Below are 55,871 nucleotides of genomic sequence, written 5' to 3'. Positions count from 1 at the left end.
CACAGGTGTGGCCGCCGCGGGCGCGCTCGCGCTCATGCTGACCGGCTGCGCCGGTTCCAGCGCCGACACGGACTCCTCGTCCCTGACGATCGGGACCATGACCGTCCCGCAGAGCCTGGACCCGGCCGAGGCGATGGGCAGCGCCATGCCCTACTTCCAGGCGGTCTACGACACGCTCGTCAAGCGGGAGCCCGACGGCGGCTACGCGCCCATGCTGGCCACCGGGTGGACCTACGACGAGTCCCTCACCGAACTCACGCTCACCCTGCGCGAGGACGTCACCTTCGACGACGGGACCCCGTTCGACGCCGAGGCGGTCAAGGCCAACCTGGAGCGCTTCCGCGACGGTGGCGGCGGCCAGGCCCAGACCATGGCCCTGCTGGAGGAGGTCGAGGTCGTCGACGCCACCACCGCCGTCCTGCACCTGGAACAGCCCAACCCGGCGATGGTCTTCTACCTCAGCGACGCCGCGGGCCTCATGGCCAACCCGGCCGCCTTCGACGGCGACTCCCTCACCACCGACCCGGACGGCACCGGACCCTACGAACTGGACTCCGGCCGCACCGCCGTCGGCACCACCTGGGTGTACACCCGCGCCGACGGCTACTGGGGCGAGGAGCTGCCCTACGACGAGGTCGCCATCAACCTCTTCGACAACGAGAACGCGATCGTCAACGGCGTGCGCACCGGGCAGATCAACGCCGCCCTGCTCCAGGACGTCGACCAGCAGGCGGTCGCCGAATCCGACCCGGAGGTGCAGACCCAGCCCCAGGCCATCGATTACCAGGGCATCATCCTGTTCGACCGGGACGGGCACATCACCCCCGAACTCGCCGAACCCGGGGTCCGCCAGGCCATCAACCACGCCGTGGACCGCGAGACCATGCTCGAACAGCTCCGCAACGGCCAGGGCGAGACCACCAACCAGATCTTCGGCCCCCAGACCGACGCCTACGACCCCGAGCTGGACTCCTACTACGACCACGATCCCGAACGCGCCCGCGAACTCCTCGCCGACGCCGGGTACCCCGACGGCTTCGCCCTCACCCTGCCCCGGATGAGCGAGATCGTCTCCGACCCGCTGGCCACCAGCCTCCAGAGCGACCTCGCCGACGTCGGCATCGACCTGACCTGGGACAACCTCGACTCGGGCAGCGCCCTGAACAGCATCTTCACCGAGCAGGCCTACCCGGGCATGGTCATGAACAACGCCCAGCCCGCCGAGGACTGGGTGACCACGGTCGAACTGGTCCTGCCCGGCACCTTCAACTTCTTCGGCACCACCGACGAGACCGTCCAGGAACTCACCCGCGCCATCCAGACCTCCCCCGAGGGGGAGGCCGCCGACCAGGCGCGCGAACTCAACCGGCACCTGGTCGAACAGGGCTGGTTCGTGCCCTTCTACCGGATGACGTTCCTGCACGTCAGCGACGGCACCGTCGACGTCGAACCCCAGTCCGGCATGGCCGTCCCCGCCCTGTACAACTACGCCCCCGCCGAGTAGGGACCATGCTCTCGTTCATCCTGCGGAGGCTGGGGTCGGGGCTGCTGCTCCTGGTCGTCATCTCCGCCCTCGCCTACCTCCTGCTGTCCCTGCCCGGCACCGACGTGGGCCGCCACGTCCTGGGCCCCGCAGCCCCGCAGCAGGCCGTCGACGCGCACAACGCGGAGCTCGGACTCGACCGGCCGGTCGCCGTGCGCTACCTCGACTGGCTCACCTCCGCCCTCCAGGGCGACCTGGGCCGGTCCTGGTTCACCAGCGAGGACGTCTCCCGTGCCCTGGCCAACCGGCTCCCGGTCACCGTCAGCCTGATGGTCGGGGTCACCCTCGTCACCGCCGTGGTCTCCTTCGTCCTCGGCGTGTGGGCGGGGGTGCGCCGGGGCGCCGTGGACCGGGTCGTGCAGACGGTCGGCGTGCTCGGCTACGCCCTGCCCGGCTTCCTCGTCACCCTGGTCCTCGTGCTGGTGTTCGCCGTCCGGCTCGGCTGGTTCCCCGCCATCGGCTACACGCCACTGAGCCAGTCCCCGGGCGGCTGGCTCGCCACCGTCACCCTGCCGGTCCTGTCGCTGTCCGTCGCCGGGATCGCCGGTGTCTCCCAGCAGGTGCGCAGCTCCGTCATCGAGGTGATGGGCCGCGACTACGTGCGCACCCTGCGCTCCCGGGGGCTGCCCGCCTCACGGGTGGTCTTCCGGCACGTGCTGCGCAGCGCGGCCACCCCGGGCCTGACCGTGCTCGGCATGCAGTTCGTCGGCCTGCTCGGCGGCGCGGTGATCGTGGAGCAGATCTTCGGCCTCCCCGGCATCGGCGCGATGACCGTCCAGTACACGACCCGGGGGGACATCCCCGTGATCATGGGCGTGGTCATGGTGACCGTCGTCGGGGTCATCCTCACCAACCTGCTCGTGGACGTCCTCGTCGGCTGGCTCAACCCGAAAGCGAGGGTCTCGTGAGCTCCCCCGTCACACCAGACGCGCCCGGCAGGGCCGCCACGCAGCCGGAGCACCGGCCGGAGGCGGCCGGGCCTCCGGGGCCGGGACGCCGGTCGGCGACGGTCCGGCGCTTCCTCACCAGCCCCCAGGCACTGGGCTCCTCCCTGGTCCTGGCCGCCGTCGTCACCCTGGTCGTGTTCGCCCCGCTGTTCACGGCGCACGCCCCGACCACCGCCGACCTCGAGGACGCCTTCGGACCGCCCGGCGGCGGCCACCTGCTCGGCTTCGACTCCTCCGGGCGCGACGTGTGGTCCAGGCTGCTGTACGGCGGCCGCAACACCCTGGGCGGCGCCCTCCTCGCGGTGGCCGTGGCCCTGGCCGTGGGCGTGCCGAGCGGACTGGCCGCCGGGTACTACGGCGGCTGGTTCGACTCCCTGTCCAACTGGTGGGTCAACCTGGTCATGGCACTGCCCGCCATGGTCGTCCTGCTGGCCACCCGCGCAGTCCTGGGCACCGACGTGTGGGTGCTCATGATCGTGCTCGGCGTCCTGGTAGCCCCCGCCTTCTACCGGCTGGTGCGCGGTGCCGTCGCCGCGATGCGCGGCGAACTGTACGTGGACGCCGCGCGGGTGTTCGGCCTGCGCGACTCGCGGATCATCGCCCGCCACGTCCTCGTCGTCGTGCGCGCCCCCGTCATCATCCAGGGCGCCCTGGTCGCCGGGATGGCCATCGGCCTCCAGGCCGGGCTGGAGTTCCTCGGCATCGGCAGCGGCGACCTGCCCACCTGGGGCGCCATGCTCAACGAGGCCTTCACCAACATCCAGCGCGCACCCCTGTTCATGCTGTGGCCCGGGCTCGCGCTGGGCCTGACCAGCGCCACACTGGTCCTGCTCGCCGCCTCCCTGCGCGACGTCCTGGAGGACCGGGGCACCGCACCCGCCACCGGGCGCGGTGCCCGCAGGGGCGGCGCCGACGCCCCCACCACCCTGGACAGCGCGGGCGAACGCGCCGACCTGCTGTCCGTCCGCGACCTCGCGGTCACCTACACCCTCGCCGACGGCAGCTCCCGGGAGGTCGTCCACGGCGTCGACCTGGACGTGCGCCGGGGCGAGGTGCTGGGCCTGGTCGGGGAGTCCGGTTCGGGCAAGACGCAGACCGCCTTCTCCGTGCTCGGCCTCCTGCCCGAGGGCGGACGCGTGTCCAGGGGCAGCGTCCTGCTCGACGGCACCGAGGTGGTGGGTTCGACGGACAGGGCCCTGCGGAACCTGCGCGGGGACACCGTCGCCTACGTCCCCCAGGAACCCATGAGCAACCTGGACCCCGCCTTCACCATCGGCGACCACCTCACCGAACCGCTGCGGGTCAAGCTCGGACTCTCCCGCGCCCAGGCCCGCGAACGCGCCCTGGACCTGCTCCGGCAGGTGGAGATCCCCGACCCCGAACGCACCTTCCGCAGCCACCCGCACCAGATCTCCGGCGGCATGGCGCAGCGGGTGCTCATCGCCGGGGCGGTCTCCTGCGACCCCGACCTGCTCGTCGCCGACGAACCCACCACCGCCCTGGACGTCACCGTGCAGGCCGAGGTGCTGGCCCTGCTGCGGCGCCTCCAGGCCGAACGCGGCATGGGCGTGCTGCTGGTGACGCACAACCTCGGTGTGGTCGCCGACCTGTGCGACCGGGTCGCGGTGATGCGCGACGGCCGGATCGTGGAGACCGGCACCACCGAACGGATCCTGAGCGACCCCCGGGAGGACTACACCCGGGGGCTGCTCGACGCGGTACTCGACGACACCCCGGCCCGAGCGCCGTGGCAGCCCCGGGAGGCGGCCCAGTGACCGATCCGAACAGCCCGCGCGACCCGAACCCCGCCCACGGTTCCGAACCCGCTCACGACCCGGAGACCGCGGCCGGAGGGCACGGCGACACCGGCGGCACCGACCCGAAACCGCTCCTGGACGTGCGCGACCTGCGGGTCTCCTTCCCCGGCAAGGGGTGGCGGGCGCCCCGCACGGAGGTTCTCAGGGGCGTGTCCCTGGACATCCGCCCCGGTGAGACCCTCGGCCTGGTGGGGGAGTCCGGTTCGGGCAAGTCCACCATCGGCCGCGCCGTCCTCGGCCTGGTGCCCGCCTCCGGCGGCAGCATCAGCTTCGACGGCGAACGCGTCGACGGGGCGTCCCGGCGCCGAAGGCGCGAGCTCAGCCGACACATCCAGGTGGTCTTCCAGGACCCCTACACCTCCCTCAACCCGTCCCTGCTCGTCGGCGACACCCTCGCCGAACCCCTCCTCGCCCACGGGGTGCCCGCCGCCGAGGCCCGCACCCGGGTGGCCGACCTGCTCGACCGGGTGGCCCTGCCGAGGGACGCCGTGCACCGGCTGCCCCGCGAGTTCTCCGGCGGTCAGCGCCAGCGGGTGGCCATCGCCCGGGCGCTGGCGATCGCGCCCCGGCTGATCGTGTGCGACGAACCCGTCTCCGCCCTTGACCTGACCACCCAGCGCACCGTCATGGACCTGCTGCTGGACATCCAGGAGCGGACCGGGACGGCCTACCTGTTCGTCTCGCACGACCTGTCGGTGGTGCGGGCGCTCAGCCACCGGGTCGCGGTCATCCACCAGGGGCAGATCGTCGAGTACGGCGGCGCCGACCGGGTCACCACCGACCCCGAACACCCCTACACCCAGCGGCTGCTGCTGTCCGCCCCGGTCGCCGACCCGGGTCGCCAGAGCGAGCGCCGCGCCGAGTACGAGAGGCGTTTCCATGCCCGAGCACACTGAACGGGGCCTGGTGCCCGCGGCCGCCCTGGCCCAGACCGGTGCGGCGGTCCGGATCGGGACCGGCGGACGGCTGACCCTGTCCGGTGCCGTCCCCGACACCGCCGACTGGTTCGCCTGGGCGGCCGGGCGCCTGCACGGCCTGCGGGTGGAGCCCGTCCACGGGGAGGCGGACGTGGCGGTCCGCACCGGGGCCGATCTCTCGGAGTTCGCCTCGGTCGCTCCGGCCACCGGGGTGGACCCGCGTCCCGAGCCCGGCGCGGACGAACGCCACCGGTTGGAGGTCGCCCAGGGTCGGGTGCTGGTCTCCTCGGCCGGCGCCGAGGGGGCCTTCCGCGGGCTGACCAGCCTCGTGCAGACGCTCAGCGTGGACGCCGACGGGAACGTGTGGGCTCCGCGGGGCGTGGTCGTCGACGGGCCCCGGTACGCCTGGCGGAGCCTGTCCCTGGACGTGGTCCGCCACTACTTCACCCCGGACGAGGTGCGCCGGGTCATCGACCTGATGGCGCTGTACAAGTTCAACGCCCTGCACCTGCACCTGACCGACAGCGAGGGCTGGCGGCTGGAGTCACGGGCCTGGCCGGAACTGACCAGGCCCGGCCCGGACGGCGTCCGCGAGTACTACACCCGGGAGGAGTTCGCCGGCCTCGTCGCCCACGCCGCCCGCTGCCACGTCACGGTGGTGCCGGAGGTGGACCTGCCGGGACACACACGGTGGGCCTTCGACGCCTACCCCGAACTGGCGGGCGGCGTCGAGTACCCGCACCCCCGGCTGCGCTACCTGCACCCGGGCTCCGAGCCCGCACGCCGGTTCGCCGGGGACGTCATCGCCGAGTTCGCCGAGGCGGCGCCGGGGCCGTTCCTGCACCTGGGCGGCGACGAGCCGTTCGGGATGGGCCACGAGGACTACGTGGAGTTCGTCCGCCTCACCCACCGGTTGGTGCGGGAGGAGGGCAAACGCGCGGTGGGATGGCAGGAGACCGCCCGTGCCGGGGCCCTGGGCGCGGACGACGTCCTCCAGTACTGGATCGGTGCTCCCGACGAGTTCGACCCCGAGGCGGTCAAGCGGACGGTCCCCGAGGAGTTCCACCCGCTGGTGGAGCAGGCCGCCGAGACCTTCAGGATCTCACCCGGTGACGTTCCGGCCGCCACCGAGAGGGGCGTGCCGGTGCTGTTGTCGCCCAACTCCCGCCTCTACCTGGACCGGCCCTACGCCGACGGGTGCGCCGACCCCGCCCAGGAGGGCGACCGGGACCGGTTGGGGCTGCCCGCCTACCCGCCGATCACCGTCCAGGACAGCTTTGCCTGGGACCCGGCCGAGGCCGCGCGGGAGGCGGCCCCCGGCACGGTGGTCGCGGGAGTGGAGGCCGCGATCTGGGGCGAGTCCCTCACCGGCTTCGGTGACCTGGCGTTCCTGCTGTTGCCCAGACTGCCCGGCGTCGCGGAGAAGGCCTGGAGCCAGTACCGGACCGGGTGGGAGGACCACCGGGGGCGGTTGGCCGGACACGAGCCGCTGTGGGAGGCACTCGGGTTCGACAACCACTTCCGCCCCGCCACCTGAACCGGAGCTGACCACCTGCGGTGTCCGAAATCTGCTTGGTAGAGGTGTCCGCTGCTTCCGAAAGGCTCCCAACCGCGGTGATCTTGCTACCAGGGGCAACTTCGGCGCCGAAGTTGCCCCTGGTAGCAAGATCACCGCGAAAAAAGGGGGCCCAAACTCGCCCGGGGCGGTCACCACTGGCCAGGAGCGGTCACGCGCTGCGCCGGTTCGGAGCTGTGCACGGCACTTCTCAATCCGCACACACCGGGGTACAGTGCTCGTGGGAATGAGTAGGAGGGAGCCCTCGCTGGTGCGGGGGCTCCTTTCCTGTGTGCCTACGATCGCGCGGTGCGCAGCAGCGCGACCCATTCCGGCCCGGGGAACGGCAGGTGACCGCGTTCGGGGTGTTTGGAGTCGCGGACCACAGCACCCCCGGGAGTGTCGGCTACGGCTACACAGTTGCTTCGGTCGCTGTAGCTGGACGTGCGGAAGTCGAGGGCTTCGAAGCTGGGAATGAGGTTCACGGTTGCTCTTTCAGGGCGCTTTGGCTGTCTCGCGCAGGTAGGCGACGCTCGCATCGACGTCGAGGGACCTGCTCACGAGGTGGTTGAAAAGGTTCCGGTAGCGGATTACTTCGTCTGACTCCTCCAGGAAAAGCCCGTCCTGGTCCATTTCGAGGTACACCACGGGGTCGGCCGCGGCGAAGTCCATCAGCACGAAGCTGCCCTTCGCGCCAGCGTGAATGCCCGCGCTGAACGGGACCACCTGGATCGTGACGCCGTCACCGTTGTCCGCCATGTCGGCCAGGTGTGAGGCCTGTTCACGACACACATCGGGGTTGGCTCTCAGCCGCTCGATGGCACCGGCGTCGATCACCGCCCAGAGCTCAGGGCTGTTCTGGCCGGTGAGGATCTCCTGGCGGCGTAGTCGGGCGTCGACCACCCGCTGGATGTCGATGGGGTCGCGGACAAGGTTCGCCGACCTGGTCAACAGCTCCACGTACCCCGGGGTCTGCAGAAGACCCGGGATGATCATCGGCTCATATGTGCTGATCGCCGTGGCCTCAGACTCCAGGACGGGGAACTCGTCCGGGAAGACATCGCTGTACTTCGTCCACCAGCCCTTCTTGCCCGCTTGGCGGGTGATCGCGAACAGGGCTTCACGGCGCTGGTTGTCGGTCAGGCCGTAGACGTCGAGCAGCGCCCGTACCTCGACCACGCTGGGCCGGAGCCTGACGCCGGTCTCGATGTTCGAGACCTTGCCGACGCTCCATTCAGTAGCGGCGGCGGCATCGTCCAAGGTCATACGAGCAGCCAGCCGGAGACGGCGCAGCTCTTCCGAGAGCCGACGTCTGCGGACGCTGAGGCGTGGTGTGTCAGGCATGAGCTCTCTCTCGGATGGTGTCTCTCAGGATGTTACGGCTGGTCGGCGATTCGGGCATCCGGATACAGACAGCATGAAATCCTCATGCTCTGATCCAAGTGAAAACTTGTATATATTGAAACCCTGAGGATTTCATGGTTTTCTGAGCTTACTCATTCCCAAGCCGGACCTCCCATCCGGCATCTGAGCACCAGGAGTCCGCTATGGCGCGATACCTGCACCCGTCCGCTCTGGTGGCTGTCCACCACCTCGCCGCCGAGGCGGTGCGCTTCCGGCGCCCTCGCCGCGCGCGGCGGGTCCGCTCCTACGCACCCGTCTTGATCCCCCCGATCCCCCGCCCCCGGCGGCCCTTGGACCACCACCCCCGGGTGGCCCCCAGCACCATGGCGGTCCTGGGGCGGGTCCTCGAAGGCCTCTACCGGCTGGAGGCGTTCTGATGATCGACATCCGGACCGAGGACTTCCTCGACACCCTCGATGACGCCCTCGCCTTCCCCGCCCCTCCCGGCTCCGTAGGCCCCACCGCCCCTGCCGACTCCACCGATCCGGACCGGCGTTCGGAGCTCATGAAGCTCATCGAACTGCGCACCACCGGGGTCAGGGAGGTGATCCGGCGGCTCCGCGCAGGCGATCTGGACATGGACGACGCGGTCAGCTCCCTGGAACGACTCAGCGAGAGGCGACTGGCGAGGAGCCGCCCCGAGCCCCGGATGACCCGCTTCTGCGACATCAGGGAGCTCCCCACCCCCGAAGCGCTCCGCGACTGGGCCCACGCCCACGGGACCCCGGTCCGCCTCCTGGGCAGGGACGTCCACGGCAGGGAGGTCTACGGCGCCACCCGGGGCCCGACCACCCGCGTCGCCCGTGGCCCGGCCACAGAACCCCCGGGCAGGACTCCCGGTTGGCGCTCCCCGCTGGAACGGGCTCCAGAAGACCCCCGGGACACGGCCGACCGCGTCCTCGACGAGCTCGTCGTCGGCCGCTGGGTCCTCAGCATCGAGGGCGAACCCACCGCACAGGAGTACGTGGCCTACCGCCCGGTCGGCTGGGTGGGTGAGGGCAACCCGCACGAACGCCTCCGCGCCCCCACCCGGGAAGCCCTGATCGACGCCCTGGCCGCCCGGGCCCACCAGAGCCGACGACCGGCCTCCGACTGAAACCGGCCCCGCTCCTGTCAACGTCAGGAGCGGGGCCGTCTGCCGGACACGCTTTGCCGAAGGCCGTCCCGGCCCCCGGTCAGCGGGTGCGGAGCTTCTGCGCGGCGCCGCACCGGTCTCCGGGTGTCAGTCGAAGAGGTCTTCCGGACGGTCGGCCGTGACGGCCAGCGGAACCCACTTCTCCAGCGTTTCCAGGTCTGTGCAGGACTCGATGCGCTCACGAGTCGCCTCAGGGAGCGAGAACCCGCGCGCTTGGAGGATCGAGACCACGTTCCGGGTCGCCTCGACGACCCGGCCTTCCTCGCGGCCTTCCTCGCGGCCGATCCCCACGTACTTGCGGGCGAAGTCGCTCTGCCACTGGTAGGTTTCCACGCTCATCAAGCCCTCCAGCTCCTTCCGGGCGGCCTCGTTCAGACCGGCCAGTACGTAGTCATAGTAGAACGCGCGGTTCCTGCTTGCCGTGTTGTTCAGCGCCTCCACCACGGCGTTCAACGTGCGTGGATCGTCGTCACCGTGCGCCCGCGCCGACAGCACCGCCAGCTCGGGGAGCTCCCGCGCCCGCTCGCCGTCCACGATCAGCGGCATCGCGGAGGGGCCGATCGTCAGCGGTGCCAGGTCGAACCCCGGATGCCCGGTGCGGATGGGCGCGGCGCACCAGCGCGCCAGCGCGTCGGTGGGGCACAGGACCACCAGCATCGTCGGGCACTCCAACCTGGTGTGCAGGGTGGTCAGGTAGGCGGGCCAGGTGAGCCGCTTCTCGGCGTCGCGGCCGTTCTGACGCTCCACCACGATCGCCAGGACGTTCCGGTCGCCGTCGCGGAGCAGGACGGCGCCGTCGCTGTTGAGCTCCCTGGGATCACAGTTGGTCAGCACCGAGCTGGTGTTGACCGCTTCGGTGTGGTGCGGGATGTCGAAACCCAGGGATTCCAACAGGGCGGGGGCCATGGCGGGCTGGTTCTGCACCAGCCTGAGCGGGATCTCGTGTTCTCGACCGGGCACAGGGGTTTCCTCGTGATGTGTTCGGTTCCCGGCGGTGACCCGGTTCGTCCAGGTCACGCGGGGGAGGGGCACAGGGGGATCATGTCGTGTCCTCCACCGCCATGTGGGGGTTTTCCGGAGATCCGTAGGCGCCCCGGCCCGGCCGGACCGGGGCGCCCACACAGGGTGTCGGTCAACCGTGCGCCCACACCCCCGTCCCGGCGGCCCGTGCCGCGTACTCCTCGAACGCGGTCGCCGGGCGGCCCAGGGCCCGCAGGACCCCGTCGGCGGGCTTGACGTTGCGCCCGTCGAGGATCTCCTCGCACAGCGCCACCAGCCCCCGGGCCAGCTCCTCGGGTGCGCCCTCGGCCACGGCCCCGGCGACGAACTCCTCCGGTTCCACCCGCACGAACCCCACGGTGCGGCCGGCCGCCTCGCCCAGCACCCTCCCGGCCTCGGCGAAGGTCAGCGCCCGCGGCCCGGTCAGCTCGTACAGCTCACCGGCGTGCCCCTCCTCGGTGAGCGCCCGGACGGCGGCCTCGGCCACGTCGTCCAGGTCCACGAACGGCTCGGGCACGTCCTCCACGGGCAGGGCCAGGGCGCCCGCGCGGACCGCACCCAGGAAGAAACCCTCGGAGTAGTTCTGCGCGAAGAAGGAGCAGCGCAGCACGGTCAGGTCCGGGAAGACCGACCGGACCTGAGCCTCCGCGCGCTGGGCCTCCGGCTCCCCGCGCCCGGACAGCAGCGCCATCCGGCGCACCCCGCTCGCGGCGGCCCGGGCGGCGAACGCCGCGACGGTGTCCGCGGCCCCGGGGAAGGCCAGGTCGGGGTGGTAGCAGAGGTAGACGGAGTCGGCCCCCGCCAGGACGCCGTCCCAGGTGTCGGGCGAGTGCCAGTCGAAGCGCGGGGTGCCCGTCTCCGGGTGGCCCGACCGGGAGCCGACCCGGTGGTCGACCCCCCGCTCCGCCAGCAGTCGGGTGATGCGGCCGCCGGTCAGGCCGGTGCCGCCGGTGACGAGGACTCGTTGTGTGGTGCTGTTCGTATCCATGCCTCAAGTACAGCGGGGAACGGCTGGACGGGACATGGTTCATCTGCTGGATTCCATAAGAGAACGTCTGAACGTAGGCTGGGGACATGGATCCTCTGGTTCGTCTCCTCGACGGCCCCCGGGCCCGGGGCGCCTTCACCCTGCGCACGGTGATGAGTCCGCCCTGGTCGATCGACGTCCGCGAGGGGGCGGCCCTGGACATGCTGGTGGCGGCCTCCGGTTCCCTGTGGCTGACCACCGGGGCCGAGACGGTCGAGGCCGGGCCCGGCGACGTGGTCCTGGTCCGCGGCCCGGAACCCTACGTGCTCTCCGACCGCCCCGGCAGAACCCCCGCCATCACCATCGAACCCGGGCAGCGCTGCGTGTCCGAGGACGGCAGGGAACTCCACGTCAGCATGTGCCACGGGGTCGGGACCTGGGGAAACGACCCCGACGGCACCGACAGCGCCATCATCGGCTCCTACGGGGACACCGGTGAGGTCGGCCGTCTGGCCCTGGCCGCGCTGCCCCCGCTGGCGGTGCTGCGCACCGGAGCCGTCGACCCGGCACTCGTCTCCCTGCTGACCAGGGAGGTGACCAGCGAACGGGTGGCGCAGAGCTCCCTCAACGACCGCCTCCTCGACTGCCTCCTGGTCATGGCGGTCCGAGCCTGGCTGGAGTCGCACCCCGACACCGCACCGAACTGGCTGAGCGCGCGCAACGACCCGGTCGTCGCACGCGCCCTGGACCTGGTGCACGAACACCCCGACCGCCCCTGGACCCTGGAGTCCCTGGCCCGGGAGTGCGCGGTCTCCCGGGCCACCCTGGCCGCCCGCTTCCAACCGGCGGTGGGCAGCCCGCCCATGACCTACCTGCGGACCTGGCGGCTGACGCTCGCCTGCGACCTGCTCGTCGACGAACCGTCCCTGGGCCTGGAACGGCTGGCCGCGCGGGTGGGGTACGGGAGCGCGTTCGCGTTCAGCACCGCCTTCAAGAAACACGCGGGCACGAGCCCCTCCGAGTACCGCAGGACCAGGGGAGGGGGCGGCCCGTCCCTCGGCCCGCCGGTCCCCGCGACCCGGGCCTCCGCGCCGCCGGTCCCGACGCCCCCGTCCCCCGTGCCCGCGGCCCGCGGTCGAGAGGTGCGTATCCTGTCCACCCCACCGCGGAGAGGACCCCGTTGAGCGACCGCACCCAGGCCTTCACCGGCCTCACCGACGACTACCGTGCCTTCCGCCCCGGATACCCCGGGCAGACCCTGGAGACCCTGCGCGGCCACGTCCGGGAAGGCGCCACCGACGCCTGGCCCGAGCCCTGGCTCCTGCTCGACGTCGGCGCCGGAACCGGCATCTCCACCCGCGCCCTGCGCGCGGCCTTCGGCCCCGGCCCCCGCGTGGTCGGCGTCGAACCCGGGCACGACATGCGCGACACCGCCGAGGCCGGTGCGGACGGCGCCGACGGGGTCGAGTACGTGGACGCCCGGGCCGAGGGCGTCCCCTTCCCGGACTCCGGCGCCGCCCTCGTCCTCACCGCCCAGGCCCTCCACTGGTTCGACCGGCCCGCCTTCTACGCCGAGTCCGTCCGCCTCCTCGCCCCGGGCGGCACCCTCGCCGTGCTCAACAACAACCGCGACCTCGCCGGGAGCGCGTTCATCGACGAGCACGAGAGCTTCCTGGAGTGGTACAGCCCCGGTTACGACCGCCACTACCGCACCTACGACCTGGTCGGTGAGCTGTCCGCCGTCCGGGGCCTGACCGGTGCCGAGGAGCACTCCCTGCCCTGGGCCCGGGCGCTCACCCCCGACGAGTACCTGGGCATGGCGATGTCCTCCAGCAGGACGGCGGCCGCCGCCCGGAAGATCGGGGAGGACCGCACCCGCGCGGAACTCCGGGCCATCGCCGACCGCCACTTCCCCGACGGGCGGGTCGAGGTCCCCTACACCACCCAGCTGGTGCTGGCCCGGCGCGTGTGAGGCACACCTCCGGGTAGGAACCGGAGGGAAGCCGAGACCCGTGCACTCGTGCACCCGTGATCCGCGAACCCGGGAGGCCCGCGTGGAACTCGGACCGATCGCCCACCTGGTGGTCGCGTCGGCCGTCCTGGCCTGGGGGTACGTCCTGTACCGGCTGGTCCGCCGCCAGAGGCGCCGCGAACAGGACCCCGACGGGCCCGACTCCGCCCCGAGGCCCGGCGGCCCGCTCCGCGACTGGTGAGGCAGCCCCGCTGAGACCGCCCCCGGGGATTTTGCGTGATCAGTGCCCCGCAGTGGCCTTCGCCGTAACCGCCCCCGGGAAGGCTTCCGCGGAGCGGCCCCGCGCTCGGCGGGCCGGGCAGGAAACGACGACGGGGGAACACACACCCATGGCGCAGCTGATCGTACTCGGGGTGGCCGACCGCGACACCGCCGAGAAGGCTCTCGACATCGCCGCCGACCTGAGCAAACAGGAACTCCTCCAACTGGAGGACGCCGCCTACGCCTACAAGGACGACAAGGGGCGTCCCCGCATCCACCAGACCGTCAACCTCGCCGGTTACGGCGCCGCGGGCGGCGCCCTGTGGGGCACGCTCATCGGCCTGCTGTTCCTGAACCCGCTCCTGGGCCTGGCCGTCGGTGCGGGTGCGGGCGCGATCGCGGGCAGGCTCAGCGACGTCGGTATCGACGACGACATGATCAAGAAGATCGGCGCCGAACTCCAGCAGGACCGGGCCGCGGTCTTCCTGCTCGCGGACGACGCCACCATCGACCGTGTCGTCGACGCCTTCAGGCCGCTGGAGCCCACGGTCATCCAGACCAATCTCTCCAAGGACAACGAGCAGGAACTCGTCGAGGCCCTGCGGGCCTGAGACCCGGGTTCCGAGCCCTCCCACGCCGCCGGTGCGGCCACCCGCACCGGCGGCTCCGCGTTTCCCGGGGCGGGTGGCACCGTCCGCCTTGGCGAACAACTGGTCCGGGCGTTGCACCCCGCTGAACCCCCCGCCGTGATCATGGGACGTGCGCTCGGCCCCGGCCCGCCGGCCAGCGTCGAATCGACGAGGAGAAGTGATGACCGGTAACGGAGCAGAACACTCCGGCAGCTCCGAAAGCACCGACAGCACCGACTTCGCCAACGCGGACCGCGGTCTGATCGCCCGGCTCGAACCCGGCCAGATCAGGGACGAGAACGGCCGGGTGGTGTGGGACGCGGACGCCTACGGGTTCCTCGACGAGGAGTGCCCCGACACCGCCAACCCGAGCCTGTGGCGGCAGTCCCGGCTGTGCGCCAGGCAGGGACTGTTCGAGGTCACCGAGGGGATCTACCAGATCAGGGGTCTGGACCTGTCGAACATGACCCTGGTGGAGGGCGACCAGGGGGTCCTGGTCATCGACCCGCTGGTCTCGGCCGAACCCGCGCGCGCCGGGCTGGAGCTGTACCGGGAGCACCGGGGCGACCGCCCGGTCACCGGGGTGGTCTACTCGCACTCGCACGTCGACCACTTCGGCGGGGTCGGCGGTGTCACCGACGGCATGGTGCCGATCCTCGCCCCGGCCGGGTTCATGGAGCACGCGGTCGCGGAGAACGTGCACGCCGGTCCCGCGATGGCCCGCCGCAGCCTGTTCCACACCGGTTCCCATCTGGAGCCCGGGCCGCGGGGGCAGATCGGTGTGGGGCTGGGCCAGACCAGCTCCACCGGGGCGGTCACCCTGATCGCCCCCAACCGCGATATCACCCGCACCGGCCAGGAGGAGGTGGTGGACGGGGTGCGGATCGTCTTCCAGATGACCCCGGGGACCGAGGCGCCCACCGAGACGAACTTCTACTTCCCCGAGCACCGCGCCCTGTGCATGGCGGAGAACGCCACCCACAACCTGCACAACCTGCTCACCCTGCGCGGGGCCCCGGTACGGGACGCCCGGATGTGGTCGCGCTACCTCGACGAGGCCGTGGAGCTCTTCGCGCACGAGTCCGACGTGCTGTTCGCCTCCCACCACTGGCCGACCTGGGGGACGGAGAACCTCGTCGCCTACCTGCGCCAGCAGCGGGACCTCTACGCCTACCTGCACGACCAGACCCTGCGCCTGATCAACCAGGGGCTGGTGGCGGCGGAGATCGCCGAACACCTCCAGATACCGCCCGGGCTGGCGGGGGAGTGGCACACCCGCGGCTACTACGGTTCGGTCAGCCACAACGTCAAGGCGATCTACCAGCGTTACATGGGCTGGTTCGACGGCAACCCGGCCCACCTGTGGGAACACCCCCCGCAGGAGGCGGCCCGCAGGTACGTCGACTGCATGGGCGGCGTCGACGAGGTGGTGCGCAGGGCGGACGAGTACCGCGGCCACGGCGATCTGCGGTTCGCGGCCACGCTGCTCAACCACGCGGTGTTCGCGGAGCCGGAGCACGGCCGGGCCAGGGCGGCCCTGGCCGGGGTGTACGAGCGGTTGGGGTTCGGTGCGGAGAACGGCACCTGGCGCAACTCCTACCTCCAGGGCGCCGCGGAGCTGCGGCGCGGTAAACCGGACCTGCCGTCCGACCTGGGTTCGGGGATGGCGGCGGCGCTCTCGGTGGGGCAGCTCTTCGAGTCCGTGGCGATCCGGATCAACGGCCCCAAGGCGTGGGAGGAGTCCTTCGTCATCGACTGGGTGTTCGCCGACCTGGACACCACCTACCGGACGACGCTGTCCAACGGGGCGCTCACCACCAGGGAGAAGCCGCGCCGGGGCGAACCCCAGTTGACCATCACCCTGAACAAGTTCCGGCTGCTGCGGCTGCTGGCGGGCAAGGGCACCGAGGGGATGGCGTTCGCGGGCGACCGGGCGCTGCTGGACCGGCTGCTCGACCTGGTGGACCGGCCCGACCCGACCTTCGACGTCGTGACCCCCTGACCGGTGCCCCGCTGGGCGCGGCGGATTCCGGGCCGCCGGCGGTGCGCGGGCGTCAGCTCCGGGTGCGCAGGCGGCGGAGCATACGGGCGTCCTGGAAACCCGCGGCCCGGGCCGCGGACTCCACCGTCCACCCCGCACCGATCAGCTGTTCGGCGCGCTCCGCCCGCAACCGCTGCTGGTACCGCAGCGGGGTCAGCCCGGTGGCCGAGGTGAACGCCCGGGTGAGGGTGCGCTCGCTGACCCCCGCCGAGGCGGCGAGTTCGGACAGGCGCAGCGTTTCGGTGAACCGGGCGTCGACGGTGTCCTGCACCCGGTGCACCACGTCCACGGGGTGGCTCCGGTACCGCAGCATGGCGCTGGCCTGGGACTCGTCGCCGTTGCGGCGGGCGTAGACCACCATCTCCCGCGCCACCGACGCCGCCACGGACGGGCCGTGCCACCGGGTGACCAGGTACAGGGCCAGGTCGATACCGCTGGCGATACCCGCGGAGGTCACCACCCGGTCGTCGGACACGTGCAGCACGTCCGGTACGACCCGGGCCCGCGGGTACCGGCGGGCCAGCTCGTCCTGGAGGGAGTGGTGGGTGGTGCACCGGCGTCCGTCCAACAGTCCGGCCAGCGCCAGGGCGAAGGCCCCCGAGCACACGCTCGCCACCGTGCCTCCGGCCGCGTGGTGGGCGGCCAGCGCCCCGGCCTGCTCCGGAGTGATGCGCGGGGCGGGGCCGTCGGTCCGCCACCCGGGGACCAGGACCAGGTCGTCCGGGCCCGGCCGGGGCCAGTCCGTGGCGGCCCGCAGGCCGATCCCCTGGGCGGTGGGCACCTCGGGCAGGTCCGCGACGTGGTGGAGCTCCACCGGGCGGTCCAGTCCGGACAGGGTGGAGAACACCTGCGCCGGACCGGCCAGGTCCAGCAGGTGCAGCCCGGGCAGCAGCAGGAAGACGATCTTGCGCACGATCCGGTCAGCCTAGCCCGACCGACCCGGACGTCCGGACCGGTCGGGGGAGCGCGACGGCCGGCCCACCCCGCTCAGCCGGTCCCCGCGACGATCGCCTCCACCGTGCGCACGGTCGCGAAGCGGCCGGACAGGGCGTAGACGGTGCGGGTGACGACGTCCCGGGGCAGGAGGGTGCCGGGGTCGTCGAGGACCTCCCGGAGCGGTCGGCCGGGCGGCGACCCCGGCGCCTCAATGGGTTCGGTCGCGGTCGCGTCCACCGCGAAGACCATGGCGAACCCCAGCTCCGATCCCATGCGGGTGGTGGTCTCGCAGCACTGTTCGGTGCGTACCCCGCAGACGGTGACCTCCCCGACCCCCCACCCCGTGAGCAGGCGTTGCAGGTCGGTGCCGGTGAAGGCGCTGTGCGCGGTCTTGGTCAGCACCGGCTCGCCACCCGCCGGGGACAGCCCGGGCATCGGCTCCACGAACCCGCGCTCGGGGTCGAACACCGTGCCGGTTCCCGGCTCGGTGTGCAGGACCCACACGAGGCGGTCGCCCCGGTCGCGGAAGTGGTCGACCAGGCGGCCGATCGGCCCGGCGACCCCGGGGTCGGAGGCCGCCCGCCAGCTCTCGCGCTGGAGGAAGGACCGCTGTGCGTCGACGACCAGGAGTGCCCTGCCGGTGCCGGGATCAGTTCTCATACTCCGAACCCTCCCAGCGGGCCGTGCCCCGCACCAGGCACGATCCCGGCCCCGACCGGACGGATCCGGTCACGGCGCCGGGCGGGCGCCGGCCTTGGGACCGGCGCCCGCGGCGGCTCAGCCCAGTCTCTTCTTGAAGCCGACGTGGCTGGCCTCGTAGCCCAGACGTTCGTAGAAGCGGTGCGCGTCCTTCCGCTTGGCGTCCGAGGTCAGCTGGATCATCACGCAGCCGCTCTTCTCGGCCTCACGTTCGGCCCACTCCAACAGTTCGCTGCCCAGCCCGCCGCCGCGCTCGTCGGCGTGCACCCTGACCCCCTCCACCTGTGCGCGGGCGGCGCCCCGGCGGGACAGGCCCGGGACGAGGGTGAGCTGGAGGGTGCCGACCACCCTGCCGTCGCGGCGGGCCACGGCCAGGTACTGGTGGGGGTCGGCGTCGATGGCCTCGAAGGCCTCCAGGTAACGGGACAGGTCGTCGGGGGTCTCCCGCTGGGCGCCGAGGGGGTCGTCGGCCAGCAGGGCGACGATCGCCGTCACGTCCGTCCTCAGCGCGCGTTCGATGATGAGCATGCGTTCAACCTAGCGAGACGGGCGCCCGGGCGCGGCCCGGTTCGGCCTCCCGGTCACCAGTGGCGGGCGGTCCGGGTCAGGAAGGAACGGACCTGCTCCAGGTGCGGGTTCTCGTCCACGCCGGGCCGCCGGGCCAGGTACACCGTGTTGAACGGCGGGTCCTCCGGTTCCAGCAGGGCGACCAGGCTCCCGTCGAGCAGGGCCTCCTGGCACAGGTAGCGCGGCAGCACGGTCGCACCCGCCCCGCCCGCCACGGCGGCCATCACCGAGCGCAGGTCGGGCACGGTGAGCGCCGGGGCGACGGTCAGCCGCACCCCGAACACGTGCCGCCAGTAGCGGCGGGCGATGGGCAGGTCGTCGGCGTAGGCCACCAGGGGGACCCCGCACAGGGCGGCGCAGCCCTGGCGCCGGACCCGGTCGAGCCCGACCCGCTCCGCCCAGGAGGGCCCCGCGACCAGGACGAACTCCTCGTCCATCAGCGGTTCGGCGAGCACCGTCCGGCCCCGGGGGCGGACCGTGGACAGCACCAGGTCGTGCCGCCCCGCCCGCAGCCCCTCCAACAGTTCGTCGGCCAGCCCCGTGTGTACGCGCAGCCGCAGGTCCTGGTCGGCGACCATCGGGGACAGGGCGGGCAGGACACGCTCGCCGAGCAGTTCGGCCGGGCCCGCCAACCGCAGCGGTGCGGGCGGCAGGGCGGAGGAGCCGGGGGCGTTGTGGATCGCCACCCGCTCCAGGTCGTCGAGTGGCCCCGAAACCCGGGCGGCGAGGTCGTTCGCGTCGGCGGTCGGCGCCACACCGCGGGGGAGGCGCTCGAAGAGCTCGTGCCCCAGACGGCGCTCCAACGTGCGGATCTGGGTGGTCACAGTGGGCTGTGAGAGGCGCAACAACTGGGCCGCGGCGGTGAAGGAACCGGAACGGTGCACGGCCAGGAAGGTGCGGAGCAGCTGGAGGTCCAGGGGGCCGTCCGCCGCGGGCACAGCCTCAGAGGAGACCGAACTATTGGAAATCTTATAGGTCACCTCGCCGATTCTATTGGTCGTCGTATGTCATCCGGGTCTAGTGTCGTGAACGCGTGGTCGTACCGGACCCGGTCCCACGAAATCGCTTTCAGGGGGAGTGCTCCAACCATGCCCGTTTCCAAGGAAGTCCACCTCGTCGCCCGGCCCGTCGGAGAGCCCAGGCCCGAGGACTTCTCCGTGGTCGAGACCACCGTCGCCGACCCCGCCCCGGGCCAGATCCTGGTCCGCAACGACTGGATGTCGGTCGACCCCTACATGCGCGGCCGCATGAACGACGTGAAGTCCTACGTGCCGCCCTTCAAACTCGGCGAGGTCATGGAGGGCGGCGCGGTCGGCACCGTCGTCGCCTCCGAGAGCCCCGAGGTTCCCGTCGGCGCCAGCGTCCTGCACTTCCAGGGCTGGCGCCAGTACGCGCTCATGGACGCCGAGCGGGCCAAGGTCGTCGACACCGACGCCGCACCCGCCCAGGCCTACCTCGGCGCGCTCGGCATGGTCGGCCTCACCGCCTACGCGGGCCTGACCGCCGTCGCCGGGCTCAAGGAGGGCGACGTGGTGTTCGTCTCCGGCGCCGCGGGCGCGGTCGGCAGCCTCGCGGGCCAGATCGCCAAGCAGCTCGGCGCCTCGAAGGTGGTCGGCTCCGCCGGCGGCCCCGAGAAGAAGCGCCGCCTGGTGGAGGAGTTCGGCTACGACGCCGCCATCGACTACCGCGAGGGCGACCTCGAGGGCCAGCTCGCCGAGGCCGCCCCCGAGGGCATCGACGTCTACTTCGACAACGTCGGCGGGGACCACCTGCGCGCCGCCATCCAGGGCATGCGCGTCCACGGCCGCGCCGCGCTGTGCGGGGCCATCTCGTCCTACAACGACACCGAGCCCGCGCCCGGCCCGGACAACCTCGGGCTGCTGGTCGGCAAGCGCGTCAAGCTCCAGGGCTTCCTCGTGGGAGACCACGGCGACCTGGCCCCCGAGTACCAGAAGAACGCCGCCCGGTGGCTGGCCGAGGGCAGCCTGCGCACCGAGGAGACCGTGGTCGAGGGGATCGACAACGCGGTCGACGCGTTCCTCGGCATGATGCGCGGCGCCAACACCGGCAAGATGCTGGTGCGCCTGCCCGCCTGAGGGCCCGGTCCCGCGGGGGCTCCGTGACCACCCGGAGCCCCCGCGGCCCGCCAAGGCGCCCGGAGCCCGTCACGGCACCCGGCCCGGGCGCCCTCCGCGCTTCTCCCGGTTTGCCTGGAGTGCACTCCAGGTCGGCATCATGGGGTCCGGAACGGCCCCGGCACACCCGCCGCGGCACGGCCACCGCCGAGGCACAGCCACGGCCGCGGCGATCCGCAACCTTCGAAAGGCACCCCTTTTGCAGCACGTCACGCTGAACAACGGCCTCACCATGCCGCAGCTCGGTTTCGGTGTCTGGCAGGTCCCCGACGACGAGGCCCACAGCGCCGTCACGACCGCCCTCGAGGTCGGCTACCGCAGCATCGACACCGCCCGGATCTACGACAACGAGAAGGGCACCGGCCGTGCCATCGCCGAGTCCGGCGTGGCCCGTGAGGACATCTTCCTCACCACCAAGCTGTGGAACGACGACCAGGGCTACGACAGGGCGCTGAAGGCGTTCGACGCCAGCCTGGAGCGCCTGGGCACCGACTACGTGGACCTGTACCTGATCCACTGGCCGACCCCCGAGCGCGACACCTACGTCGACACCTGGAAGGCGCTGGAGCGCATCCACGCGGAGGGCCGGGCCAAGGCCATCGGCGTGTCCAACTTCACCGCCGGCACCCTGAAGCGCCTGGTCGCCGAGGCCGAGGTCGTGCCCGCGATCAACCAGATCGAGCTGCACCCCTACTTCGCGCAGAGCGGGATGCGCGCGGCCAACAGCGCCGAGGGCGTGCTGACCGAGGCCTGGAGCCCGCTGGGCCAGGGCAAGGGCCTGCTGGAGGACCCCGTGCTGGCCGAACTCGGCACCAAGCACGGCAAGTCCGCCGCCCAGGTCGTGCTGCGCTGGCACCTGCAGCTCGGCAACGTCGTCATCCCCAAGTCCGTGACCCCGTCGCGGATCCGGGAGAACTTCGACGTGTTCGACTTCGAGCTCACCGCCGAGGACATGGAGCGGATCGGTTCGCTGGACCGCGGCGGCCGCATCGGCCCGGACCCCGACACGCTCAACTAGGTCTTCGCGGGGCGGCCGGGCGGCGCAGCGGCGGCCCGCCCCGGCGGTCCTCCGTCCCCGGGCCCGTCGAGCAGTGCTCGGCGGGCCCTTCGGCTGCGCGAACACGCCTGACGCCGGACCCGGTCGGGGATAAACCCCACGGGGGCGAATGGCCGCTTTCGGTCGGGATCGTCAACTCCCGTCCCAGGGAGAACACATGCAACAGGGAGCCCTGTGCGGGGGGTAGGAACCCGTCGTACGCGGCTGGTCGGCGACACCACGACGGGGACCCCGGTCCCGGGGTGGCGAGAGGTCGGACAGAGGCGTACAGTCCTCTCTGGTGCGCCGGGGAAGTTCACGCGGCGGACACCACATCTCTCTCTAGGCGAAATCAGATCCATGACCGTCGTCCCCCTCCGCGCCGCGCGTGTCTACCGCTCCGAAACAGCCGAGCGGTCCGTGCACGCCTGGTGTCACAGAGCCCTCAGCCAGTGGCCCGAACTCGCGCCCCTTCCTCCCGTGCAGACCCGGCTGGGCCCCACGCAGGCCTTCCGCGCCTCGGGCGGGACCGGCACCCCGGTCCTGGTCCTGTCGGGCACCAACTTCAACGCCGCCACCACGGTTCCCGCGGCCCGCGCGCTCGCCGCGGAGCGTCCGGTGCTGCTGGTCGACCCGCCCGGGCAGCCGGGGCTGAGCTGTAGCCAGCGGACCTCCGGTTCCCGGATCGGTGCCTACGGTGAGTGGCTCGACGAACTGCTGCCCCGGATCACCGACGAGCCGGTCATCGTCCTGGGCCACTCCCGGGGCGCGGCGATCGCGCTGTCCTCGACCCCGAACCCGCTCGTCGCCGGGATGCTGCTGCTCAACCCCGCCGGGTTGACCGCGGCCGGCGTCAGCTCGGAGTCGATGCGCGTCACCCTGCCGTGGATGCTCCACCCCAACGAGCAGACCAGCAACCGGCTCATAGAGTTCCTCAGCGGACCGTCCACGGACACCGGCTGCGCGGAGCACCGGTCCGAGGCGGAGTGGCTGACCCTGGTCTCGCGCCACTGCCGTACCCACTCGACGCCGACCCCGCTGCAGGCGGAGTCCTTCCTGGCCTGGGCCGGAACCCCGGTCCGGGTGGCCACCGGTTCACACGACCCGTTCTTCTCGCCCGCCCGTCTGCACGGTCCGGCCCGCCGGTTCCTCGACACGGGTGTGCACACCATCGAAGGGGCGGGGCACCTGTCCCTGTACGAGCAGCCCGAGAAGGTCGCCGAACTCCTCCGCGAGCTCGACGCCTGAGTCGTGTCCGGGTACCGGTGGGGTGGGGTCCTCAGGGGCGGCCCAGCGCCCGGCGCAGCTCCGGCACCGAGGTGAACACGTGCCCCCGGAGCCCGAGCGCCCGGGCGGCCTCGACGTTGGACCGGTTGTCGTCCACGAACAGCACTTCCCCGGCGGCGCCCATGCGCTCCAGGCACCACCGGTAGGCGTCCGCCTCCGGTTTGGCGTGCCCGATCCGGCAGGAGAGCCCCAGCACCGGAAACAGCTCCAGCAGGCGCGCGTGGCGCTCCTCGAAGCGGGCGGCCAGTTCCGGGGGGATGTTCGAGAGCAGCCCGAGCGGGACCCTCGCGTCGGCGAGCTCCGAGACCAGCTCCACCGATTCCTCGTTCAGCCGCGACCAGCTCTCCAGGTCCAGGGAGAGGAGCCGCTCGACCCGGTCCGGGGAGAAGGCGGTGCCGAGCAGCCCGCCCACCGCCTGCCAGTAGGCGGGTCCGTCCAGGTCGCCTCGGTCGTAGTCCTTGCGCGGCGCCCAGTAGGCGGCCCAGAAGGCGTCGTGGCCGTGTCCGGAGTACTCCACCATCGCCTCGCGGACCGTCGGCGACTGGTCCATGGCGACCACACCGAACATGTCGAACAGCACAGCGTCCAAGAAGGGCTCCCGGGGTCGAACGGCGGTCTTCGGTCGGGGTGCGAAGGGGCTCCTTCCCCGCACGTCCCCGGCGAACCCCCGCGCCCGGATGGATACCCCGAACGTGCGGGATTTTTGTCATACTTTTTGGTTTTTGAGTAGTTTCAGGATGCTTTTTCTTTTTTCTGTGTAATGTCCGAAGAAAATGGTTCTGGTGTCCGTGCAACGGCAAGGAGGAAGGGGAAAAGCCCTTCCCGGTGCGTATCCTTGCCCGAGGCAGACAGCGGGGTGGAAGGGTCGGACCGCGTTGTCGGACAAAACCGGTAAACCAGAAAGCAGTCGGCATGTTCGAAAAGCTGGCACACAAGCTGGGATTGGAAACCAATCCGGCGATCTTCTTCATATCGGCCGCACTGACCGTCCTGTTCGTCGTGTGCGCCATCGCCTTCACCGACACGGTGGACCTGGTCTTCGGCGCCACCTCGGGCTGGATCCTGTCCCGAATGGGCTGGCTCTACATCCTCGGTGTGACGAGCTTCCTCATCTTCCTGATCTGGATCTCGCTCAGCCGGTTCGGACACGTCCGTCTCGGCTCACCGGACAGCAAACCCGAGTACAGCAACCTCACCTGGTTCTGCATGCTGTTCGCGGCCGGTATCGGCAGCATCCTCATGTTCTGGGGTGTGGCCGAACCGATCAGCCATTTCGCCAACCCGCCGCAGGGCAACGTCGAACCCGGATCGGTCCAGGCCGCGGAACAGGCCATGGGGTTCACGCTCTACCACTTCGGGCTGCACACCTGGACGATCTTCTGCCTGCCGGCCCTGGCCTTCGCCTACTTCGTCTACCGCAAGGGCCTGCCCTTCCGGGTCAGCTCGATCTTCTACCCCTTCCTCGGGGAGCGGATCAACGGCCCCTTCGGCCGGCTCATCGACATCTTCGCGGTGCTGGGCACCCTGTTCGGTGTTGCGGTGACCATCGGCCTGGGCACCATGCAGATCAACAGCGGGCTCAACACGCTGTTCGGTATCGAGGAGAGCCGCCTCACCCAGATCATCCTCATCTCCGTCATCACCCTGATCGCGGTGATCTCCGTGATGACCGGTCTGGACACCGGGATCAAGTGGCTCTCCTCCATCAACATCGTGATGGCGGTCGGGCTGCTCCTCTTCGTGTTCTTCGCCGGGTCCTCCCTGTTCCTGGCCAAGGGCGTCATCGAGACCACCGGTATCTACCTGGAGTGGCTGATCCCGCTCTCGTTCTGGAACGACGCGTTCGGTAACACGGGGTGGCAGGGCACCTGGACGGTCTTCTACTGGGCGTGGACCATCACCTGGTCGCCGTTCGTGGGGATCTTCATCGCCCGCATCTCCAAGGGGCGCACCATCCGGGAGTTCGTCCTGGGGGTGCTGGGGCTGCCCACCGCGTTCAGCATCGTCTGGTTCAGCGTGTTCGGGCTCTCCTCCTTCGACATCGAGATGAACCAGGGCGGCGGCCTGGTGGAGGAGGTCGTGGAGCAGGGGGACATCCCCGGCGCGCTCTTCGCCTTCCTGACCCACTACCCGCTGACGACCCTGCTCTCGGTGATAGCCATCGTCATCGTGGTCATCTTCTTCACCACCTCCTCGGACTCGGCGTCCCTGGTGGTGGACATGCTCTGCTCCGGAACGTCGGACTCCCCGACCCGCCAGCGGGTGTTCTGGGGCATCACCGAGGGGGTGGTCGCCGCCACGGTCCTCACGGCGTCCGGCGAGGGGGGCCTTGACGCGCTGCAACAGACGATCATCGTGTTCGGGCTGCCGTTCTTCGTGATCGGCTTCTTCATGATGGCCGCGCTGGTGAAGTCCCTCCAGGCGGAGTTCGCCGAGGGTTCCGGTACCCAACGGCAGCGCAAGGCTCCCCTGACGGCACGGTCCCGTCGGATGCGGCGCGATCAGCAGCGTGATGCCGGAGGCGGTCCGAACGGTCCCGAGAGCGGGACCAACGGGGTCGGCGGCCGGGAGACCGGCGGACCCGCCTGACCGCGGCCCGGGAACCGGGACGGGGAGGAGGGGCGGAGGGGGTGCCGGGCAGGGGCACCATGGAGGCATGACCCACACCGACGGCCGTGCCGGCTCCGACGAACGCTTCCTCTCCGCCACCGCCGACCGGCTCGCCGCCCTCCCCGGGGCCGAGGCGGTCTCCCTCGGCGGTTCGCGGGCCCAGGGCACCCACCGGCCGGACAGCGACTGGGACCTCGCCCTCTACTACCGGGGCACCGCGGGCGGGTTCGACCCCCGGGCGCTTCGGGAGACCGGATGGGAGGGCGAGGTCTCGGAGATCGGCGGCTGGGGCGGGGGCGTGTTCAACGGCGGCGCCCGGCTGCGGATCGACGGCCGTGGCGTGGACGTCCACTACCGCGACCTCGACGTGGTCGAACACGAACTGGCCGAGGCCGAACAGGGCCGGTTCCGGATCGAACCGCTCATGTTCCACCTGGTGGGCGCCCCCACCTACCTGGTCGTCGCCGAACTCGCCGTCGGCCGGGTACTGGTCGGTGACCTGCCCCGGCCCGGCTACCCGGACGCGCTCCGCCGGAGCGCACCGCCCCTCTGGCGCGGGTTCGCCTCGGCCAACCTCGCCCACGCCGAACACGACCACGCGCCGTACGGCCGGGTGGCCCGGTGCGCGGGGCTGATCGCCCAGGCCGCCTCGCAGACCGCGCACGCCGTACTGGCCGCCCGCGGCGAGTGGGCGACCAACGACAGGACCCTGCTCGCCAGCGCCGGGCTGGAGGAGGTGGACTTCGTGGTCGCCGGGATGACCGCCGACCCCCAGGACCTCCTCGCCGCGGTCGCCGAGACCGGGCGGATCATCGCCGGGGCCCGGTAGCGCCGAACGGCGCCTCTCCGGAGCCGACGGCACCGCCGACCCCACGCGCGGGCGGGGGCGTTCCCACGTCCCCGCCCGCGCCTGCGCCGCTACTTCGTCCAGGTCATGTTCACCACGGCGCTGATGGTGTCGTAGCCCGCCCGGGTGAACGCCTCGGCCATCGGCGCGTTGCCGACGTCCGTGGCGGCCCGGACGCTGGAAACACCCTCCTCGGCCAGCACCCGGGTGCCCTCGGCGAGCAGGTCGTCGATGTAGCCGTTGCCGCGGTGCTCGGGCAGCACCGCGATGTAGGCGATGATCGGGTGGTAGGCGTTGCGGGCGGGGATGACGAAGCCCACCGGCTCGCCGTCGGGGAGCGTCGCCACCCGCCACCAGTCCCGGGGCGTCGTGTAGTTGGCGAACTCGTCGGCGAAGTTGGCCGCGGCGACCTCCTCGGCGGACTTCTCGTCGAGGTCGACGCGGTCGTGGGCGTCCAGGGTCCCCTCCAGGGCGCGGGCCATGAGGCCGAGGATGTCCTCGGTGCCCTCGATCCCGCGGAACCGCAGGCGCCCGCTCGGCCGGGGGACCGGATACCCGGCGAACCACTCGTAGCGCAGGCGCTCGACGAGCGGGACGGCGCCCACCCGCTCGACCGCGTGCACACGGTCCTCCACCGTGCGCCGGGCCGCCCCGTCCTCGCGCCAGTCGGCGGGGACGAAACGCAGGTACTCGGGCGGGGGAGTGCCCTGGGGGACCGGGACGCCCTCCGGGAAGAGGGCCTCGTTCGCGGTGCGCAGCAGGTGTTCGGCCACGCCGACACGGTCCACGTCGCGGGCGCTGTCGTCCACGTCGAGGACGTCCAGCAGGAAGGGGGCGTCGTCATGGTTGCGGCACCACCAGGACAGGCGGGCCAGGAGCCGGTCGCCGTCGAGGGCCACCCACATCCAGGAGGGGCGGCGGCGACCCTTGGCGAGGTCGTCGGCGAACTCGGGGTTCTGCACGTAGGGCAGCCGGTTGAAGAGCTCCAGCTCTTCGGGACCGGTGATGGGACGGACGGTCAGGGCGTTCGGAAGAACGGTCAAGGCAGCACCTTCGGTGTGTGCGCCCGCCGTCGCCGGGGTCAGCGGTGGTCGCTGACCCGGGAGGACACGGACGCGGTGATCACGGGGAACATCGGATGTGCCTCCTCTCTGGTCTCCGCCGCGCCGGGGGTCGGACGCGGCCACAGCATTTATAGCGGCGGAGCTTCCGTTCCCGCAAGCCCTTTACCGCAGGGGATCCCGGGGCGGCACCTCCAGCGGGGGCTCGTCCGCGGTCTGCTCCGCCACCCCGGCCGGAGCCCGGCGCGGGCGGGTCACCAGCAGGGTGAGGACCCCGGCGAGCAGGCCCCAGAAGGCCGACCCCACCCCGAACAGGGTGAACCCGGAGGCCGTCGCCAGGAACGTCACCACCGCGGCCTCCCGGGACCCCTCGTCGGAGACCGCCGAAGCCAGCGAACCGCCGATCGTGCCCAGCAGCCCCAGCCCGGCGATCGCCAGCACCAGGGTTGACGGCAGTGTGGCCAGCAGCGACGCCACGGTCGCGCCGAACAACCCCACGCACAGGTAGAAGACACCCGCCCAGACCCCGGCGAGGTAGCGGCGCTCCCGGTCCGGGTGGGCCTGCGGGCCCGTGCAGATCGCCGCGGTGATCGCGGCCAGGTTCATCCCGTAGCAGCCGAACGGGGCCAGGACCAGGTTGGTCGCCCCGGTCCACCCGATCACCGGGGAGATCGGCACCCGGTAGCCGTCGCCGCGCAGCACCGCCACCCCCGGCAGGTTCTGCGAGGCCATCGTCACCACGAACAGCGGCAGGCCGACACTGACCAGCACCGGCAGGGAGAACTCGGGGGCGACGAACACGGGCGCGGCCAGGGCGAGTTCCACCGACCCCAACCGCAGGGAGCCCTGTGCTGCGGCCACCAGGCCACCGGCGAGCAGGGAGAGCAGGACCGCGTACCGGGGAAGCCACCGGCGACACAGCAGGTACACCGTGAACATCGCGAACACCACCGCGAAGTCGCCCTCCATGCTGGTGAACAGCCCGATCCCGAACTGCAGCAGCACCCCCGCCAGCAACCCCGCGGCCAGCGGTACCGGGATGCGGTCCATCACCCGCTCGAACCACCCCGTCACCCCGCTCAGCGTGATGAGCGCGGCAGAGAACAGGAAGGCGCCCACGGCCTGGGCCATGGTCACCCCGTCCAACCCGACCGCCAGCAGGGCGGCCCCCGGCGTGGACCAGGCGGTCACCACGGGGGCCCGGTAACGCAGGGACAGGCCGACACAGGTCACGGCCATGCCCACGCCCAGCGCGAGCATCCACGAGGCGATCTCCCCGGGGGAGGCTCCGGCGGCCTCGGCGGCGGTGAACACGATCGCGGCCGAGCTCGTCACCCCGACCAGGACGGCGATGAGCCCGGCGGTCACGGCGGACAGGGGAAAGGCGTGCCGCGCACGCCGGGCGAGCGTTCTCATAACGAACCATCCTGTCGTCCCACCACCGAGCTCCGGCAACCGGGTGGGGGCCACCGGACGCGGCGGGGTGAAAACCGGTGGATCCGGGCCCTGACCTGGGAGGAGGATGTGCGGATGAGCAGAACCTTCGACGAGCTCCTCGCCGGGGCCGCAGCCGAGCCGACCGAGGGCTGGGACTTCTCCTGGTTCGAGGGCCGTGCCACCGAGCAGCGCCCCTCCTGGGGCTACCAGCGACTCATGGGTGAGCGGATGGCCCGCGCCTCCGCCGCCCTCGACATCCAGACCGGGGGCGGCGAGGTCCTCGCCGGGATCCCCGGACACCCGCCACTGACCGTCGCCACCGAGGGGTGGCCGCCCAACGTCGCCAGGGCCACCCGCCTCCTGCACCCCAGAGGGGTGGCCGTGGTCGCCGACCCGGACGAACCCCCGCTGCCCTTCGCCGACGCCGCCTTCGACCTGGTCGTATGCCGCCACCCGGTGACCGTCTGGTGGGAGGAGATCGCCCGCGTCCTCACCCCCGGCGGCACCTACCTGGCACAGCACGTCGGGCCGTCGAGCGTCTTCGAGCTGGTCGAGTACTTCCTCGGCCCCCAGCCGGAGGAGGTCCGCGACGCACGCCACCCGGACCGGGAGGCGGCCGGGGCCGAAGCGGCCGGGCTGGAGGTCGTCGACCTCAGGGCGGAGCGGCTCAGGACGGAGTTCCACGACGTCGGAGCAATCGTGTACTTCCTGCGCAAGGTCGTGTGGATGGTGCCCGGATTCACCGTGGACGGGTACCGCGACCGGCTGCGGGAGCTGCACGAGCGGATCACGGCGCAGGGGCCGTTCGTGGCCCACTCCGCCCGCCACCTGATCGAGGCCCGCAAGCCGGAGTGAGGCCCGTGTCCGGGCCTGTCGCCCGCCCTCCCGGCCGGTCACACGTACCGGCCGGAAGGGGAGGGCGACCGGGCTCAGCTACGGGCTGTGACGTGCTGGACGACCTCGAAGCCCCAGATCTCGCTGTTGCTCGCCGCCGGACCGCCGTGCCCGCCGGACGCGTGGCCGTCCTTCTTCGCGTCGGCCGCGGCCTGGGCGTGGCCCTTCCGGAAGGCCTGGCCGCTCACCCAGTTCTGGAAGTCCTCCTCGGACCGCCAGCGGGTGTACACCAGGTACTTGTCGGTGCCCTCGACGGGGCGCAGGAGCTGGAACTCCTCGAACCCCTCCTGGTCCTCCACCAGACCCGCGCGCTTGGCGAAACGCTCCTCCAGCGTGGAGCCCTCGCCCTCGGGGACGGTCAGGACGTTGAACTTGACGACACTGGTCACGCGTGTACCTCCGGTCGGTCGGATGCCTTGCTGAGGCCAACCTAAGGGACCAGCTCAGGCGCCGGTCACCCGATCCACCCACTCCACCAGCTCACCGACGACCTCCGCCCGGTTGGTCTCGTTGAGCACCTCGTGCCGCGCGCCCGGGTAGGTGCGGTACACGAGGTCGGTGACGCCCGCTTCGCGATAGCGCTCGACCAGCGCGTCGCTGAACTCCAACCGGTGGTTGAGCGGGTCGTGGTCCCCGACCAGGACGTACACGGGCAGGTCGCCTCGCAGCCCCGAGGGGTCCGTGAGCGGGCCGAAGGCCGCGGTGGCCAACCCCGTCAGCCCGTCCTCGTCCAGCGCGAACCCGCACAGGGGATCGGCGACGTACAGGTCGACCTGCTCCTCGTCGCGGCTGATCCAGTCCGCTCCGGTCCGGACCGGCTGGAAGGGGGCGTTGAACACCTCGTCGAGGTCGGTGGTGCCCGGCGGGACCGAGCCCAGGAACAGGTCCGCGGCGGTGGTGCCGCTGAGCGCCGCCCCGGTGAGCAGGTCGGCGTGTTCGAGCAGGTACTGCTGGGTGGCGAAGGAACCCAGGCTGTGCCCGATCAGTACCAGCGGCAGGCCGGGGTGGCGGTCGCGCAGGATCCGGGAGAGCGCGGCCATGTCGGCGACCAGCAGGTTCCAGCCGTCCGCGCCCAGGTGGCCGGGCGCGGCGTGCATGGTGGCTCCGTGGCCCCGGTGGTCGTTGGCGTACACCGTGTACCCGCGCTCGTTGAGTGCCCGGGCCAGGGGAGCGTAACGCAGGGCGTGCTCGCCCATGCCGTGTGCCAGCTGTACGATTCCGCGCGGCGGGCCGTCGGGCTGCCACTCGTGGACGTGCACGGTGAGGCCGTCGCTGCTGTGGAAGGTGAACATCGCTCTCCCGGGAATGGATGACGGGACTGCGGGCTCAGGGGTGCGGGAAGCCCGCCGTGTCACTGATTGTGCCCCGGGGTCCTTCCCGCGTCATCCCAGGCCGTGCTTGCGGGCCACGATCCGCAGCATCGCGGCGCGGGGCAGCAGACGGCGCAGCGCGAACACGAGCGGGGCGTTGCTGCCCACGGCGTACAGCGGCCGCGGCCGCCTCGCCTCGATCGCCCCGACCACGGTCGCGGCCACCCGCTCCGCCGAGATCCCCCTGGCCTCGTTGGCGTTGAGCGCGTTCACCATGGTCCGGTACTCCTCCCGGAACGGGGAGTCCTCACCCACGTACTGGGTGCGGCGCTCACTGATCCCGGTGTTGATCGAACCCGGCTCCACCGTCGTCACGCCCACCCCGAACGGCGACACCTCGCGCCGCGCGGCGTCCGCGAAACCCTTCATCGCCGCCTTGGCGGCCACGTACGAGGAGCGGTACGCCAGCGGGAAACTCGCCAGCATCGAGCCCACCATGACCACGCGCCCGTACCCGCGCGAGCGCATCCCCGGCAGGACCAGCTGGGTGAGGCGGACCGCGCCGAACACGTTGAGCCGGAACACCCGTTCCACCGCCGCCATGGGCAGTTCCTCGATCGGGCCGTTCTGGCTCTCGCCCGCGTTGTTGACCAGGACGTCCACCTCGCCCGCGGCCCTGGCGCACGCCTCCACGGACTCGTAGTCGGTCAGGTCCAGGGGCAGGTACTCGACCCCCGGGACCGGATCGGCGACCGTCGCGGGGTCGCGGCTGGTTCCGAACACGCGGTAGCCGCGCCCGACCAGTGCCGCGGCCACCGCCGCCCCGATGCCGGAGGAGGCTCCGGTGACGAGCGCCGTACGACGGGAGGGGGACGAGGGGGTGGCAGGGGGCACGGGGAACCCTTCGGGTCGGGGGAGAGGCGCGCACCACCCTAGTTGACCAACGTTCAACAGGCTCGGCCCGGGGCCGGACGCCGGGGCGACCGCCCCCGGGTCCGGCCCGGGCGCGAGGAGCGTGCGTCAGTCCCGCTCGCAGCCCTCCAGGACCAGGGAGAGCCCGGCGCCCAGCAGCCACAGGTCCTTGGACAGGGGCAGGCCGTCCGGGGTGGGGGCCAGGCTCCGGGGCTTGTGCATCCCGGGCGTGCGCAGGTAGAGGCCGAGCAGGCCGGCCGCGAAGGCACTCAGCCCCGCACCGGCGAGCCTGCTCGGCACGAGCGGCACCAGCAGGGCGGTGCCCAGGGCGATCTCCCCGGCGGACAGGATCCTGGTGAAGGTGGCCGGATCGACCTTGTCCAGGAACGGGTACGTGCCGACCGCCATCCCGTGCAGGCCCATCGCGGTGTCCTCGTCGGCGCCCCGCTTGTCCAGCCCCGAGTTGAGGATGGAGGCGCCGGTGGCGATGCGCAGGGCCAGCTGGTGCGGTCTGAAGGGCGGCTTCATACGGACTCCAAGGCGGCTCGACAACGAATTGTGGCTATGGGTGTTCAGAATGCTACTCACTGTTCGCATGGTGGGTCCGTCACGACCTGCCGGTGTCCGCCCCTTCCTACCCTCCGCCGGCACGGGCCACCGAGCCGGAAAAGCGGTTGCCCCTGCCCCGGAGCCGTGGTTTCCTGCGCGCGACCACCCCAGCGGGAAGGAAGAGCATGCGCAGAGTCATCGTGACCGGCGGCGGAACGGGCATGGGCCGGGCCATCGCCGAACGCCTCGCCTCCGAGGGGGACGAGGTCCACATCCTCGGACGCCGCAAGGAGACCCTGGACCGGGTCGTGGCGCACAACCCCGAAGCGCGGATCCTCCCCCTGCCGGTCGACCTCACCGACGAGGACGCGGTGCTGGCCGCGGCCCGAGAACTCGCGGCCGAACCCGTCGACGTCCTGGTCAACAACGCGGGCGGCATCCTCAAGGAGGCCCCGGTCGACCTCAAGGGCGCCTTCGACATCTACCGGAGGACCATCGACGCCAACCTGCTTTCGGCGATGATGCTGACCCGGGCGCTCTGGCCCGCCTTCCGACGCCCGGGCGGCCGGGTCGTCAACATCAGCTCCATCGCCGCGCACCGGGGCGGCGGCGACGCCTACGCGGCGGCCAAGGCCGGACTGTGCGGTTGGGGGATCGACCTCGCCGGACGGGGCGGCCCGGACGGGATCACCGTCAACACCGTCACCCCCGGATACGTTCAGGACACCGAGTTCTTCACCGGGGAGGGCCGGTCGGCCCGCCACGACGCCCTGGCGGCCGAGACCATGGTCGGCCGCGCGGGCGTCCCGGACGACGTGGCCGCGGCGGTGGCGTTCCTGGCCTCCCCCGAGGCCTCGTGGACGACCGGGCAGGTGCTGGGGGTCAACGGCGGCGCCCTCCCCGGGCGCTGAGGCCGACCCGTCATCGACACTGGGAAGCCGGCCCCGACGCCACACCAGTCCCCCAGCCGTCGGCCGACTCACACCACCCGGAGGAAACACGTGGCCGCATCCGCTGACGCCGAGACCGACGTCGTCGTGATCGGAGGCGGCCCGGCAGGGCTGGCCACCGGGTACCACCTGACACGCGAGCAGGCCGACTACGTCATCCTCGACGGGCAGGGGGCGCCGGGCGGTTTCTGGGACCGGGCCTGGAGCAACTACTGGGACTCCCTGCGGTTGATCTCCCCTGCCGAGCACAGCTCCCTGCCGGGCTGGCGGATGCCGGGAGAGCCGGGACAGGAGCTCCCCTCGGCGCGGCACGTCGCCGACTACCTGGCCGCGTACGAGCGCCGCTACGGGCTGCCCGTACGCCGACCGGTGACCGTCACCGGGGTGCGCCGCGCCGACGGGGCGCTGGAGGTGGTCGGCTCCACGGGCACGTGGCGCGCCCGGCACGTGGTCAGCGCGACCGGGACCTGGCGCCGCCCGTACACGCCCGACCACCCCGGCCGGCACCTCTTCGAGGGCCGGCAGCTGCACACGGCCGACTACCGCGGTCCGGAGGAGTTCGCCGGGCGGCGGGTGACGGTCGTGGGCGGCGGCAACTCCGCGGCCCAGCTCCTCGCGGACCTCTCGGAGGTCGCCCACACCACGTGGGTCGCCCGGCGCCCGGTCAGGTTCATGCCCGACGACGTGGACGGCCGCGTGCTGTTCGACGCGGACACACAACGCGCCCTGGGCGGGCGAACGGGCAGGGGCGCCGCGTCCCCGGGTGACATCGTCATGGTGCCCAGTGTGCGCCGGGCGCGGGACAGGGGCGTCCTCACGGCGCTACCGATGTTCGAGCGGCTCACCCGGACCGGCGTGGCCTGGGCCGACGGCAGCGAACGGGAGACCGACGCGGTCCTGTGGTGTACCGGGTTCCGCCCGGTCCTGGACCACCTGGCCCCGTTGGAGCCGTTCGACGCGGACGGTCGGATCCCGCTCGACGGGAACCGCAGTGTCCGTGAGCCGAGGCTGCACCTGATCGGCTACGGGGACTGGACCGGGGCCGCGTCCGACACGCTGGTCGGCGCGGGCCGCACCGCCGGGGCCGCGGTCGCCCGCATCGTCGAGGACCTGCGGACGGGTTAGTCGGCCCACGGGTTCTTCGGGTACGCGGGAGGGCTGCTGACCGCGGTGCGGGACCGGCGGTGGTCGTAGCGGCCCCCGCCTGACGGCCCGTCCGGGCGGGGCCGCTGGTTTCCCCACCGGCCGCTCCCGGACCGTTCCGGCCCCGGTCCGGGCACGCCGTCAGCACACGCCGGCGCCCACCGGTCTCAGCCCTGTCCGCCGAAGCGGTCCCGGACCTCGTCCGTGGCGGCACCCATCGGGTCCTCCGCGATGCCGCCGAACTCCTGCGCCTGCTCCTGGAACCCCTGCGCCGCTTCGGTCGCGCCGCCCAGGCCCTCCTCGGCGAAGGCCTGGCCCTGTGCTCCGAGGTCCTGGCCCGCCCCCTCAAGGCCGTTGAAAGCCGTCTCCGCCCCGCCGCCCACCTGGTCCAGGGTGCCGCTCACCCCGTCCGTCACCTGCTCCGAGGCATCGCCGAACAGGCCCTTGAACCAATCGATCATTTCGCTGATCATCGCGTTTCGTTCCTTCCGTGGGCGCACTGCGCCTGGCTTGACGGGAACTCCCTACCCAGGCGGAATAAGCGCCGTGTAAGGGATTCCAGGAATACACGAGGATTCCGCACGCGGGCGGAAGGGACGGGGCGCAGGTGCCCGCCGGCACGTGTGGGAGAGGAACAGACGGGAGGGACCGCAGGAGCCGACCCGACCAGCGCCCTCCCGCCCTCCCGCACCTGACCGTCCCACCGGGAACTCCTTACAGACCTCCGTCCCGGGCTCAACCGAAACAGGACGGGGCCCAGGACTCGTGCACCCCGCCGTGCTCCAGGGAAGCGGGGGGACACGGGCCGTACTCCAGCGCGGCGTCGGCGGCCAGCCCGAGCACCCGGTCCCGCACCTCCAACTGGGACTGCCAGTGCCCGGGGAAGGCGTGCACCCCGTACCGGGCGCCGAGCAGGTTCCCGCACAGGGCCCCGATGGTGTCGCTGTCCCCGGAGTGGTTGACCGCCAGCCGCAGACCGTGCCGCCCGGCCTCGGGGAGCCCCCGGTGCCCCGGGCCCCGGGAACCCGGACTGGTGTCCGGGACGGTGAGGTCCTCGGCGCGCAGGGCCACGCACACCGCCACCGCCAGGGCCTCCTCCGAGGTCCACCCGTCACCGAGCCCGGCCAGGTCCCAGGCGTCCGGGACGCCCCGGGCGGCCACCGAGGCGGCCGAGTCCAGCGCCCGCGAGACCTCCCCGTGCCCCCTCCTGGCCTCCAACAGGTCCCTGGCCCGGGCCAGGGACCCGGGTAGCTCCCCGCCGCGGACCAGACCCCACACCGTGGCGGCGAACACCCCCGCGGCGAGTTGGGCCGTGCGGTGCCCGTGCGTCAGCGCGGCCACCTGCTCCGCCAGTTCGAAGGCGTACTCGGCGCTAACCGTCCCGAACCCGCACGGGGCCGTCCGGACCACGGCGGCGCACCCCTTCGAGTTGTTGACCGGCTCCGTCACGGTGCCCAGGGGCAGACCGGGCTCGTTCCGGGCGGCGGCCTTGCGCAGGGCGGCCACGGTGGCGGCCCCGTAACCGCGCGGGGTGTGCAGCGGGCCGGGGCCGTTCCACGGGCCCGCCGGGCCCGCTGGAGCCGTCGGGTCCGCGGGGGACGGCCCGGACGGTGCCGGGGCGGTGTCGGGGCCGCTCCCGTGGATCCGCGCCCACTCCAGGTAGGCCGTCTGGACCATGCCCACGGAGGCCCCACCGATGCCCTTGTCCCGGGCCCGGACCGAGGCCCGCACCAGGGCGTCGGAGGTGAGCAGCGTCAGTTGGGTCTCGTCGGTGATCGCTCCGACCCCGTAGGAGCCCTCGGCGTACTCGGTGAGGCCCCTCCCGCCGTACCGTTCGTGGATCTGGTCGAGCCCGAGCCCTTCGACGGGGGCTCCGAGCGCGTCGCCGACGGCGCCGCCCAACAGGCAGCCGGACAGGCGGTCGGGAAGGGGTGAGGGGGTGCGCATTGCAGGATGTTAGGTGGCTTCTGTGCCGCTTACAAGCCTTGCCCGGCAGGGCTTCGCGGCTGCGGGAGCGGCCGCGCCGCGCTCAGGGCTCGGAGAGGAAGGCGTCCAGGGCATCGAGCCACGCCTCGCCCCGGTCCAGGTGCGCCATGTGCCCCGCGCCCTCCAGGACCACCGCCCGGGCTCCCGGCAGGAACCCGGCCGCGCGTTCGGCGAAGGAGGCCGGGAAGACCATGTCCTGGCGGCCGTGCAGGAACAGCAGGGGAGCGGCGAGCCCGCGCAGCCGTTCGGGCCCCTCCGGCGGCCGGGGCGAGTCCAGGGAACCCGCTCGGAACGCCTCCAGCCACTCGGCCGACCAGGAGACGCGGTCCAGCAGGGCCAGGTAGCCGGGGATCCGCTCCGGCGTGTGGACGTTGGCCGGAGCACCGGCGACGGCGGCCTCCCGGACCAGTGCGGGGCCGGTCAGGTGGGAACCGGACCACACCCCGGCCTCGGCGGCGCGCAGGGCGGTGCGTTCGGGCCACGGGCCGAAGTCGGCGTCGGTGACCGGCCACAGGGCGCTCGACGCGACCACGGTCCGGCGCACCCGTTCGGGCGCCGCCAGCAGGACGCGCTGGGCGATCTGCCCTCCGGTGGAGAACCCGAGCAGGTCGAAGCGGTCCAGACCGAGCCGGTCGGCGAGGACGACCAGGTCCGCGGCGGCGGCTTCGAAGGAGTAGCCGTCGGGGCCCAGACCGCGCGTCGACCGGCCGCAGCCCCGCAGGTCCGGGAGGAGGACCGGGCGGCCCAACCGGTCCAGGGGCTGGCGCAGGTAGCTGTGGTCCCAGTCGGGGCCGCCGTGCACCACGAGCAGCGGCGTACCGTCGGGCGGCCCGAGGGACGAGCAGAACAGGCTGACGTCGGGGTGCTCCCGGACGGTGACGAACTCTCCCATCCCCCGAGTCTCGCAGTGCCCCGGCCCCGCCGGGAACCGGACCTTCGGCCGGGCGGGAGGGGACGGCCCCGGAGTGGCCGGGGCCGCTCCCCGGGCCGTCCCCCGCAGCACCCCTTCAGCGGGACTCCCGCGGGGCCCGCCTCCGGAGGGCCCCGCGGGCCGCCCTCACCAGGCGTCGAAGGTCGCCCCCAGGTCGGTGGAGCGGGCCACGTGCCGGTCGGCGACCACGATCACCTGGTCCTCGTCGGCGTGCAGCGCCTCCGGACCGCCGGGAAGTTCTCCGGTGCGCTCCCAGGTGGCGCCGGCGTTCTCGCTCCGGTGCACCCCGCCGTCCACCGCGACCCCGAACACCGTCCCGCCCCCGGGCACCCAGTCGACCAGCGCCAGCGGGGGAGCTCCCGCCACCGCCTCGAAACCGGCCCCGCCGTCGGTCGAGCGCACCGGGCCCCGGTCGGTGACGGCTATCACGGTCCCGCCGTCGTCTGACACCGCCAGGTCGATGGCCGCCACCTCCGGGTCCAGGTCCGTCCAGGCGGTGCCGTCCCCGGTGGCGCGGAGCGCCCCGTCGAAGCCGACCACCAGGTCGTCCCCGGAGGCCAGCGCGTGGAAGTCGGACTCACCGGCGAGCGACAGGGCCTCCCAGTTCCGGCCGCCGTCACGGGTCTCGATCAGCCCGACCGGGTCGGGCATGTCGGTGTCGCCCCCGGGGTGGCCGCTGGCCAGGTAGTGGCCGGGGCCCCGGACGGTGAAGCCCATGAGGTCGATCACGGGGCCCACATGGGCCGGTACCGTCGCCTCCCGGGTTCGCCGCTCGGGTGCGGGGACCGTGTACAGGCCCGCGTGCGAGGCCACCAGGACCTCCCCGGAGCCGGGGTCGACACCGACCCCGTGCACGTGCCCGGCCTCCTCGGGCAGGGCGACCCCCAGGCTGTTCGCGTCCCTGCCCGGTGCCCCGGCGTGTGCCTGCACGCCCTCCTCCGGTTCCGCGCACGCGGTGGTGACGGCGAGCAGCCCCGCCGCGGTCAGCGCGGTGAGGGTTCGGCTGTGTGCTCGTTCTTTGTTGCGCATGGATCTTCTCCGGCCTCTCGGGGTCCACTTCGGTTCCACGGGTCGCGGGGCCGGCGCCCGCGGCACACGGGCACCGGCCCCGTGCCTCAGTGCTCCGAGTGGCCGTCCTCGGCGGTCCCGCCGTCCGACTCCCCGGCTTCGGGGGTTTCGGAGGCCGGGTCCGCTCCCGGCTCCCCGGCGCCGAGCATCTCGTTCATCAGCTCGATCTCGCTCTCCTGGGCGGCGATGATCTCCTCGGCCAGTTCGAGCGCCTCGGGGTCGACCCCCTCGTCGAGCTCGGTGCGGGCCATGTCCACCGCGCCCTCGTGGTGCAGGACCATGTACTCCAGGAACAGGGTGTCGAAGTCCTCCCCCTCGGCGGTCTCCAGTTCGGACATCTGCTCCTCGGAGAGCATCCCGGCCATCCCGGAGTGGTCCGTGCCGTCCCCGGTTCCGGCGCCCCACGCGTCGAGCAGTGTCTCCATCTGCTCGATCTCCGGGCCCTGGGCGTCGCGGATCTCCTCCGACAGGGCACGGACCTCCTCGCCCGCCCGGGACCCGGCGAGGTCGGCCATCGTCACGGCCTGCTCGTGGTGGGGGATCATCATCTGCGCGAACTCCACGTCCGCCTCGTTGAACCCGGCGGTCTGCTCCTCACTGTCGGACGTGGTGTTCGGGGCGTCCCCGCCGTCGTTTCCGCAGGCCGCGGCGAACAGGGCGGTGGCGAATGCGGCCGCGATCGCGGTCAGGACCCGCCTGTTCGGGGCATGTTCGATTGAGGTCATGGCGACCGTGTTTCCTCTCTGGACTCCTTGCCGCGCGGAGTCCGGCTCCGGCGCGGTACTGGCGGTGCGCGGGCGCGGAGCCGACGGGTGTCGGCCCGCGCTGGCATCTAGACGCGCAGCACCTGCAGGCGGGCCAGGGAGGGCCTGGCCGGTCCGGGGAGTGGGGGCCGCGCGGAGCACAGGGCCGGGTCCACGGGGTTCACGGGGACGACGGGCCAGCGGGTGAAGGCGACGGCGCCGACCCCCAGCAGTACGGCGGTGAAGGCGGCCAGGGCCAGGCACGCGGAGGTCGGGTCCAGTTCGGGGAGCTGGACCCGGTCCTCCCACACCGCGGAGTGCGCCCCGGCCGGGGCCGTGTGGTCGGCCGCGGGCGCGCGGGCGGTCCCCGGGGCGTGACCGGACGCGGGTGCTTCGGCGGAGCCCGCCCAGCGGTCGCCGTGACCGGACGCGGGCGGCGCCGCCGTGGGTTCGGCGAGCCCGCCGTACGGGCCGGCCGGGGCGTGGGCCTCGTGCTGGAGGTGGCCCAGGGTGTGCATGGCGCCGAACCCGAGCAGCAGCGCGGTGAGCAGCAGGATGCGCGCCCAGGCGGATCCCGTGCGGCTGCGGTGCGGCCGGGACGGTGACATGCAGTCAGGGTACCCCTACCCCGAAGGGGTACCGATCCGGCCCCGCCGGAGGATGCCGAGGAGGCCCGGCAGCGGGATCAGCGGTGACGGAACATGATCCGTCACCGCTGGTCAGCGCAGCAGTATCGGTGGAAGGTCCGGTGCGTCAGGGCAGGCGGACCGGTCGGCTGGCCCGGCTCTCGTGGTGGAGCCGGTGCAGCGCGGTCACGTAGTACGTGGTGTCGCCGCCGTCGGGCGCGGTGAAGGTCGCGGAGCCGTCGCCGTCGGCGCGCACGGTGCCGAGCATGGCGCGCGGGTCCTCGACTCCGCATCTGGCGTCGTCCCGGTCGGGCCGGCCGTCGAAGGCGTACACCGCGTAGTAGGCGGGCGCCTCGCCGGGTCCGGGGGTGATGTCCAGCTCGGTGCCCTCCGCACCGCTCCGGGCACTCGCCCGCGGCGGTGCGGGCACGGTTCCGCCCAGGTCCTCCTTGACCGGTACGAGGGCGGGGCTGGAGTAGTGGTCCTCGACCACGGCCTCCATGCCCTCCCGCGCGTTGGTGCGCAGCGAGGTCGCGCTGAAGTAGACGTCGCCCAGGACCTCGGGGTGGTCGCGGTTGAGGTCCAGGTGGCTGGAGAGTTCGCCGGGATCGGACCAGGCGCCCTCGTTGCCGGCCTTGTAGGCGGCCTGCCCGATGTACAGGTGCGTGCCGGTGCCCGCGACCACCTCCGCCCACCAGGGGACGAGGACCGCGTAGTCCGCGACGGGCAGACCGATCTCCCAGTAGACCTGCGGGTTGATGTAGTCGAGCCAGCCCTCCCGCACCCATCTGCGGCTGTCGGCGTACTGGTTGTCGTAGGACTGCGAGCCGTTGGTGTCGGAGCCCTCGGGGTCGGTGCTGGAGTTGCGCCAGATCCCGAACGGGCTGATGCCGAACTTCACGTGCGGTTTGGCGGCCTTCACGGCCTCGCTCATCTCCCGCACCATGAGGTCGACGTTGTTGCGCCGCCAGTCCCCGACGTCGTCGAACCCGTCCCCGTGCTCGGCGTAGGTGTCCTGGTCCGGGAGTTCCACGCCGGCCACCGGATACGGGTAGAAGTAGTCGTCGAAGTGCACCCCGTCCAGGTCGTAGTTCTCGACCGAGTGCATCATCGCCTCGATCACGAACTCACGGGCCTCGGGGACCCCCGGGTCGTAGTAGAGCTTGCCGCCGTACTCGAACACCCAGTCGGGGTTCCGCCGGGCGGGGTGGTCCTCGACCAGGGCGCCGGGGTCGTCGTGCATGGCCACCCGGTACGGGTTGTACCAGGCGTGGAACTCCAGGTTCCGGGCGTGGGCCTCCTCGACCGCGAACTCCAGCGGGTCGTACCCGGGGTCGCCGCCCTGTTCACCGGTGAGCCACTCGGACCAGGGTTCGTGCGGTGACGGCCAGAAGGCGTCGGCGGTCGGCCTGATCTGCACGAACACGGCGTTGAGGCCGTTGGCGACGGCCTCGTCGTACAGGTCGGCCAGGTCGGCCTGCTGCTCCTCGGGGCTCTGGCCCTGTTCGGTGGGCCAGTCGATGTTGTACACCCCGGCGATCCACTGCGCCCGCATCTGGTGCTTGGGCGGGGCCTGGGGGTCGGTCTCGCAGGGGGCGCGGCCCTGCGGCGCGGGTTCCGCCGCGGCCTGCGGCGCGTGGAGCAGTGCCGCGGTCAGCGCGGCGGCCAGGGCTCCGCCGACCAGGGTTCCGCCGAACAGGGCGGTGCGGGAGACGGGTTCGCGGGCGGTGCGGGGGAACGGGGCCGAGGGCTCGGATCGTGCCGCGGATCGGTGCCGGTGCGGGTACGCCAAGGTTGCTCCTTCAGGCTTGCGTCGCCGGTGAAGGGACCGGGAAGGCGCCGGGGCGCCCCTCCCGTGGCCCGGATGCGACGGTCAGCTTGGGCTTAGCAGAGAACCTTCACGATTTACCCGCTGAATGCAACACTCCTACCCGAGGTTGAGCCAGATGGGTGAAATGGGATCCTTTTTAATCAAAATCCCTTTTGTTGTGGATTTCGAGGGTGCCTCCTACCACTCCTCCGCGGCGTCGTCCAGAGGAGAGGTGAGCAGCAGCCCGGCCCCGGTCGCGGTTCCCGCTCCGATGCCGCGCAGGGAGATCTCCTGAAGCGCCTCACTGTCCTGGACGACCGCCTCGCCGATGAAGTGGTAGCGGGCGGGCCGACCGCCCAGGCGCTTCCACTTCGCCGAGGTGATGTGCACGGCCTCCGCCAGCTTGGTGTCCAGCCACCCCTCGAACTCGGACTCGGGCAGGGCGGTCTTCTTCTTGCCGCGCGGGCGTTGCCCCTCGGCGGCGGGTTCCGCCTCGCGCTGCCCGGTGGGCGCCGTGACGAGCTCCCAGCGGATGGTCTCGCCCTCCGGGTGCCGGGGCATCGGCAGGATCGCGGCCGAGACCGCACCGGGGATCTTGCCCCAGGCCGGAGCGGTGTCGGAGCTGATCACCAGGGTGGTCGGGGAGGTGCGCGTCCACAGCACACGGGCGTCGGAGTCGGGGTCGGGGTCGAGGGCCCTGCGCACGGCCCGCCCCATGACGGCCCACTGCTCCATGCCGGCGCTGCGCTTGGGGTCGAGTTTGACGCGGGACAGGTACAAGGAGGTCCGATCTGGGTCGTCCCGCCGGGGCGGGGAAGGTGTGTTGGCACGGATCACCGGGTGCCCGGAGCCGTGGTGGGCTTCTCACTGTACGGGGGGCGGGCCCTGGTCAGCCCACCCCTCACCGTCGCACCGCCCCGGGGCCCTACCCCTGGGACAGGGCGTCGTCGATCCGGGGCACCAGGTGGTCCAGCGCGTAGGGAACGGACAGCACGGAGTTGTAGGTGACCGCGCCGCGCTCGTCCAGGGTGGTGGTGACCACGGCGTCCTCACGCACCACGTCGAGGGTGTCGAACACGCTGGCGCCCTCGGTGATGTCGAAGTCCTCGTCCTCGCTCATCACCAGGAGGAGGTCACCGTCGAGCAGGTCCACCCGCTCCGTCGACAGTTCCACGAAGAAGTCGTCCCCGTCGTCCCGCTCGGCGATCGCCTCGGGGACCTCGAAGCCGAGCGAGAGGAGGAACCGGCCCCGGGCGTCGCCGGGCAGGTAGGCGCCGTACCTGCCGTCGTAGGGCAGCACGGCGGTCCCGGTCAGCCCGGCGAAGCCCGGGTACTCGGCGCGCGTCCGCTCCAGGAGTTCGTCGGTGGCCTCGTTGAGTTCGGCACCCTCCTCCGGGCGGCCGAGCGCGGTGGCGATCACCTCCGTCGCCTCCTCCCGGGGAACGGTGTAGGCGGCGGACCCGGCGGGGCGGGCGATCACGGGGGCGATCCGGGAGAGGTTCTCGTAGACCTTCCCGTCGAAACCGGCGGAGATCCCGATGATGAGGTCGGGGGCGAGGTTGGCGATCTGCTCGATGTTGGGTTCGGAGTCCGAGTCGATCCGGGTCAGCTCGGAGCCCTTCACCAACTCGTCGGTCCACGGGCCGAGGCCGGACTCGTAGAAGACGTAGCCGGTGTTGCCGACCGGAACGACCCCCAGGGCCAGGACCGCGTCGGCGTCGGTCACTCCGAGGGTGACGACGCGCTCGGGCTCCTCCTCGACGGTGGTGCTGCCGAACTCGTGCTCGATCGTCACGGGGAAGGCGCCCTCCTCCGCCTGCGGTGCCGAGCCGGCTCCGGGCGGGTCGCCCTCCGCGGCGCCGCAGGCGGTGAGCGGCAGGAGGAGGAGTACGGCGCAGGCGAGTGCACGCGGGGCGGAACCGGGGGACATGGGACTCCGTTCAACTAAGGTTAGGCACGCCTATGTTAATACTTTTCTCGCGGGCCACGTCCCCGGCCCCGGCTGCGGGTACTCCGGGTGCGGGTGTGCCGAGCAGTACACGGAGCGCAGGACGCAGGGCTCGGGGTGGTGTCCTCCGGCACGGGCGGGTCCGGCGCGATTCCGGAGCGGCTGGGCGCCGACGCGGAGCCGACCGTCCCGGGTGTGCGCTCCCCACCGCTCCGCGACGGCCTTCTGCCCGCGGCCCGCGCCCTGGTCGGGTACGCCCTGGACCAGGGCGTACCCGACAACGTCACCGCCCTCCTCCTGCCGGTCGGCCCCCGGGGGCCGGTAGGCCCCACCGGGCGGGAGACCCCCTGCCGAACCGGGTTCCGAAGCCCGGACGGTTGACAGACAGCGCCCGGTACCCCACGCTCGCAGGTATGAGAACCCCCTTGTTGAACCGCTCGACCGCTCGCCGGTCCGCCTCGGTCGACAGGGCACGCCGCGGGACGCCGGGCCTCATCCTGCGCCGCGGCCGCCTGGGTTCTCCGCCTCGCCGCTGAGCCACCGGCGGGCACCGGCGATGCGCCGGATTCCCTCCTGAGGACCGTGCTCCCCGGCGCGGGGGCTGTCACCTCCGATGCGTCGCTCCTCCTCCGTCGCCAAGCGACTGCCAGCGGTCTCCACGCCCGAGCCCGGCTCCGGTGCGACCGTCGGCATCCCGACGCGCCTCGTCCGTGCCCCTCCTTCGGCCCAGCCCCGCCACCGGGGCGATCGGCTCGCGCAGCGTTCGCACGGTCTCCCAGGCCCTCAGAGCCCGATCCCGTTCGGCCCCGGCCGTCCCGTCCGTTCCCGGACCCGGTTTCGCGAACCCATCACCCGCCCCGGGCCACCGAACCCTTTGCCGCTGCTTCCGACCGGAAAGACAGAGAACATGAACCCGACCCTGAGCCCGAGAACCGCCACCGGGGCCGCCGAGGCCACCCGGCCCGCGAAACCCGCCCTCCGGGGGAGCGCCGCCGTCGACACCGCCCTGGTCGAGGGGCCGCGTACGCTGCACAGGCTCCCCGAGGGCGAGGTGCCCCGCCCCTACGAGCTGTTCGAGGTCCGGCCGCTGGGCGCCCTCATCGGGGCGGAGATCCACGGGATCGACCTGCGGGAGGAGATCAACGAGGAGCTGCGCGCCGAACTCAACCGCGCACTGCTGGAGTTCAAGGTGATCTTCTTCCGCGACCAGCCCATCGACTCCGTCCGCCAGCAGGAGATCGCCCGGCTGTGGGGCGAGCTGGAGACCAACCCGTTCATCGACCAGGGCGACGACGCCCACGTCGCCCGGTTCGCCAAGAGCGAGGCCCCGCCCAGCTACGAGAACGTCTGGCACACCGACGTCACCTGGCGGGAGGCGCCCGCACTCGGCGCCGTCCTGCGCCTGGTGGAGGTCCCGCCGGTCGGCGGCGACACCATGTGGGCGGACATGGCCGCCGCCTACGACAACCTGCCCGAGGACGTCAAGGAGCGCATCGAGGGGCGCACCGCCGTGCACGACGTGATCCCCGGCTTCTCCCGCTTCCTGGACGAGGAGCGGCTGCTGGAGTGGCAGGACCGGTTCCCGCCGGTCGAGCACCCCGTCGTGCGCACCCATCCCGAGACCGGCCGCAGGACGCTGTTCGTCAACGTCTCCTTCACCACCCGGATCGTCGGCATGGACGAGGCGGAGAGCGACGAACTGCTGCGCTTCCTCTTCCAACAGGCGCACACCCCCGAGCTCCAGGTGCGTTTCCGGTGGGAGCGGAACTCGGTCGCGTTCTGGGACAACCGCGCCACCCAGCACTACGCGGTGAACGACTACCACCCGCACCCGCGGGTGGCCGAGCGCGTCGCGATCGTCGGCGACCGGCCCTTCTGACCGGGACCGGTCCCGGTGCCCGCCCGGCCCCCGGAAGCGCTTCCGGGGACCGGGCCCCGGCCGTCGCCCTTGACCTCAATAGAAGTTGAGGTTTTACGGTGGGGTCCGCCCAGTGACCAGTACCGGAAGGACCGGCCATGCGACGCACCACGGTCAACCCCTGGACCTATCCGGAGGGTATGGACCAGGGGATCCTCATCGAGGGCCACCAGCGCCTGCTCTTCGTCAGCGGTCAGTGCTCGGTCTCGGAGACGGGGGAGTCCCTGTACCCGGGTGACCTGCGCGCCCAGACGGCGAAGGCGCTGGACAACGTCGAGGCGGTACTCCGCCAGGCGGGAATGGGTCTGGGGAACATCGTCCGGATGAACACCTACGTCACCGACGTGGAGGCCTTCTTCACCGAGGCGGGGGAGATGATGGCGGAGCGCCTGGAGGCCTTCGACGTCCGCCCGCCGGGCGTCTGCGCCGAGATCACCCGGCTCGGCCGTCCCGAACTGCTCGTGGAGCTGGAGGCCTTCGCCGCCGACTGACCCCGGGTCCGCAACCACCACCGCCCGAACCCCGCCCATCCCCGGATCCGCTCCGGGGCCGGGCGGGGTTCGCCGCTCCTGGAGCCCTTCCCCGAACCCTCACCCGTTCCGGCCGAAGCCCCCTCCCTCCCCGGCTCCCCCGGCCGGGCGCAGGGTCAGGGTGACGGCGAGGGCGGCCAGCGCCACGGCCCCGGTCAGCGCGTAGACGGCCAGGTACCCGCCCAGGAACGAGACGGTCAGCACGCCTCCGGTCACGGCGATCAGGGCGGAGGTGACCATGGACTCCGCGATCTGGAGGGCCGAGCTGTTGTTGCCCTGCAGTCCTTCAGGAGACATCGTCAGCACCGTCGAACTGACCTGCGGGGCGGCGATGCCCATGCCGACCCCCATCAGGACGCAGGCGACGGCGGCCGCAGGGACGGGCAGCAGTCCGCCGACGACCAGGGCGGCCCCGACCGGGCCGCACAGGACGAACGCCGCTGCCCGCCACAGCAGGTCGGGGCGGTGCGGGCCGGAGGTCGAACGCCCCTGCAACCAGGCGCCGGCCGCCCAACCGAGCGCCCCCACCGCGATTACGAGACCGGAGACGGCCGGCGGGTAGCCGAGTTCGTGCTGCAGGTAGGGCGGCAGGTAGATGTCGGTGGCGGAGACCGCCCCGCCCAGCAGAGCGCGCAGCAGCACCAGCCGGGGGACGCCCGCCCGGGCGCGCAGGGTGCCCTCCGGCAGCAGCCGCACGGCGGTGACCAGCAGTACGAGCACGCTCGCCGCCGTTCCCGCCGTCAGGACGGCGGCGGACTGCTGCCCGGAGACGTGCAGCCCCAGGAGCGCGGTGGCCGCGACACCGGCCCAGAGCATCCGCCCGTCCAGTACCGAACCGCCGCCGTGGCCGGGCCCAGCCCGGCGCACGACCCCGAGCAGGAACAGCAGCGAGACCGCCGACCCGGCCAGGACGAGCGCGAACACCGTCCGCCAGTGCACCGTCTGCACCAGGATTCCGGAGACCAGGGGGCCGACGACCGACGGCAGCAACCACGCCAGCGTCAGCAGACCGAACATGCGCGGTCGCACGTCCTCGTGTACGAACCGTGCGATGACCACGTACAGGACCACGGAGTCGATGCCGCCGCCGAAACCCTGGAGCAGCCGCCCGACGACGAAGACACCCATGGCGGGGGCGGCCGCGCACAGCGCGAGCCCCGTCAGGAAGGCCGCCCCGCCGAACAGCAGGGGCCGCATCGGACCGCTCCGGTCCGCCCAGGTGCCGCCGAGGGTCATGCCCACGAGCCCGGTGGTCACCGCCGCGGCGAAGGCCAGCGAGTACCACCGTTCGGCGTCCAGGTCCCGGGCCACGACCGGCAGGGCGGTGGTGACGGCGAAGATCTCGAAGGCGATGAAGGTCATCAGCCCGAACACGCCGACCACCAGCATCCGGGACCCGGGAGCCCAGAGCCGGGTGGCCGGGGAGGGGACCCCCAGTCCGGAGGTCATGGCGCCCCGTCACCGACCACCAGGGCGACCTTGCCCCGGCCGTGGCCGGTCTCCACGTCCAGGTGGGCCCGCCACACCTGGTCGAGCGGGAACGTCTTCCGGACCGTGACGGTGAGTTCGCCCCGCTCGCACGCATCGAGCAGTTCACGGAGCCGTGCCGCCGAGCGGTCGCTGCTGATCCACTGGCAGCCCAGCTCCCGGGTGAGGCCGATGTCGACGATCGTTCCGATCCGGTCCCGGTCCCCGACCAGTTCCACCGCGGTCCGGAGGTTGCCGTGCCCGGCCGCGTCCAGGGCCGCGTCCACCCCCTGGGGCGCCGCCGCCCGGATCCGCCGGAGCTGCCCCGCGCCGTACCCGACCGGCACCGCGCCCAGGGAGCGCAGGTACTCGTGGTTGGCCGGGCTCGCCGTGCCCACCACCCGCGCCCCGCGCGCCACGGCCAGTTGCACGGCCACCGTGCCGACCCCGCCCGCCGCGCCGTGCACCAGCAGGGTCTCGCCCCCGGCCACCCGCAGGCGTTCGAGGGCGGTGTGCGCCGTCTGCCCGGAGGCCGACAGGGCCCCGGCGGTCAGCCACGACACACCGGAGGGCTTGTGCACGACCTGTTCGGCGGGCACGTTGACGTACTCCGCGTAACAGCCGAGCACCCGGTACCCGGCGACCTCGTCGCCCACCGCGAACCCCCGCACCCCGGAGCCGACCCCGTCGACCACTCCGGCGAACTCGTTGCCGAGGATCTGCGGGAACTCGACGGTCGCGCCCGGGGGAGTCCAGCCGTCCCGGATCGCGGCGTCCGTCAGCTGCACGCCCGCCGTCCGCACCCGGACCAGCAGTTCGCCCGGTCCCGCCACGGGGCGGGGCACAGTCCTGGCGGTCAGTACCCGGGCCGGGCCGAACGCGTCGATCGCGGCGGCGCGCATCGTGTGTTCGGGAGCCGCGTGTTCCGGGGCGGTCATCGCACAACCCCCTCGCCGCTCAGGAACGCCGCCAGTTCCCCGGCGCCGCGCCGACCGCTCAGCACCCGGTCCCCGTGGACGAACGCCGGGACCGAACGCACCCCGTGCTCCGCCGCGGCCCGGTGGTCGGCCCCGACCTGCTCCGCGAAGCCGTCGGAGTCCGACAGGCCGTCCGCCTCGGCGGGGTCGAGCCCGAACGCCGCACCGAGACGGCGCAGTACCGCCGGGTCCGCCACGTCCTCGTGCCGTTCCAACAGCGCGGAGAAGGCCAGGTCCCAGGCCAGGTCGGGGTCGGCGCCCCGGGCTTCGGCCAGCTTGAGCAGGCGGTGGACCGGCCGGGAGTCGACGTTGCGGACCCCGTCCATGTCGATGGCCAGGCCGTCCCGGCGGGCCGCGGCCGCCACCCGTTCCCGCATGGCCTCCCAGCCCGCCCGGTCCATGCCCCAGGAGGTCAGCGCGGCCTCCCGTACCGTCGGAGCCGGACCGTCCGGGCCCGTCGGTTCCAGCAGGTAGCTCCGGCGTATGACCGTCACCCCCCGGTCCGCCCCGAGCCGCCGCACCGCGGCCCCCAGTTGCCGGTGGCCCATCCAGCACCACGGGCACCTGACATCCGCCCACACCGTGACCGTCGTCATCCCACACTCCGAACTCTCGTCTGCCGTGTCCGTCGCGTAGAGTCCACTTCGTCAAGTGGACTTGATGTCAAGTCGTGTGGTGGCGGGCGGTGGCGTTTGGCCGCCGACACACGGCGACCGAGGCCGAGGAGGGACGATGCCCCAGCTGGATCCGAAGGCCGTCTGGCTCAAACCGGGCCAGGTGGCCCAACGGGCGGGGGTGGCGGTCTCCGCCCTGCACTACTACGAGAGCCTCGGGCTGATCAGCAGTCGGCGCACGGCGGGCAACCGCCGCGAGTACCGGCGGGACACCCTCCGCGTCATCGCGTTCATCCGGACGGCCCAGCGCCTCGGCCTCTCCCTGGAGCGGATCAGGGAGGCCATCGACCAGCTTCCGGAGGAGGGGCTGCCGACCAAACGCGACTGGGCCCGGATCTCCCGCCAGTGGCACGACGAGCTCACCCGGCGCATCGAGGAGCTCACCGCGCTCAGGGACCGCTTCTCCAACTGCATCGGTTGCGGGTGCCTGTCCCTGGTGTCCTGCCCCTACTCCAACCCCGACGACGTTCTGGGCCGGGACGGCGCGGGCGCCCGGCGCTTCCCCTGAGGGCCGTGGGAGAAGGCGTTGTGGTCCCGTGGAACCTCCCCGGGGCTGGCCCCGGTCAGTACGCCTAGGCGGTCCCCTCACCGCTCCGGTCGGGTTCGCGGTCGGGGGTGCCGACGTCCTCGGGCGTACCGGCGTCCGCCGTGGGGGAGTCCCCGGGGTGGCGGCGGGACAGCAGGTAGCCCAGCCCGAGCACGATGCCGGTGCCGATCGCCGTGTACCAGGTGAACCCGATCAGCCCCGGCTGGAACAGGAACAGCCAGGACATGGCCGCCACCGCGACGGTGAAGGCGACGACCGCGTCCGCCTGTCGTGCCCTGCGTACCCACAGCCCCAGCAGGAACGCGCCGAGCAGACCCCCGTAGGTCAGGCTGGCCACGGACAGGCCCAGTTCCACCACCGGGCTGTCCGTGCCGGTGAACAGTGCCGCCGCGGCGATGAACACCAGCCCCCAGCCGAGGGTGAACAGCCGGCTCAGCCGCAGCGCCCGCGCGTCGGAGAGCCTGCGGCGGGAGAACTGTTCGTACAGGTCGGCCATGGTCGAGGAGGACAGCGCGGACAGGGACGAGGACAGGGTGCTCATCGCCGCCGCGATGACCCCGGCGAGCAGGAGCCCCGCCAGGCCCGGGGGCATCGCCTCCACCACGAACACCGGGAAGAGTTCGTCGGAGTTGTTCAGGCCGAGCTGGTCGACCGTGGCCCCCTGGAAGTACGAGTACAGCGCCAGGCCCAGGGTGAGGAACAGGGCGAACTGGAGGAACACCACGAGGCCGCTGACGATGACCGCCTTCTGGGCGTCGCGCAGGCTCCGGCAGCTCAGCAGCCGCTGTACGACGATCTGGTCGGCGCCGTGCGAGGCGGTGGAGAGCAGGGCGCCGCCCAGGACCGCGGTGACCGTGGCGTAGGGGGCCGAGACCGGGTTCGAGGTGAAGTCGAGGAACCGGGTCTTCCCGGCGTCCGCGGCGACCGCGAGGAAGTTCGCGTCGACGCTGCCGGCGATCACGGTCAGCGCGACCGCGCCGCCGACGCAGTACAGGCCCATCTGCAACACGTCCACCCAGACCACTGCCCGGATCCCGCCGACCAGGGTGTAGACGATCGTGACGGCGCCCATGACCGCGACGATCGCGAAGTAGGAGATCCCCGCCCCGAGCGAGTCGAGGATGATCTTCATCGGGATGGCCGCCGCGAACAGCCGTACCCCGTCGGCCAGCACCCGGGTGAACAGGAAGGTGACCGAGGCGGTGCTCTGCATACCCCGGCCGAAGCGCAGGCCGAGGTAGGCGTAGGCGGTGGTCATCTCGCCGCGGTAGTAGCGGGGCAGGAGCAGGAAGGCCACGGCCACGCGCCCGATCAGGTAGCCGACCGCCACCTGGAGGAAGGTGATGTCGCCCAGGTAGGCCACCCCGGGGACGCTGATCACGGTCAGGGCGCTGGTCTCGGTGGCCACCACCGAGAGGCACACCGCCCACCAGGGCAGTCGCCGACTGCCGAGGAAGTAGTCCCTGACGTTGCGCTGCTTGCCGGACAGCCTCAGGCCCAGCCAGGCCGAGGCCGCCAGGTACACCGCGATGACGACGAGGTCGATGGTCTGCACTGCGCGACTCCCGGGGCTGGTCGGCGGGCGGGGGATCGGGGGCTCCAGTGCCCGGGGCCCCGGCGGCGGAGGCGGTCGGTGGTCCGGGCGGGACGGTCAGGAACCGGGGTCGTCCACGTACAGGCGCCGGGGGACGACGGAGGCGGGTTCGGGCAGGCGCAGCGGTGCGGTGCCCGGGGTGAGGCGCCCGGCGACCGGGGCTCTGCGGGCACCGGTGCAGTCCGGGACGGACCCGGCGAGCCCGTACCAGCCGAGGAAGCCGATCAGGGCGAACAGGTAGGCCTCCTTGGCGTCACCGTCCAGGCCGAGCCGCTCGGAGGAAGTGATCCGGGCGGGGGCGAGCCGGGCCGCCAGCCGTTCCATCAGTAAGGGGTTGCGTACGCCCCCGCCGGAGGCGACCACCTCTGCCACCCCGAAGGGGCGCAGCGCGTCGGCGACGGTCACGGCGGTGAGCTCCACGAGAGTGGCGAGCAGGTCCCCGTCCGGGGGCCTTTCCCCCGGGCCCAGGGCCGCCTCCAGGTACTCGGCGCCGAACAGTTCCAACCCGGTGGTCTTGGGCGGGGACAGCCGGTAGTAGGGCTCGGCGAGCAGGCGTTCCAGGAGTGCGGGGTCGGGGCGGCCGGTGCGGGCGAGGGCGCCGTCCGCGTCGAGGTCCGCCTTCCCGCCGGTGGCCAGGCGCACGGCGGCGTCGACCAGGGCGTTGGCGGGTCCGGTGTCGAAGGCGCTGGGCGGCTCGCCGTCCCGCACCACCGTCACGTTGGCGATCCCGCCGAGGTTCAGTGCCGCGGTCGGCTCCGTGCGGCCGCCGAGCATCAGCAGGTCCAGGGTGCTCGCCAGCGGGGCGCCCCGGCCGCCGGCGGCCACGTCGGCCGCCCGCAGGTCCGACAGCACGGGGAGGCCGGTGGCCTCGGCGATCCAGGCGGGTTGGCCGAGCTGGAGGGTTCCGTGCACGGTGCCGCCGTCAGCCCAGTGGAAGAGGGTCTGGCCGTGGGAGGCGACCAGGTCGGCCCGCCCGCCGGTGAACTCCTCGATCCCGTTGCGCGCCGCCGCGGCGAACTCCTGGCCGATCCGGGTGTCCAGCCGGCAGACGGTCTCCAGGGTGGTCGGAGCCGGGGGCAGCGCCGCGCGGATCTGTTCCCGCAGATCGGCGGGGTAGGGGCGGGTGAGGTGCCCCAGCGGGGCCAGCCGGACCGCGTCGCCCTCCTGTCGGAGGCGGGCGGCGGCGACGTCGATCCCGTCCGCCGAGGTCCCGGAGGACAGGCCGATGACGATCATGGGGCTCCTACGTCAGGGGACTCACCGTGTATCAGCGGTATACCGGCCGTCACGGCCGCGTCAATCCCCCGAACGCCCCCTCTCCGGGCCGGATGTCGGGGACGGTCGTTCGGGCGGGGGTTCCGGGGCGGCCGGGGGCCCTGGCTGGAGCACCAGTTTGCATGTTCATACATTTACGTGCATACTTTTTGCATGTCCAAGGTGCTCACTTCCCTGCCTGTCGGTGAACGTGTCGGAATCGCCTTCTCCGGAGGCCTCGACACGTCCGTAGCGGTCGCGTGGATGCGCGAGAAGGGCGCTGTCCCCTGCGCCTACACCGCCGACATCGGCCAGTACGACGAACCCGACATCGCCTCGGTGCCGGGCCGTGCCACTGACTACGGCGCGGAGTTCGGGCGCCTGGTCGACTGCCGCGAGGCCCTGGTGGAGGAGGGGCTCGCCGCCCTCGCCTGCGGGGCGTTCCACATCCGCTCCGGCGGTCGCGTCTACTTCAACACCACCCCGATCGGCCGTGCCGTCACCGGTACCCTGCTGGTCCGGGCCATGCTCGAGGACGGCGTCCAGATCTGGGGCGACGGTTCCACCTACAAGGGCAACGACATCGAGCGGTTCTACCGCTACGGTCTGCTCGCCAACCCCTCCCTGCGCATCTACAAGCCGTGGCTCGACGCCGACTTCGTCACCGAGCTCGGCGGCCGCAAGGAGATGTCGGAGTGGCTGCAGAACCGGGACCTGCCCTACCGCGACAGCACCGAGAAGGCCTACTCCACCGACGCCAACATCTGGGGCGCCACCCACGAGGCCAAGGCGCTCGAACACCTCGACACCGGCATCGAGATCGTCGACCCGATCATGGGCGTGCGGTTCTGGGACCCCGAGGTCGAGATCGCCGCCGAGGACGTGACGATCGGCTTCGAGAAGGGCCGCCCGGTCACCCTCAACGGCAAGACCTTCGCCAACTCCGTCGAGCTGGTCCTGGCGGCCAACGCCATCGGCGGCCGCCACGGCATGGGCATGTCCGACCAGATCGAGAACCGGGTCATCGAGGCCAAGAGCCGCGGCATCTACGAGGCCCCCGGCATGGCGCTGCTGTTCGCCGCCTACGAGCGGCTGGTCAACGCCATCCACAACGAGGACACCCTGGCCACCTACCACAACGAGGGCCGTCGCCTGGGCCGCCTCATGTACGAGGGCCGCTGGCTGGAGCCCCAGGCCCTCATGCAGCGCGAGGCCCTGCAGCGCTGGGTTGGCACCGCGGTCACCGGCGAGGTGACCCTGCGGCTGCGGCGCGGTGACGACTACTCGATCATGGACACCACCGGCCCGGCGTTCAGCTACCACCCGGACAAGCTGTCCATGGAGCGCACCGAGGACTCCGCCTTCGGCCCCAGCGACCGGATCGGCCAGCTCACCATGCGCAACCTGGACATCGCCGACTCCCGCGCCAAGCTGGAGGAGTACTCCGCCCTGGGCATGGTCGGCGACACGCACCCGACGACCATCGGTGCGGCCCAGGCGGCCTCGACCGGCCTGATCGGCGCGATGCCCGAAGGCGGCGCCGAGACGATCGCCTCCCGCGGCCAGGGCTCCGAGGACGACCTGCTCGACTACGCCGCCATCGAGTCAGGCACCGACTAGGCGCCGACCGCCGCCGCGGTTCCCCGCCGCCGACCCGTATCCGCCCCGTCCTGGTTCGCCAGGGCGGGGCGGACGCGTGTGCGGATCCGGCCCGGGAGAACTCTGACTGGTTCCATAATTTGACTCATTCCAGAAAAAGGGGCAGACTGCTGAGCATGGCAACCTCTTCGGATTTCGAGCAAATGCTGCGCGAGTCCGCTCTGAGGGTGACGAGCCCTCGGTTGGCTGTGCTCTCCGTCGTGCACAGGAACCCACACGCGGACACGGAGTCGATCATCGACCTCGTGCGCGGGGAGCTGGGCGCGGTTTCCGTGCAGGCCGTGTACGACGTGCTCAAGGCGCTGACCGGCGCCGGGCTGGTGCGGCGTATCCAACCGCAGGGCTCCGTGGCCCGCTACGAAACGCGGGTCGGAGACAACCACCACCACGTCGTGTGCCGGTCCTGCGGTGCCATAGCGGACGTCGACTGCGCCGTCGGCCACGCACCGTGCCTGACCGCGTCCACCGACCACGGTTTCGCGATCGACGAGGCCGAGGTCGTCTACTGGGGCCTGTGCGCCGACTGCTCCGGCAGCCACAGCTCCTGAACCACATACCTCCTGAACCACACAGCCCCGGAACCGCAAGGTTCACCCCTTCCCTGTTAAGGAAGTCGATGTCTGAGAACAACGAGGTCGTTGCACCCACCCCGCCGCAGGCCGGCGGCTGCCCGGTCGCACACGGCGACCAGACCCCGCACCCCACCCTGGGTGACGGCAACCGAGCCTGGTGGCCCAACCAGCTCAACCTGAAGATCCTCGCCAAGAACACCCCCGTGTCGAACCCGCTCGGTGAGGGCTTCGACTACGCGAAGGCCTTCGAGGCGCTGGACCTGGACGCCGTGAAGGCGGACATCGCCGCTCTCCTGACGGACTCCCAGGACTGGTGGCCGGCGGACTTCGGGCACTACGGCCCGCTCATGATCCGCATGGCCTGGCACAGCGCCGGCACCTACCGCTCGCACGACGGCCGCGGCGGCGGCAGCGCCGGTCAGCAGCGCTTCGCCCCGCTGAACAGCTGGCCCGACAACGGCAACCTGGACAAGGCCCGCCGTCTGCTGTGGCCCGTGAAGAAGAAGTACGGCCAGAACATCTCCTGGGCGGACCTGTTCATCCTCACCGGCAACGTCGCCCTCGAGTCGATGGGCTTCGAGACCTTCGGCTTCGGCGGCGGACGTGAGGACGTCTGGGAGCCGGAGGCCGACGTCTACTGGGGCCCCGAGACCACCTGGCTCGACGACCAGCGCTACAGCGGGGACCGTGACCTCGAGAAGCCGCTGGCCGCCGTCCAGATGGGCCTCATCTACGTCAACCCGGAGGGCCCCAACGGCAACCCGGACCCGCTGGCCGCCGCCCGCGACATCCGTGAGACGTTCGGCCGCATGGGCATGAACGACGAGGAGACCGTCGCGCTCATCGCCGGCGGCCACACCTTCGGCAAGACCCACGGTGCCGCTCCGGACAGCAACGTCGAGGCCGAGCCCGAGCGCGCCGGCCTGGAGATGCAGGGCCTGGGCTGGAAGAACAACCACGGCACCGGCAAGGCCGGCGACGCCATCACCTCGGGCCTGGAGGTCACC

56 protein-coding genes (2 of these 56 running past the window's edge) are annotated in these 55,871 nt (G+C 72.2%); 27 read left to right on the top strand and 29 right to left on the bottom strand.

Annotated elements, in window-relative coordinates; all coding sequences use genetic code 11:
* The 5 genes in view from IE195_RS04855 to IE195_RS04835 are tightly spaced (at most 5 nt apart) and all read left to right on the top strand, a layout consistent with a single transcriptional unit that may run on beyond the window.
* A protein-coding gene (locus IE195_RS04855) for an ABC transporter substrate-binding protein (RefSeq protein WP_191268180.1) crosses the window boundary here: on the top strand, positions 1-1,504 show its 3' portion. 23 nt of this gene lie to the left of the window's left edge; 1,504 of the gene's 1,527 nt are visible here — the last part of the coding sequence; the start codon falls outside the window, past its left edge; the stop codon is at positions 1,502-1,504.
* 5 nt (positions 1,505-1,509) lie between these two features.
* Positions 1,510-2,451 (top strand): ABC transporter permease, encoded by a 942-nt coding sequence (locus tag IE195_RS04850; protein WP_191268179.1) that lies wholly within the window; start codon positions 1,510-1,512, stop codon positions 2,449-2,451.
* On the top strand, positions 2,448-4,265 hold the full coding sequence (locus tag IE195_RS04845; protein WP_229826087.1) for a dipeptide/oligopeptide/nickel ABC transporter permease/ATP-binding protein: 1,818 nt from the start codon (positions 2,448-2,450) through the stop codon (positions 4,263-4,265). The genes IE195_RS04850 and IE195_RS04845 overlap by 4 nt, the downstream gene beginning before the upstream one ends.
* Complete coding sequence (locus IE195_RS04840) at positions 4,262-5,203, top strand: ABC transporter ATP-binding protein (RefSeq protein ID WP_229826086.1); 942 nt, start codon at positions 4,262-4,264, stop codon at positions 5,201-5,203. The genes IE195_RS04845 and IE195_RS04840 overlap by 4 nt, the downstream gene beginning before the upstream one ends.
* Positions 5,187-6,761: a family 20 glycosylhydrolase gene (locus IE195_RS04835; RefSeq protein ID WP_191268178.1), complete on the top strand. Its 1,575-nt coding sequence runs from the start codon at positions 5,187-5,189 to the stop codon at positions 6,759-6,761. Before IE195_RS04840 ends, IE195_RS04835 begins: the two co-directional genes overlap by 17 nt.
* 314 nt (positions 6,762-7,075) lie before the next feature.
* Here IE195_RS04835 and IE195_RS04830 read toward each other — a convergent pair whose 3' ends face one another.
* Together IE195_RS04830 and IE195_RS04825 are read right to left on the bottom strand one after the other, a co-directional pair.
* Positions 7,076-7,264 (bottom strand): DUF397 domain-containing protein, encoded by a 189-nt coding sequence (locus tag IE195_RS04830; protein ID WP_229826085.1) that lies wholly within the window; start codon positions 7,262-7,264, stop codon positions 7,076-7,078.
* Positions 7,265-7,274: 10 nt separating this feature from the next.
* Positions 7,275-8,123 (bottom strand): helix-turn-helix domain-containing protein, encoded by an 849-nt coding sequence (locus IE195_RS04825; RefSeq protein ID WP_191268176.1) that lies wholly within the window; start codon positions 8,121-8,123, stop codon positions 7,275-7,277.
* A gap of 203 nt (positions 8,124-8,326) precedes the next feature.
* On the opposite strand from IE195_RS04825, the gene IE195_RS04820 reads away from it, so the two are divergent.
* Together IE195_RS04820 and IE195_RS04815 are read left to right on the top strand one after the other, a co-directional pair.
* Positions 8,327-8,560 carry a hypothetical protein gene (locus IE195_RS04820; RefSeq protein WP_191268175.1) on the top strand — a complete coding sequence of 78 codons (234 nt, stop codon included), beginning with the start codon at positions 8,327-8,329 and terminating at the stop codon, positions 8,558-8,560.
* On the top strand, positions 8,560-9,279 hold the full coding sequence (locus IE195_RS04815; RefSeq protein WP_191268174.1) for a hypothetical protein: 720 nt from the start codon (positions 8,560-8,562) through the stop codon (positions 9,277-9,279). Before IE195_RS04820 ends, IE195_RS04815 begins: the two co-directional genes overlap by 1 nt.
* Positions 9,280-9,405: 126 nt before the next feature.
* Here IE195_RS04815 and IE195_RS04810 read toward each other — a convergent pair whose 3' ends face one another.
* On the bottom strand, positions 9,406-10,278 hold the full coding sequence (locus IE195_RS04810) for a hypothetical protein (RefSeq protein ID WP_191268173.1): 873 nt from the start codon (positions 10,276-10,278) through the stop codon (positions 9,406-9,408).
* Positions 10,279-10,450: 172 nt separating this feature from the next.
* Positions 10,451-11,305 (bottom strand): Rossmann-fold NAD(P)-binding domain-containing protein, encoded by an 855-nt coding sequence (locus tag IE195_RS04805; protein ID WP_191268172.1) that lies wholly within the window; start codon positions 11,303-11,305, stop codon positions 10,451-10,453.
* Between the two features lie 86 nt (positions 11,306-11,391).
* Here IE195_RS04805 and IE195_RS04800 point away from each other — a divergent pair, with 86 nt between their 5' ends.
* The 5 genes from IE195_RS04800 to IE195_RS04780 all read left to right on the top strand — a co-directional run bounded on the left by IE195_RS04800 (position 11,392) and on the right by IE195_RS04780 (position 16,148).
* Positions 11,392-12,468, top strand: coding sequence for an AraC family transcriptional regulator (locus IE195_RS04800; protein WP_191268171.1), 1,077 nt, complete (start codon positions 11,392-11,394; stop codon positions 12,466-12,468).
* Entirely contained in the window at positions 12,465-13,256 is a 792-nt protein-coding gene (locus IE195_RS04795) for a class I SAM-dependent methyltransferase (RefSeq protein WP_191268170.1), read from the top strand. Before IE195_RS04800 ends, IE195_RS04795 begins: the two co-directional genes overlap by 4 nt.
* 82 nt (positions 13,257-13,338) lie before the next feature.
* Positions 13,339-13,497, top strand: coding sequence for a hypothetical protein (locus tag IE195_RS04790; protein ID WP_191268169.1), 159 nt, complete (start codon positions 13,339-13,341; stop codon positions 13,495-13,497).
* A gap of 148 nt (positions 13,498-13,645) precedes the next feature.
* Positions 13,646-14,128 carry a DUF1269 domain-containing protein gene (locus tag IE195_RS04785; RefSeq protein WP_191268168.1) on the top strand — a complete coding sequence of 161 codons (483 nt, stop codon included), beginning with the start codon at positions 13,646-13,648 and terminating at the stop codon, positions 14,126-14,128.
* 199 nt (positions 14,129-14,327) lie between these two features.
* On the top strand, positions 14,328-16,148 hold the full coding sequence (locus IE195_RS04780; protein WP_191268167.1) for an alkyl/aryl-sulfatase: 1,821 nt from the start codon (positions 14,328-14,330) through the stop codon (positions 16,146-16,148).
* A 52-nt stretch (positions 16,149-16,200) separates the two neighbouring features.
* On the opposite strand, the gene IE195_RS04775 is transcribed toward IE195_RS04780, so the two are convergent.
* The 4 genes from IE195_RS04775 to IE195_RS04760 form a co-directional block, all read right to left on the bottom strand.
* Positions 16,201-17,100 (bottom strand): GlxA family transcriptional regulator, encoded by a 900-nt coding sequence (locus IE195_RS04775; protein WP_191268166.1) that lies wholly within the window; start codon positions 17,098-17,100, stop codon positions 16,201-16,203.
* Positions 17,101-17,174: 74 nt separating this feature from the next.
* Positions 17,175-17,783, bottom strand: coding sequence for an isochorismatase family protein (locus tag IE195_RS04770; protein ID WP_191268165.1), 609 nt, complete (start codon positions 17,781-17,783; stop codon positions 17,175-17,177).
* Between the two features lie 117 nt (positions 17,784-17,900).
* The gene (locus tag IE195_RS04765; protein WP_191268164.1) at positions 17,901-18,350 is read right to left on the bottom strand and encodes a GNAT family N-acetyltransferase; all 450 of its coding nucleotides are present in this window, start codon (positions 18,348-18,350) and stop codon (positions 17,901-17,903) included.
* Between the two features lie 53 nt (positions 18,351-18,403).
* Positions 18,404-19,306: a LysR family transcriptional regulator gene (locus tag IE195_RS04760; protein ID WP_191268952.1), complete on the bottom strand. Its 903-nt coding sequence runs from the start codon at positions 19,304-19,306 to the stop codon at positions 18,404-18,406.
* Positions 19,307-19,477: 171 nt separating this feature from the next.
* On the opposite strand from IE195_RS04760, the gene IE195_RS04755 reads away from it, so the two are divergent.
* The 3 genes from IE195_RS04755 (at position 19,478) to IE195_RS04745 (ending at position 22,808) form a co-directional block, all read left to right on the top strand.
* A complete protein-coding gene (locus IE195_RS04755; RefSeq protein ID WP_191268163.1) occupies positions 19,478-20,485 on the top strand; it encodes an NADP-dependent oxidoreductase in 1,008 nt (335 codons plus the stop codon).
* Between the two features lie 238 nt (positions 20,486-20,723).
* Positions 20,724-21,542 carry an aldo/keto reductase gene (locus IE195_RS04750; protein ID WP_308428397.1) on the top strand — a complete coding sequence of 273 codons (819 nt, stop codon included), beginning with the start codon at positions 20,724-20,726 and terminating at the stop codon, positions 21,540-21,542.
* Positions 21,543-21,920: 378 nt separating this feature from the next.
* A complete protein-coding gene (locus tag IE195_RS04745) occupies positions 21,921-22,808 on the top strand; it encodes an alpha/beta fold hydrolase (RefSeq protein WP_191268162.1) in 888 nt (295 codons plus the stop codon).
* A 31-nt stretch (positions 22,809-22,839) separates the two neighbouring features.
* Here IE195_RS04745 and IE195_RS04740 read toward each other — a convergent pair whose 3' ends face one another.
* Complete coding sequence (locus tag IE195_RS04740) at positions 22,840-23,436, bottom strand: HAD family hydrolase (protein WP_191268161.1); 597 nt, start codon at positions 23,434-23,436, stop codon at positions 22,840-22,842.
* Between the two features lie 323 nt (positions 23,437-23,759).
* Between IE195_RS04740 and IE195_RS04735 the strand changes: the two genes are divergently transcribed.
* Entirely contained in the window at positions 23,760-25,436 is a 1,677-nt protein-coding gene (locus IE195_RS04735; RefSeq protein ID WP_225942338.1) for a BCCT family transporter, read from the top strand.
* Positions 25,437-25,503: 67 nt separating this feature from the next.
* On the top strand, positions 25,504-26,286 hold the full coding sequence (locus IE195_RS04730) for a nucleotidyltransferase domain-containing protein (protein ID WP_191268160.1): 783 nt from the start codon (positions 25,504-25,506) through the stop codon (positions 26,284-26,286).
* Positions 26,287-26,375: 89 nt separating this feature from the next.
* On the opposite strand, the gene IE195_RS04725 is transcribed toward IE195_RS04730, so the two are convergent.
* Positions 26,376-27,347 carry a GNAT family N-acetyltransferase gene (locus IE195_RS04725; RefSeq protein ID WP_191268159.1) on the bottom strand — a complete coding sequence of 324 codons (972 nt, stop codon included), beginning with the start codon at positions 27,345-27,347 and terminating at the stop codon, positions 26,376-26,378.
* Between the two features lie 183 nt (positions 27,348-27,530).
* A complete protein-coding gene (locus tag IE195_RS04720) occupies positions 27,531-28,781 on the bottom strand; it encodes a benzoate/H(+) symporter BenE family transporter (RefSeq protein ID WP_191268158.1) in 1,251 nt (416 codons plus the stop codon).
* 114 nt (positions 28,782-28,895) lie between these two features.
* On the opposite strand from IE195_RS04720, the gene IE195_RS04715 reads away from it, so the two are divergent.
* A complete protein-coding gene (locus IE195_RS04715) occupies positions 28,896-29,657 on the top strand; it encodes a class I SAM-dependent methyltransferase (protein WP_191268157.1) in 762 nt (253 codons plus the stop codon).
* 74 nt (positions 29,658-29,731) lie between these two features.
* On the opposite strand, the gene IE195_RS04710 is transcribed toward IE195_RS04715, so the two are convergent.
* From IE195_RS04710 to IE195_RS04695, 4 genes are all read right to left on the bottom strand, one after another.
* The gene (locus IE195_RS04710) at positions 29,732-30,085 is read right to left on the bottom strand and encodes an antibiotic biosynthesis monooxygenase family protein (RefSeq protein WP_191268156.1); all 354 of its coding nucleotides are present in this window, start codon (positions 30,083-30,085) and stop codon (positions 29,732-29,734) included.
* Between the two features lie 54 nt (positions 30,086-30,139).
* Positions 30,140-30,988: an alpha/beta fold hydrolase gene (locus tag IE195_RS04705; protein WP_191268155.1), complete on the bottom strand. Its 849-nt coding sequence runs from the start codon at positions 30,986-30,988 to the stop codon at positions 30,140-30,142.
* Between the two features lie 90 nt (positions 30,989-31,078).
* Positions 31,079-31,900, bottom strand: coding sequence for an SDR family oxidoreductase (locus tag IE195_RS04700; RefSeq protein WP_191268154.1), 822 nt, complete (start codon positions 31,898-31,900; stop codon positions 31,079-31,081).
* Positions 31,901-32,026: 126 nt separating this feature from the next.
* Positions 32,027-32,446 (bottom strand): hypothetical protein, encoded by a 420-nt coding sequence (locus IE195_RS04695; RefSeq protein WP_191268153.1) that lies wholly within the window; start codon positions 32,444-32,446, stop codon positions 32,027-32,029.
* A gap of 206 nt (positions 32,447-32,652) precedes the next feature.
* Here IE195_RS04695 and IE195_RS04690 point away from each other — a divergent pair, with 206 nt between their 5' ends.
* Together IE195_RS04690 and IE195_RS04685 are read left to right on the top strand one after the other, a co-directional pair.
* Entirely contained in the window at positions 32,653-33,378 is a 726-nt protein-coding gene (locus IE195_RS04690) for an SDR family NAD(P)-dependent oxidoreductase (protein WP_191268152.1), read from the top strand.
* 90 nt (positions 33,379-33,468) lie between these two features.
* On the top strand, positions 33,469-34,542 hold the full coding sequence (locus tag IE195_RS04685) for an ArsO family NAD(P)H-dependent flavin-containing monooxygenase (protein WP_191268151.1): 1,074 nt from the start codon (positions 33,469-33,471) through the stop codon (positions 34,540-34,542).
* A gap of 185 nt (positions 34,543-34,727) precedes the next feature.
* Here IE195_RS04685 and IE195_RS04680 read toward each other — a convergent pair whose 3' ends face one another.
* The 9 genes from IE195_RS04680 to IE195_RS04640 form a co-directional block, all read right to left on the bottom strand.
* Positions 34,728-35,033: a hypothetical protein gene (locus IE195_RS04680; protein ID WP_191268150.1), complete on the bottom strand. Its 306-nt coding sequence runs from the start codon at positions 35,031-35,033 to the stop codon at positions 34,728-34,730.
* A 262-nt stretch (positions 35,034-35,295) separates the two neighbouring features.
* The gene (locus IE195_RS04675) at positions 35,296-36,507 is read right to left on the bottom strand and encodes an ADP-ribosylglycohydrolase family protein (RefSeq protein WP_191268149.1); all 1,212 of its coding nucleotides are present in this window, start codon (positions 36,505-36,507) and stop codon (positions 35,296-35,298) included.
* An 82-nt stretch (positions 36,508-36,589) separates the two neighbouring features.
* Positions 36,590-37,438: an alpha/beta fold hydrolase gene (locus tag IE195_RS04670; protein ID WP_191268148.1), complete on the bottom strand. Its 849-nt coding sequence runs from the start codon at positions 37,436-37,438 to the stop codon at positions 36,590-36,592.
* A 165-nt stretch (positions 37,439-37,603) separates the two neighbouring features.
* Positions 37,604-38,506 carry a F510_1955 family glycosylhydrolase gene (locus IE195_RS04665; RefSeq protein ID WP_191268147.1) on the bottom strand — a complete coding sequence of 301 codons (903 nt, stop codon included), beginning with the start codon at positions 38,504-38,506 and terminating at the stop codon, positions 37,604-37,606.
* Between the two features lie 86 nt (positions 38,507-38,592).
* A complete protein-coding gene (locus IE195_RS04660) occupies positions 38,593-39,270 on the bottom strand; it encodes a DUF305 domain-containing protein (RefSeq protein WP_191268146.1) in 678 nt (225 codons plus the stop codon).
* Between the two features lie 107 nt (positions 39,271-39,377).
* The gene (locus IE195_RS04655) at positions 39,378-39,896 is read right to left on the bottom strand and encodes a hypothetical protein (RefSeq protein ID WP_191268145.1); all 519 of its coding nucleotides are present in this window, start codon (positions 39,894-39,896) and stop codon (positions 39,378-39,380) included.
* Between the two features lie 145 nt (positions 39,897-40,041).
* On the bottom strand, positions 40,042-41,706 hold the full coding sequence (locus tag IE195_RS04650) for a glycoside hydrolase family 10-like protein (RefSeq protein WP_191268144.1): 1,665 nt from the start codon (positions 41,704-41,706) through the stop codon (positions 40,042-40,044).
* 216 nt (positions 41,707-41,922) lie between these two features.
* Positions 41,923-42,504: a type I-E CRISPR-associated protein Cas6/Cse3/CasE gene (locus IE195_RS04645; protein ID WP_191268143.1), complete on the bottom strand. Its 582-nt coding sequence runs from the start codon at positions 42,502-42,504 to the stop codon at positions 41,923-41,925.
* A gap of 145 nt (positions 42,505-42,649) precedes the next feature.
* Entirely contained in the window at positions 42,650-43,654 is a 1,005-nt protein-coding gene (locus IE195_RS04640) for an ABC transporter substrate-binding protein (RefSeq protein WP_191268142.1), read from the bottom strand.
* Between the two features lie 138 nt (positions 43,655-43,792).
* Here IE195_RS04640 and IE195_RS04635 point away from each other — a divergent pair, with 138 nt between their 5' ends.
* From IE195_RS04635 to IE195_RS04625, 3 genes are all read left to right on the top strand, one after another.
* Complete coding sequence (locus IE195_RS04635; protein WP_225942339.1) at positions 43,793-44,053, top strand: hypothetical protein; 261 nt, start codon at positions 43,793-43,795, stop codon at positions 44,051-44,053.
* A gap of 526 nt (positions 44,054-44,579) precedes the next feature.
* On the top strand, positions 44,580-45,551 hold the full coding sequence (locus IE195_RS04630; protein WP_225942340.1) for a TauD/TfdA dioxygenase family protein: 972 nt from the start codon (positions 44,580-44,582) through the stop codon (positions 45,549-45,551).
* A 137-nt stretch (positions 45,552-45,688) separates the two neighbouring features.
* The gene (locus IE195_RS04625; RefSeq protein ID WP_191268141.1) at positions 45,689-46,081 is read left to right on the top strand and encodes a RidA family protein; all 393 of its coding nucleotides are present in this window, start codon (positions 45,689-45,691) and stop codon (positions 46,079-46,081) included.
* A gap of 99 nt (positions 46,082-46,180) precedes the next feature.
* Here IE195_RS04625 and IE195_RS04620 read toward each other — a convergent pair whose 3' ends face one another.
* Genes IE195_RS04620 through IE195_RS04610 form a run of 3 tightly spaced genes read right to left on the bottom strand, consistent with a single transcriptional unit; the run spans position 46,181 to position 49,160 of the window.
* Positions 46,181-47,569, bottom strand: a complete 1,389-nt coding sequence (locus tag IE195_RS04620; RefSeq protein WP_225942341.1) for an MFS transporter — start codon at positions 47,567-47,569, stop codon at positions 46,181-46,183.
* The gene (locus IE195_RS04615; protein WP_191268944.1) at positions 47,566-48,489 is read right to left on the bottom strand and encodes an NADP-dependent oxidoreductase; all 924 of its coding nucleotides are present in this window, start codon (positions 48,487-48,489) and stop codon (positions 47,566-47,568) included. Before IE195_RS04615 ends, IE195_RS04620 begins: the two co-directional genes overlap by 4 nt.
* 32 nt (positions 48,490-48,521) lie before the next feature.
* A complete protein-coding gene (locus IE195_RS04610) occupies positions 48,522-49,160 on the bottom strand; it encodes a DsbA family oxidoreductase (protein WP_191268140.1) in 639 nt (212 codons plus the stop codon).
* Between the two features lie 136 nt (positions 49,161-49,296).
* Between IE195_RS04610 and soxR the strand changes: the two genes are divergently transcribed.
* The gene (gene soxR / locus IE195_RS04605; RefSeq protein ID WP_191268139.1) at positions 49,297-49,746 is read left to right on the top strand and encodes a redox-sensitive transcriptional activator SoxR; all 450 of its coding nucleotides are present in this window, start codon (positions 49,297-49,299) and stop codon (positions 49,744-49,746) included.
* A 64-nt stretch (positions 49,747-49,810) separates the two neighbouring features.
* Here soxR and IE195_RS04600 read toward each other — a convergent pair whose 3' ends face one another.
* Both IE195_RS04600 and IE195_RS04595 read right to left on the bottom strand, forming a co-directional pair.
* On the bottom strand, positions 49,811-51,340 hold the full coding sequence (locus tag IE195_RS04600; RefSeq protein WP_191268138.1) for a sodium:solute symporter: 1,530 nt from the start codon (positions 51,338-51,340) through the stop codon (positions 49,811-49,813).
* Between the two features lie 96 nt (positions 51,341-51,436).
* A complete protein-coding gene (locus tag IE195_RS04595) occupies positions 51,437-52,615 on the bottom strand; it encodes an anhydro-N-acetylmuramic acid kinase (protein ID WP_191268137.1) in 1,179 nt (392 codons plus the stop codon).
* Between the two features lie 192 nt (positions 52,616-52,807).
* Here IE195_RS04595 and argG point away from each other — a divergent pair, with 192 nt between their 5' ends.
* The 3 genes from argG to katG form a co-directional block, all read left to right on the top strand.
* Positions 52,808-54,253 (top strand): argininosuccinate synthase, encoded by a 1,446-nt coding sequence (argG, locus tag IE195_RS04590; RefSeq protein WP_191268136.1) that lies wholly within the window; start codon positions 52,808-52,810, stop codon positions 54,251-54,253.
* 155 nt (positions 54,254-54,408) lie between these two features.
* Complete coding sequence (locus IE195_RS04585; RefSeq protein WP_191268135.1) at positions 54,409-54,840, top strand: Fur family transcriptional regulator; 432 nt, start codon at positions 54,409-54,411, stop codon at positions 54,838-54,840.
* Positions 54,841-54,908: 68 nt separating this feature from the next.
* On the top strand, positions 54,909-55,871 hold the 5' portion of the coding sequence (gene katG / locus IE195_RS04580) for a catalase/peroxidase HPI (protein ID WP_191268134.1). The gene runs 1,260 nt beyond the window's last position; 963 of the gene's 2,223 nt are visible here — the first part of the coding sequence; it begins with the start codon at positions 54,909-54,911; the stop codon falls past the right edge of the window.

This window comes from Nocardiopsis terrae (assembly GCF_014651695.1).
Lineage (GTDB): Bacteria > Actinomycetota > Actinomycetes > Streptosporangiales > Streptosporangiaceae > Nocardiopsis > Nocardiopsis terrae.
The sequence above is the reverse complement of the archived record's forward strand: the minus strand, read 5'-3'. Positions and strand labels throughout refer to the sequence as shown.

Excerpts from the sequence above, each read along its gene's own strand:
- IE195_RS04850 (WP_191268179.1), top strand. The coding sequence starts at position 1,510 with ATGCTCTCGTTCATCCTGCGGAGGCTGGGGTCGGGGCTGCTGCTCCTG.
- IE195_RS04835 (WP_191268178.1), top strand. The coding sequence starts at position 5,187 with ATGCCCGAGCACACTGAACGGGGCCTGGTGCCCGCGGCCGCCCTGGCC.
- IE195_RS04825 (WP_191268176.1), bottom strand. The coding sequence starts at position 8,123 with ATGCCTGACACACCACGCCTCAGCGTCCGCAGACGTCGGCTCTCGGAA.
- IE195_RS04820 (WP_191268175.1), top strand. The coding sequence starts at position 8,327 with ATGGCGCGATACCTGCACCCGTCCGCTCTGGTGGCTGTCCACCACCTC.
- IE195_RS04815 (WP_191268174.1), top strand. The coding sequence starts at position 8,560 with ATGATCGACATCCGGACCGAGGACTTCCTCGACACCCTCGATGACGCC.
- IE195_RS04805 (WP_191268172.1), bottom strand. The coding sequence starts at position 11,305 with ATGGATACGAACAGCACCACACAACGAGTCCTCGTCACCGGCGGCACC.
- IE195_RS04800 (WP_191268171.1), top strand. The coding sequence starts at position 11,392 with ATGGATCCTCTGGTTCGTCTCCTCGACGGCCCCCGGGCCCGGGGCGCC.
- IE195_RS04785 (WP_191268168.1), top strand. The coding sequence starts at position 13,646 with ATGGCGCAGCTGATCGTACTCGGGGTGGCCGACCGCGACACCGCCGAG.
- IE195_RS04780 (WP_191268167.1), top strand. The coding sequence starts at position 14,328 with ATGACCGGTAACGGAGCAGAACACTCCGGCAGCTCCGAAAGCACCGAC.
- IE195_RS04770 (WP_191268165.1), bottom strand. The coding sequence starts at position 17,783 with ATGAGAACTGATCCCGGCACCGGCAGGGCACTCCTGGTCGTCGACGCA.
- IE195_RS04765 (WP_191268164.1), bottom strand. The coding sequence starts at position 18,350 with ATGCTCATCATCGAACGCGCGCTGAGGACGGACGTGACGGCGATCGTC.
- IE195_RS04755 (WP_191268163.1), top strand. The coding sequence starts at position 19,478 with ATGCCCGTTTCCAAGGAAGTCCACCTCGTCGCCCGGCCCGTCGGAGAG.
- IE195_RS04745 (WP_191268162.1), top strand. The coding sequence starts at position 21,921 with ATGACCGTCGTCCCCCTCCGCGCCGCGCGTGTCTACCGCTCCGAAACA.
- IE195_RS04735 (WP_225942338.1), top strand. The coding sequence starts at position 23,760 with ATGTTCGAAAAGCTGGCACACAAGCTGGGATTGGAAACCAATCCGGCG.
- IE195_RS04730 (WP_191268160.1), top strand. The coding sequence starts at position 25,504 with ATGACCCACACCGACGGCCGTGCCGGCTCCGACGAACGCTTCCTCTCC.
- IE195_RS04720 (WP_191268158.1), bottom strand. The coding sequence starts at position 28,781 with ATGAGAACGCTCGCCCGGCGTGCGCGGCACGCCTTTCCCCTGTCCGCC.
- IE195_RS04715 (WP_191268157.1), top strand. The coding sequence starts at position 28,896 with ATGAGCAGAACCTTCGACGAGCTCCTCGCCGGGGCCGCAGCCGAGCCG.
- IE195_RS04705 (WP_191268155.1), bottom strand. The coding sequence starts at position 30,988 with ATGTTCACCTTCCACAGCAGCGACGGCCTCACCGTGCACGTCCACGAG.
- IE195_RS04695 (WP_191268153.1), bottom strand. The coding sequence starts at position 32,446 with ATGAAGCCGCCCTTCAGACCGCACCAGCTGGCCCTGCGCATCGCCACC.
- IE195_RS04690 (WP_191268152.1), top strand. The coding sequence starts at position 32,653 with ATGCGCAGAGTCATCGTGACCGGCGGCGGAACGGGCATGGGCCGGGCC.
- IE195_RS04680 (WP_191268150.1), bottom strand. The coding sequence starts at position 35,033 with ATGATCAGCGAAATGATCGATTGGTTCAAGGGCCTGTTCGGCGATGCC.
- IE195_RS04675 (WP_191268149.1), bottom strand. The coding sequence starts at position 36,507 with ATGCGCACCCCCTCACCCCTTCCCGACCGCCTGTCCGGCTGCCTGTTG.
- IE195_RS04670 (WP_191268148.1), bottom strand. The coding sequence starts at position 37,438 with ATGGGAGAGTTCGTCACCGTCCGGGAGCACCCCGACGTCAGCCTGTTC.
- IE195_RS04665 (WP_191268147.1), bottom strand. The coding sequence starts at position 38,506 with ATGCGCAACAAAGAACGAGCACACAGCCGAACCCTCACCGCGCTGACC.
- IE195_RS04660 (WP_191268146.1), bottom strand. The coding sequence starts at position 39,270 with ATGACCTCAATCGAACATGCCCCGAACAGGCGGGTCCTGACCGCGATC.
- IE195_RS04655 (WP_191268145.1), bottom strand. The coding sequence starts at position 39,896 with ATGTCACCGTCCCGGCCGCACCGCAGCCGCACGGGATCCGCCTGGGCG.
- IE195_RS04640 (WP_191268142.1), bottom strand. The coding sequence starts at position 43,654 with ATGTCCCCCGGTTCCGCCCCGCGTGCACTCGCCTGCGCCGTACTCCTC.
- IE195_RS04630 (WP_225942340.1), top strand. The coding sequence starts at position 44,580 with ATGAACCCGACCCTGAGCCCGAGAACCGCCACCGGGGCCGCCGAGGCC.
- IE195_RS04625 (WP_191268141.1), top strand. The coding sequence starts at position 45,689 with ATGCGACGCACCACGGTCAACCCCTGGACCTATCCGGAGGGTATGGAC.
- IE195_RS04620 (WP_225942341.1), bottom strand. The coding sequence starts at position 47,569 with ATGACCTCCGGACTGGGGGTCCCCTCCCCGGCCACCCGGCTCTGGGCT.
- IE195_RS04615 (WP_191268944.1), bottom strand. The coding sequence starts at position 48,489 with ATGCGCGCCGCCGCGATCGACGCGTTCGGCCCGGCCCGGGTACTGACC.
- IE195_RS04610 (WP_191268140.1), bottom strand. The coding sequence starts at position 49,160 with ATGACGACGGTCACGGTGTGGGCGGATGTCAGGTGCCCGTGGTGCTGG.
- soxR (WP_191268139.1), top strand. The coding sequence starts at position 49,297 with ATGCCCCAGCTGGATCCGAAGGCCGTCTGGCTCAAACCGGGCCAGGTG.
- IE195_RS04595 (WP_191268137.1), bottom strand. The coding sequence starts at position 52,615 with ATGATCGTCATCGGCCTGTCCTCCGGGACCTCGGCGGACGGGATCGAC.
- argG (WP_191268136.1), top strand. The coding sequence starts at position 52,808 with ATGTCCAAGGTGCTCACTTCCCTGCCTGTCGGTGAACGTGTCGGAATC.
- IE195_RS04585 (WP_191268135.1), top strand. The coding sequence starts at position 54,409 with ATGGCAACCTCTTCGGATTTCGAGCAAATGCTGCGCGAGTCCGCTCTG.